This window comes from Novilysobacter longmucuonensis, from assembly GCF_046600735.1.
GTDB lineage: Bacteria > Pseudomonadota > Gammaproteobacteria > Xanthomonadales > Xanthomonadaceae > Novilysobacter_A > Novilysobacter_A longmucuonensis.
Map to the genome: position 1 here is coordinate 1 of NZ_JBJMAW010000018.1, position 47,804 is coordinate 47,804.

At 65.9% G+C, this 47,804-nt stretch carries 48 protein-coding genes and 2 tRNA genes; 25 read left to right on the forward strand and 25 right to left on the reverse strand.

Going from position 1 to position 47,804, the window contains the following annotated elements; translation table 11 throughout:
• The first annotated feature begins 171 nt into the window (after positions 1 to 171).
• The 4 genes from ACJQWM_RS12915 (at position 172) to ACJQWM_RS12930 (ending at position 5,821) form a co-directional block, all read left to right on the forward strand.
• A complete protein-coding gene (locus ACJQWM_RS12915; protein ID WP_332704966.1) occupies positions 172 to 660 on the forward strand; it encodes a restriction endonuclease subunit S in 489 nt (162 codons plus the stop codon).
• 21 nt (positions 661 to 681) lie between these two features.
• Complete coding sequence (locus ACJQWM_RS12920) at positions 682 to 3,792, forward strand: DUF8426 domain-containing protein (protein WP_332704964.1); 3,111 nt, start codon at positions 682 to 684, stop codon at positions 3,790 to 3,792.
• Positions 3,793 to 3,796: 4 nt separating this feature from the next.
• Complete coding sequence (locus ACJQWM_RS12925) at positions 3,797 to 5,074, forward strand: McrC family protein (RefSeq protein ID WP_332704962.1); 1,278 nt, start codon at positions 3,797 to 3,799, stop codon at positions 5,072 to 5,074.
• Positions 5,075 to 5,494: 420 nt separating this feature from the next.
• Positions 5,495 to 5,821, forward strand: a complete 327-nt coding sequence (locus ACJQWM_RS12930; RefSeq protein WP_332704960.1) for a hypothetical protein — start codon at positions 5,495 to 5,497, stop codon at positions 5,819 to 5,821.
• 75 nt (positions 5,822 to 5,896) lie between these two features.
• Here the strand turns inward: ACJQWM_RS12930 and ACJQWM_RS12935 are convergent, their stop codons facing one another.
• The 3 genes from ACJQWM_RS12935 to ACJQWM_RS12945 all read right to left on the reverse strand — a co-directional run bounded on the left by ACJQWM_RS12935 (position 5,897) and on the right by ACJQWM_RS12945 (position 7,804).
• A complete protein-coding gene (locus ACJQWM_RS12935) occupies positions 5,897 to 6,220 on the reverse strand; it encodes a hypothetical protein (RefSeq protein WP_332704958.1) in 324 nt (107 codons plus the stop codon).
• A gap of 363 nt (positions 6,221 to 6,583) precedes the next feature.
• Entirely contained in the window at positions 6,584 to 7,600 is a 1,017-nt protein-coding gene (locus tag ACJQWM_RS12940) for a site-specific integrase (RefSeq protein WP_411306880.1), read from the reverse strand.
• 129 nt (positions 7,601 to 7,729) lie between these two features.
• A tRNA-Val gene (locus tag ACJQWM_RS12945) sits at positions 7,730 to 7,804 on the reverse strand.
• 407 nt (positions 7,805 to 8,211) lie between these two features.
• On the opposite strand from ACJQWM_RS12945, the gene tviB reads away from it, so the two are divergent.
• Positions 8,212 to 9,489 carry a Vi polysaccharide biosynthesis UDP-N-acetylglucosamine C-6 dehydrogenase TviB gene (tviB, locus tag ACJQWM_RS12950; protein WP_332704954.1) on the forward strand — a complete coding sequence of 426 codons (1,278 nt, stop codon included), beginning with the start codon at positions 8,212 to 8,214 and terminating at the stop codon, positions 9,487 to 9,489.
• 37 nt (positions 9,490 to 9,526) lie between these two features.
• Complete coding sequence (locus ACJQWM_RS12955; RefSeq protein ID WP_332704952.1) at positions 9,527 to 10,534, forward strand: NAD-dependent epimerase; 1,008 nt, start codon at positions 9,527 to 9,529, stop codon at positions 10,532 to 10,534.
• 258 nt (positions 10,535 to 10,792) lie between these two features.
• On the opposite strand, the gene ACJQWM_RS12960 is transcribed toward ACJQWM_RS12955, so the two are convergent.
• On the reverse strand, positions 10,793 to 11,773 hold the full coding sequence (locus tag ACJQWM_RS12960) for a restriction endonuclease (protein WP_411306881.1): 981 nt from the start codon (positions 11,771 to 11,773) through the stop codon (positions 10,793 to 10,795).
• A gap of 99 nt (positions 11,774 to 11,872) precedes the next feature.
• Positions 11,873 to 12,148: a polyhydroxyalkanoic acid system family protein gene (locus ACJQWM_RS12965; protein ID WP_332704948.1), complete on the reverse strand. Its 276-nt coding sequence runs from the start codon at positions 12,146 to 12,148 to the stop codon at positions 11,873 to 11,875.
• A 105-nt stretch (positions 12,149 to 12,253) separates the two neighbouring features.
• On the opposite strand from ACJQWM_RS12965, the gene ACJQWM_RS12970 reads away from it, so the two are divergent.
• The 5 genes from ACJQWM_RS12970 to aroA all read left to right on the forward strand — a co-directional run bounded on the left by ACJQWM_RS12970 (position 12,254) and on the right by aroA (position 18,159).
• A complete protein-coding gene (locus ACJQWM_RS12970) occupies positions 12,254 to 13,063 on the forward strand; it encodes an FHA domain-containing protein (protein ID WP_332704946.1) in 810 nt (269 codons plus the stop codon).
• Between the two features lie 139 nt (positions 13,064 to 13,202).
• Positions 13,203 to 14,303: a 3-phosphoserine/phosphohydroxythreonine transaminase gene (serC, locus tag ACJQWM_RS12975; protein WP_332704943.1), complete on the forward strand. Its 1,101-nt coding sequence runs from the start codon at positions 13,203 to 13,205 to the stop codon at positions 14,301 to 14,303.
• A 148-nt stretch (positions 14,304 to 14,451) separates the two neighbouring features.
• A complete protein-coding gene (pheA, locus tag ACJQWM_RS12980; protein ID WP_332704941.1) occupies positions 14,452 to 15,579 on the forward strand; it encodes a prephenate dehydratase in 1,128 nt (375 codons plus the stop codon).
• 70 nt (positions 15,580 to 15,649) lie between these two features.
• Positions 15,650 to 16,819 (forward strand): histidinol-phosphate transaminase, encoded by a 1,170-nt coding sequence (gene hisC, locus ACJQWM_RS12985; protein WP_332704939.1) that lies wholly within the window; start codon positions 15,650 to 15,652, stop codon positions 16,817 to 16,819.
• Complete coding sequence (gene aroA / locus ACJQWM_RS12990; RefSeq protein WP_332704937.1) at positions 16,816 to 18,159, forward strand: 3-phosphoshikimate 1-carboxyvinyltransferase; 1,344 nt, start codon at positions 16,816 to 16,818, stop codon at positions 18,157 to 18,159. The genes hisC and aroA overlap by 4 nt, the downstream gene beginning before the upstream one ends.
• Before the next feature lie 118 nt (positions 18,160 to 18,277).
• Here the strand turns inward: aroA and ACJQWM_RS12995 are convergent, their stop codons facing one another.
• On the reverse strand, positions 18,278 to 18,973 hold the full coding sequence (locus tag ACJQWM_RS12995; RefSeq protein ID WP_332704935.1) for an energy transducer TonB: 696 nt from the start codon (positions 18,971 to 18,973) through the stop codon (positions 18,278 to 18,280).
• A 125-nt stretch (positions 18,974 to 19,098) separates the two neighbouring features.
• Between ACJQWM_RS12995 and serS the strand changes: the two genes are divergently transcribed.
• Positions 19,099 to 20,379 carry a serine--tRNA ligase gene (gene serS / locus ACJQWM_RS13000; RefSeq protein ID WP_332704933.1) on the forward strand — a complete coding sequence of 427 codons (1,281 nt, stop codon included), beginning with the start codon at positions 19,099 to 19,101 and terminating at the stop codon, positions 20,377 to 20,379.
• Between the two features lie 113 nt (positions 20,380 to 20,492).
• On the opposite strand, the gene ACJQWM_RS13005 is transcribed toward serS, so the two are convergent.
• Positions 20,493 to 21,071, reverse strand: a complete 579-nt coding sequence (locus tag ACJQWM_RS13005; protein WP_332704930.1) for an FMN-dependent NADH-azoreductase — start codon at positions 21,069 to 21,071, stop codon at positions 20,493 to 20,495.
• A gap of 117 nt (positions 21,072 to 21,188) precedes the next feature.
• Between ACJQWM_RS13005 and ACJQWM_RS13010 the strand changes: the two genes are divergently transcribed.
• From ACJQWM_RS13010 to ACJQWM_RS13025, 4 genes are all read left to right on the forward strand, one after another.
• A complete protein-coding gene (locus ACJQWM_RS13010; RefSeq protein ID WP_411306882.1) occupies positions 21,189 to 22,193 on the forward strand; it encodes a LysR family transcriptional regulator in 1,005 nt (334 codons plus the stop codon).
• A 49-nt stretch (positions 22,194 to 22,242) separates the two neighbouring features.
• A tRNA-Ser gene (locus ACJQWM_RS13015) sits at positions 22,243 to 22,332 on the forward strand.
• A gap of 284 nt (positions 22,333 to 22,616) precedes the next feature.
• Positions 22,617 to 23,225, forward strand: a complete 609-nt coding sequence (wrbA, locus tag ACJQWM_RS13020) for an NAD(P)H:quinone oxidoreductase (protein ID WP_332704928.1) — start codon at positions 22,617 to 22,619, stop codon at positions 23,223 to 23,225.
• 168 nt (positions 23,226 to 23,393) lie between these two features.
• On the forward strand, positions 23,394 to 24,674 hold the full coding sequence (locus ACJQWM_RS13025; protein WP_332704926.1) for a bifunctional alpha/beta hydrolase/OsmC family protein: 1,281 nt from the start codon (positions 23,394 to 23,396) through the stop codon (positions 24,672 to 24,674).
• Positions 24,675 to 24,681: 7 nt separating this feature from the next.
• Here ACJQWM_RS13025 and ACJQWM_RS13030 read toward each other — a convergent pair whose 3' ends face one another.
• Positions 24,682 to 25,629, reverse strand: coding sequence for a M28 family metallopeptidase (locus ACJQWM_RS13030; RefSeq protein WP_332704924.1), 948 nt, complete (start codon positions 25,627 to 25,629; stop codon positions 24,682 to 24,684).
• 122 nt (positions 25,630 to 25,751) lie between these two features.
• Between ACJQWM_RS13030 and ACJQWM_RS13035 the strand changes: the two genes are divergently transcribed.
• Positions 25,752 to 26,399, forward strand: a complete 648-nt coding sequence (locus ACJQWM_RS13035; RefSeq protein WP_332704923.1) for a response regulator — start codon at positions 25,752 to 25,754, stop codon at positions 26,397 to 26,399.
• A gap of 203 nt (positions 26,400 to 26,602) precedes the next feature.
• Here ACJQWM_RS13035 and ACJQWM_RS13040 read toward each other — a convergent pair whose 3' ends face one another.
• Positions 26,603 to 29,854 carry an Rne/Rng family ribonuclease gene (locus ACJQWM_RS13040; RefSeq protein WP_332704922.1) on the reverse strand — a complete coding sequence of 1,084 codons (3,252 nt, stop codon included), beginning with the start codon at positions 29,852 to 29,854 and terminating at the stop codon, positions 26,603 to 26,605.
• 554 nt (positions 29,855 to 30,408) lie between these two features.
• On the opposite strand from ACJQWM_RS13040, the gene ACJQWM_RS13045 reads away from it, so the two are divergent.
• Positions 30,409 to 31,386, forward strand: a complete 978-nt coding sequence (locus ACJQWM_RS13045; RefSeq protein ID WP_332704921.1) for an RluA family pseudouridine synthase — start codon at positions 30,409 to 30,411, stop codon at positions 31,384 to 31,386.
• Positions 31,387 to 31,809: 423 nt separating this feature from the next.
• Here ACJQWM_RS13045 and ACJQWM_RS13050 read toward each other — a convergent pair whose 3' ends face one another.
• The 3 genes from ACJQWM_RS13050 to ACJQWM_RS13060 form a co-directional block, all read right to left on the reverse strand.
• The gene (locus ACJQWM_RS13050) at positions 31,810 to 32,052 is read right to left on the reverse strand and encodes a hypothetical protein (protein ID WP_332704920.1); all 243 of its coding nucleotides are present in this window, start codon (positions 32,050 to 32,052) and stop codon (positions 31,810 to 31,812) included.
• Positions 32,053 to 32,130: 78 nt separating this feature from the next.
• The gene (locus ACJQWM_RS13055; protein ID WP_332704919.1) at positions 32,131 to 32,319 is read right to left on the reverse strand and encodes a hypothetical protein; all 189 of its coding nucleotides are present in this window, start codon (positions 32,317 to 32,319) and stop codon (positions 32,131 to 32,133) included.
• 417 nt (positions 32,320 to 32,736) lie between these two features.
• Positions 32,737 to 34,518, reverse strand: a complete 1,782-nt coding sequence (locus tag ACJQWM_RS13060; protein ID WP_332704918.1) for a M14 family metallopeptidase — start codon at positions 34,516 to 34,518, stop codon at positions 32,737 to 32,739.
• Positions 34,519 to 34,670: 152 nt separating this feature from the next.
• On the opposite strand from ACJQWM_RS13060, the gene ACJQWM_RS13065 reads away from it, so the two are divergent.
• The gene (locus ACJQWM_RS13065; protein WP_332704917.1) at positions 34,671 to 35,303 is read left to right on the forward strand and encodes a glutathione S-transferase family protein; all 633 of its coding nucleotides are present in this window, start codon (positions 34,671 to 34,673) and stop codon (positions 35,301 to 35,303) included.
• Positions 35,304 to 35,532: 229 nt separating this feature from the next.
• Entirely contained in the window at positions 35,533 to 36,138 is a 606-nt protein-coding gene (locus tag ACJQWM_RS13070) for a rhomboid family intramembrane serine protease (protein WP_332704916.1), read from the forward strand.
• A 38-nt stretch (positions 36,139 to 36,176) separates the two neighbouring features.
• Here ACJQWM_RS13070 and ACJQWM_RS13075 read toward each other — a convergent pair whose 3' ends face one another.
• The gene (locus ACJQWM_RS13075) at positions 36,177 to 36,359 is read right to left on the reverse strand and encodes a hypothetical protein (RefSeq protein WP_332704915.1); all 183 of its coding nucleotides are present in this window, start codon (positions 36,357 to 36,359) and stop codon (positions 36,177 to 36,179) included.
• A gap of 214 nt (positions 36,360 to 36,573) precedes the next feature.
• Here ACJQWM_RS13075 and ACJQWM_RS13080 point away from each other — a divergent pair, with 214 nt between their 5' ends.
• From ACJQWM_RS13080 to cfa, 5 genes are all read left to right on the forward strand, one after another.
• Positions 36,574 to 37,308, forward strand: coding sequence for a hypothetical protein (locus ACJQWM_RS13080; RefSeq protein ID WP_332704914.1), 735 nt, complete (start codon positions 36,574 to 36,576; stop codon positions 37,306 to 37,308).
• Between the two features lie 37 nt (positions 37,309 to 37,345).
• The gene (locus ACJQWM_RS13085; protein WP_332704913.1) at positions 37,346 to 37,630 is read left to right on the forward strand and encodes a GNAT family N-acetyltransferase; all 285 of its coding nucleotides are present in this window, start codon (positions 37,346 to 37,348) and stop codon (positions 37,628 to 37,630) included.
• 108 nt (positions 37,631 to 37,738) lie between these two features.
• Complete coding sequence (locus ACJQWM_RS13090; RefSeq protein WP_332704912.1) at positions 37,739 to 38,452, forward strand: pseudouridine synthase; 714 nt, start codon at positions 37,739 to 37,741, stop codon at positions 38,450 to 38,452.
• 207 nt (positions 38,453 to 38,659) lie between these two features.
• Positions 38,660 to 39,487, forward strand: a complete 828-nt coding sequence (locus ACJQWM_RS13095; protein WP_332704911.1) for a DUF3298 and DUF4163 domain-containing protein — start codon at positions 38,660 to 38,662, stop codon at positions 39,485 to 39,487.
• Positions 39,488 to 39,555: 68 nt separating this feature from the next.
• Positions 39,556 to 40,674, forward strand: coding sequence for a cyclopropane fatty acyl phospholipid synthase (gene cfa / locus ACJQWM_RS13100; protein WP_332704910.1), 1,119 nt, complete (start codon positions 39,556 to 39,558; stop codon positions 40,672 to 40,674).
• A 255-nt stretch (positions 40,675 to 40,929) separates the two neighbouring features.
• Here the strand turns inward: cfa and ACJQWM_RS13105 are convergent, their stop codons facing one another.
• From ACJQWM_RS13105 to ACJQWM_RS13155, 12 genes are all read right to left on the reverse strand, one after another.
• Complete coding sequence (locus ACJQWM_RS13105; protein WP_332704909.1) at positions 40,930 to 41,547, reverse strand: hypothetical protein; 618 nt, start codon at positions 41,545 to 41,547, stop codon at positions 40,930 to 40,932.
• Between the two features lie 105 nt (positions 41,548 to 41,652).
• Entirely contained in the window at positions 41,653 to 41,922 is a 270-nt protein-coding gene (locus ACJQWM_RS13110) for a hypothetical protein (protein ID WP_332704908.1), read from the reverse strand.
• Positions 41,923 to 42,013: 91 nt separating this feature from the next.
• Positions 42,014 to 42,373 carry a hypothetical protein gene (locus ACJQWM_RS13115; RefSeq protein ID WP_332704907.1) on the reverse strand — a complete coding sequence of 120 codons (360 nt, stop codon included), beginning with the start codon at positions 42,371 to 42,373 and terminating at the stop codon, positions 42,014 to 42,016.
• A gap of 26 nt (positions 42,374 to 42,399) precedes the next feature.
• Complete coding sequence (locus ACJQWM_RS13120; RefSeq protein ID WP_411306883.1) at positions 42,400 to 42,864, reverse strand: GFA family protein; 465 nt, start codon at positions 42,862 to 42,864, stop codon at positions 42,400 to 42,402.
• 689 nt (positions 42,865 to 43,553) lie between these two features.
• Positions 43,554 to 44,207: an alpha/beta hydrolase gene (locus ACJQWM_RS13125; protein WP_332704906.1), complete on the reverse strand. Its 654-nt coding sequence runs from the start codon at positions 44,205 to 44,207 to the stop codon at positions 43,554 to 43,556.
• A 145-nt stretch (positions 44,208 to 44,352) separates the two neighbouring features.
• Complete coding sequence (locus ACJQWM_RS13130; RefSeq protein WP_332704904.1) at positions 44,353 to 44,733, reverse strand: VOC family protein; 381 nt, start codon at positions 44,731 to 44,733, stop codon at positions 44,353 to 44,355.
• An 80-nt stretch (positions 44,734 to 44,813) separates the two neighbouring features.
• Positions 44,814 to 45,338 (reverse strand): YbbD-related protein, encoded by a 525-nt coding sequence (locus ACJQWM_RS14260; RefSeq protein ID WP_502361724.1) that lies wholly within the window; start codon positions 45,336 to 45,338, stop codon positions 44,814 to 44,816.
• Entirely contained in the window at positions 45,260 to 45,631 is a 372-nt protein-coding gene (locus ACJQWM_RS13135; protein ID WP_332704903.1) for a GRAM domain-containing protein, read from the reverse strand. Before ACJQWM_RS13135 ends, ACJQWM_RS14260 begins: the two co-directional genes overlap by 79 nt.
• A gap of 93 nt (positions 45,632 to 45,724) precedes the next feature.
• Positions 45,725 to 46,252: a nuclear transport factor 2 family protein gene (locus ACJQWM_RS13140; protein ID WP_411306884.1), complete on the reverse strand. Its 528-nt coding sequence runs from the start codon at positions 46,250 to 46,252 to the stop codon at positions 45,725 to 45,727.
• Positions 46,253 to 46,378: 126 nt separating this feature from the next.
• Positions 46,379 to 46,723, reverse strand: coding sequence for an antibiotic biosynthesis monooxygenase family protein (locus tag ACJQWM_RS13145; protein ID WP_332704901.1), 345 nt, complete (start codon positions 46,721 to 46,723; stop codon positions 46,379 to 46,381).
• Positions 46,724 to 46,850: 127 nt separating this feature from the next.
• On the reverse strand, positions 46,851 to 47,135 hold the full coding sequence (locus ACJQWM_RS13150) for a hypothetical protein (protein WP_332704900.1): 285 nt from the start codon (positions 47,133 to 47,135) through the stop codon (positions 46,851 to 46,853).
• A 126-nt stretch (positions 47,136 to 47,261) separates the two neighbouring features.
• A complete protein-coding gene (locus tag ACJQWM_RS13155) occupies positions 47,262 to 47,534 on the reverse strand; it encodes a hypothetical protein (RefSeq protein WP_332704898.1) in 273 nt (90 codons plus the stop codon).
• Positions 47,535 to 47,804: the final 270 nt, after the last annotated feature.

Consider the following 47,804-nt stretch of genomic DNA (forward strand, 5'->3'; position numbering starts at 1 on the left):
CTGACCCCGAGCGCCTACGCCGAGCAGCTGGCAGCCGATACCACTACGATGAACCCCGGACTCTAGATAGCCCCGCTACTGAAGGCGGGGGGACGTCGCTCAGTACCCTATCTTCGCGTCGCGAATGTTCAGCGAGGCAGGCTAGACCTCGGCCTTATCAAAGAGATCGAGATGCCGAATGAGGAAATCGAGCGGTACCGACTAAGCGAGGGCGATGTACTCCTGACCGAGGGCGGAGATTGGGACAAGCTCGGTCGCGCAGCGATATGGCGATCGGAGATCGCACTGTGTCTCCACCAGAATCATGTGTTCCGCGTTCGATCCTTGAGACCGGAGCTGCTCCTCCCGGAATGGATTGAGATGTTCGCGAACGGACCGATCGGAATTTCGTACTTCCAGAATGCTGCAAAGCAAACCACAAATTTGGCGTCTATCAATATGACGCAGCTTCGTGGTTGCCCGCTCCCCATCCCGGCTCCCGCAGAGCAGCGCCGCATCGTCGCCAAGGTCCACGAGTTAATGGCGATATGCGGCCAGCTCGAAGCCAGTCTCGTGTTAACCCAGGCCGACCAGGCGCGCTTGCTTGATTCCCTGCTGCACGAAGCGTTAGCCCCAGAACGCGCGCTAAAGTCTGATCCTGCCATGCGTACTGCGGCCTGAGTTGCTTTTACGGAGCGTCGAATGTCCCGATTCAATCCCAACCGCGATGCCGCTCCCGTTCTCGACGCAGCACAGCAATGGATCCGGAGGTGCCTGATCGACGAAGGCTCGCTGTTTGGCGAACTGCCGGTATGGCAGCTTGCAACAACGGAAGAGCTTCGGCGAGTGTTCACCGACAACCCCGATGAGAGCACTGCCTCGTTCTACGACAAGCTCGAAGGCCAGATGTCGACCGCATCGCCGGAGGCCAAGCGCCTGATGGCCGAGATGCTCTGGGTGCTGATGCTATTTCAGTCCAACATCGGTCCCGCCAAGAAGCGCGAGGGCATAGGCCGCGTATGGGGATGGTCGGGGGGCGAGCTGGACCTGTCGCAGCCGCTGCTCAGCGATGCCGGTCTGATCGGGATTGGCAACCCTGGCACCGCGTTCAACACCATGCGCTGGCGGGAACTGAACTACCTGATAGGACTGACCGCCGATCTGCAGACGCGCTCGCGCGACGAACGGGTGGCAATCCTGTCGGACCGCGAGCGATTCGAGAGCTGGATAGAAGACGCGCCGCAAGAAGGCTATCGGCAGTTCCGGCACATCTTCCGCTACCTGGCCTTCCCGGATCAAAACGAGCGGATCACACAAACCAAGGATCGCAGGGCAATCCTTGAAGCCTTCACTGATTTGGATCCGGAACAATTTCGTGGCTGGTCGGATAAGCAGCAGGACGATCAGCTATTGCAGTTGCGTCGACGGCTGGAGAATGAGCTTGGAACCTCCGACTTCGATTTCTACGCGCCACCCTTGGCCGAGCGGTGGCGGCACGGTTCCAGCCCGCACCCGCCAAAGCAGCCGCCATCCTTTGAGCTGGGTTACGCGGAGCTTCGCGAGCGGTTCCTGGCCAAGTACCCGGGATTTACGTCCTTTTCCACCCATGCGGGCTACATCGATGACGAGCGTGGCTACAAGGATGAATTGTTGCAATTGTTCGATGAGACGGTAGCACCAGTGCTGGCCGTCGCCGACTGGCCAGCTGCTGGAGCAGCCGCGATTGACCTGCTCACCAAGCCTCTTCAGCAAGCCGGGAACAAGCCACAGAACATCGTCGGTTGGCGCTACATCGACATCCTGCGTCGGCTGGGCGCGGAGCAGCACGCCGCGTTTGCTCGCCACCTCAATGATCTGTTGGATGAAGCCAAGCCAATCGAAGCTCGCGTAGATCAGTTCGTTGACCAGCTGCGGCGTCTGTCGGAAAAGAAGGTACCTGCGGCGGCCACCCGTTCAATTGTCGGCTTCTACCTGGCGCTGTCGGAGCCGGAGCGCCACATGTTCCTCAAGACCAAGGAAATGCAGCGCGCGTTGCAGAAGCTCGATCCGTCCTTTCATTGGCGGACCGGCGGCCTCGTGGGCGAGGAACTGGCCGAAGTCGAGAAAATGGCGACACGTCTCTTCGATCGGTTGGCCAGCGATGGCTGGGGCCCGCGGGATCTCCTGGATGCGCAGGGTTTTCTCTGGGCAGCGATCACCTGGGGCAACCAAGTGGCCGAGGACGACGCGGACGAGATCGAGGAGCAAGACAGCGTGACTACAAAGCCAGCAGTCAATGGGACGTCCGCACTGAACCGGATCCTGTTCGGCCCTCCCGGTACGGGTAAGACTTACCACTCGGTGAATGCCGCGCTTGAAGTCCTCGACCCCGCTGTTCTTGCATCGAATCCAGGCGCGGCTGGTCGCAGAGTGCTCAAGCAGCGCTTCGACGAACTGGTGCACGCGCGCCGAATCCGCTTCGTGACGTTCCACCAGAGTTTCAGCTACGAGGATTTCGTCGAAGGGTTGCGTGCCGACAACGACGAAGACGGCAATTTGCGCTATCGGGTAGAACCGGGCGTGTTCAAGAGCATCTGCGACGACGCGCGTGGCGCAGCGCAGGTTGCGTCAGCCGTCGGCATCCGGGACGACGCGCGGATCTGGAAGATCTCGATTGAGGGCACCGGAGCCAGCACAACGCGGGAATTTTGCTTCAAGCACGGTGAAGCCCGGATCGGATGGGGTGAGGCCGGCGATCTGCATGATGAGCGTCTGGCCGAACAGCCGGCTTATCAGGAGCTGGGCTCGAACGATCGCAACACGCTGCACGCGTTCTCCAGTGAGATTCAACCTGGGGACGTGATGCTATGCATCGGTTCAACGACGCAGGCGCAGGCCATCGGTGTGGTCCAAGGCGACTATCACTTCCAAGAGGCTGTGCCCTCGGGAGTGCGAACGGATTTCAAGAACGTGCTGCCGGTGCACTGGCTGGCCACGGGGCTGGCGCTTAACCTTCGTGAGCTCAATGGCGGAATCCGTTTCACGTTGAAAACCGTGTACGAGCTTTCCCGATTCAGTTGGCCCGAGTTGGCCGAGGCTCTTGAGGCGGCAGGTATTCAGCTGAACGGCGCATCTGGTACGCCGGCACGGCAACCGCTCGACCACGTGCTGATCATCGATGAGATCAACCGAGGCAACGTCTCGCGGATTTTCGGAGAGTTGATCACACTGATCGAACCATCAAAGCGCGTCGGTGCCGACGAACAACTGGAAGTGGTGTTGCCGTATTCGAAGAAGTCGTTTTCCGTGCCGCACAACGTGTATTTGATCGGCACGATGAACACAGCCGACCGCTCGCTGGCCGGATTGGACATCGCTCTGCGCCGTCGTTTCGAGTTCGTGGAAATGCCCTCGCGCCCCGACCTACTCGCAGATATCGAGGTTGACGGTATCGACATCGAGGCGATGCTCACTGTCATGAACCAGCGCATCGAGGTGCTGCTGGATCGCGACCACCACTTGGGGCACGCGTACTTCATGCCGCTGATCGCGGATCCTTCGCTAAAGCGTCTGAGTGCGATCTTCCAGAGCCAGATCCTGCCGCTGCTGCAGGAGTACTTCTTTGAGGATTGGGAGCGGATTCGCTGGGTGCTCAACGACCAGCACAAGAAGGGAGCCGGCCACTGCTTCGTAGTGCCTCCCGCGCACAACGTGCCTGGCCTGTTCGGTGGCACCGCCGAGGTTCCGGTGGACGCGCGCTTGTGGGAGCTGGATTCAGCCGCACTGGGCCGTCGTGAGAGCTATCTCGGCATCATCGACGCGAACGGCGGCTAGTTCGATGCTGCGCGTCACCGTGCGCGAGTTCGCGCGACTGACCACGCAAGCGGTAATACCTTCGCTCGACCAGGCGACGGTCTCGGTGACGGCGTTTGACTGGCTATGCCAAGAGAGTGCGCGCCTGCGCAAATCGGGGGCTTCGCTGGTACAGCTCGACGACAGTCGTTGGCTACGTCTGGACAACTATGTCGGAGTGATCGAGACGCCCTGCGGCACCCAGATCGAGATCCTGCCCAAGCACGTTGACGGCGAAGATGAAGTGGCGGCGGCACGCCGCTTGCTGCACAAAATGCTTGCGCGCTGCCTCGACCTGACCGCACGGGAGACCGGGCCCACGAGCATCCAGGCTTTCAACGCCCCATTGACTGAGTGGGTCATGCGGCAGTTCCTTGAGGGGCTGGATCACCTGGTCAAGCGCGGCGTGCGCTTCGACTACCACGCGGTGCAGGAGCAGCAGCGATTCCTGCGTGGACGCCTGGACATGCCCCGGCAACTGCGCCAGCCGCCTGGGAGGCAGCACCTGTTCCAGATCGAGCACGATGTGTTCGATCCCGACCGCGCGGAGAATCGCCTGCTACGCAGCACCTTGGATCGTGTGTGCCGCCTGACCCGCGACGCGCGCAACTGGCGCCTGTCACACGAACTAGCGACCTATCTCTCGCCCATTCCCGCCAGCAAGGACATCGCGTCGGACTTCCGCCGTTGGCGCGGCGACCGCCTGATGGCCCACTACCGCCCGATCCGCCCGTGGTGCTCGCTGATCCTCAACGAGCAGAGCCCGCTGTCGATCGTCGGTCAGTGGCACGGCGTCAGCCTGCTGTTCCCGATGGAGCGGTTGTTCGAGCGCTATGTGGAGGGATGTCTGCGCCGAGCGCTACCCGCTGGAGCAACCCTGAAACGAACCGCTTCGACCAAGTACCTGTGCAATCACCTCGAGCAACCTTGGTTCCTGATGCAGCCGGACTTCCTGCTCAGTGACGGGAGTCAGAGCTGGGTACTCGACACCAAGTGGAAGCGGCTTGATGCGTCGCTCGGCACCAGCAAGGACAAGTACGGTTTGAGCCAGGCGGACTTCTATCAGTTGTTCGCTTACGGCAGGCACTATCTCGAAGGCGAGGGCGACTTGTTCCTCGTTTACCCCAGGACCGCCGCCTTCAATCAGCCACTGCCAGTGTTCGGCTACTCGGAACACCTGCGCCTATGGGTGGTGCCCTTCGATCTGGAGAAGGGCGTGCTAATGGGAGTACAGACAGTTCCGTGGCGGGAAGCGGCCGCATAAGAAAGTGGCTGCCGGCAGGAGCCGCTGGAGGGTCAAGCCCCCGGTCCCCGAGTGGGATCATCGGAACGTGACTTGCCCTTGGCCCTGACCGTACTGATGTTTTCAGGCGATGCGGTCACCCGCTGTTCGCGGTTGCCCGACCTTCCGCGGCCATAGTGCATTCCAGCCGTTGCGTCGCTTCCGTGACCCAGCAGCGCAGCGACCTCAACACGGCTTGCTCCACCTTTTTTTGGCGTCTGCGGCGACCTGGTGTCGGAGCGAATAGAAGGTGGGCCGACGCTTTCTCTTGGGGAAAACCGCTCGCGTGATTCTCCGGAATGCCTCACTCATGCACGCCATCCACTTTGGGAACGTTGTCACCCGTCCGAAGCCATCGGTGTACAGGCCTCTCTCGACCGCCTCGATTAGCAGGACCATTTCGTGGAGATAGTCGATTTCATCGGGCGCGAGATCGTCCAAAAGCAACGTTCTGGTGACGCCGTTGCCTCGCCCATTGGTGGTCTTCGCATTCTTGACAACCAGAGCCAACGTCTCACTGTCGGGCGTTACCGCGCAAACAGACGCATTTTCCCACTCGGCAGGGCGAAGTCCCACGAGGCGATTGGCGTTCAGAAACGCACGTATTGCGTTGGCGTGCACGCAGCTCCCGATAAGACCGTCCAGCGCATCCCCATGACAGCTTGGAAATCACTGTCGCTGAACGTCTTTTGTTTCAAGCCTGAACCCGAGTGGCCGCGCTTGCGATAGCCACTTTGCGATGCAGCGTTCAAAGCTGCCATGGCCTCTTCGAGGTGTTGCACCTCAATGGCGGTTCTTGCGCTCTCAATTGCATCGGAGAAGGTACTGCCGCAGCGACGCCCTGTACATGCGAAATGTCGCCTTGGAGATGCAGACATTGGAGCGGGGCACCCCGTCCCATGATGGACCCTGCAGTGCGGCGTTCGGGGTTGGTGCGAGTGCAATCTCGATGCTTGCGGTGAGCGTGTTGGATTCGTGCATCTCCTTCTTCGACAACAGATCTTCCACCAGCGCCATGGGACTAATCTCGTCGACAGGGCAGCCGTGCCGCCGGGCCAACTGCTCTTTGAGCTGACGTGCACGCTTGCGGTACTGCGCTCGGGTTGCTTCAGTGGTGGTGATCGCCATGAGGTGATTTCCTGCTAGCGGATAAGGAGGTGATTGCGATAAAGCTGCGATCCAGGGGGCGCGTTCGATGTCCATTTCGATCTCGCTTCCGGCAGCCTGGGTGCCTATTGACGGTGCATTCCGGCAGCCACAGCTTTCGCCTCTCGCAGTTGCTTACCCACCACCACCTCACAACAGCTCGTACCGCCGTCGCGGTGTTTTCGGCATCCAAGCGACCAGGAGCGAGATCGCATCCCAGAGCAGCGACGGCGAGTCTGTTCGTCGTCCAGAACCCCAATGCGGCGCCCACAGCGCCTGTCGTGCCGACCAGACGTTTTGGCTTCGTCGGCGTGCGACCCCTGGCGACACAATTCCAATCGCTGCTCATCCGAGCTTTTTCGCCAGGTCGGCGGCGCGCGGGTGGTAATAGCGCTTGAGCATTCCCAGTGTTTTGTGGCCGGTGACGGCGCTCAGCTCGAGCACATTGTCGAGCCGAATGGCCAGCCGACTCGTCGCTTCGTGACGCAAATCATGGAAGCGGAAATCGTGAATTTCGGCGCGCACCACGGCGCGCTCGAAGACCTGCTTCAAACTTTCGGCGGTGATCGGAAACACCCTGCCCGCCGGGCCGCGGGGCAGGGCGGCCAGCAGGGCGCGAGCACGCGTGGACAACGGCACGTCCCGCGGCTCCCCATTTTTGGTGTCGGGGAGGTGCAGATAGCACTCCTCCAGAAACACGTTCGACCACCGGATGCTCAGGAGCTCGCCGCGCCGCATGCCCGTTTCCAGCGCGAGCAGCACGATGGGGAGGATCCATGGGTTGCGGCAGCCACCGGGCAGGTAGCTGCCGTCGGTCGAGCGTTCGCTGGGCGCCAATTGCGCCAGCAGCCGCTGTTCCTCTTCGTGGCTCAGCCGGCGGGTGCGGCCACGGTTGGACTTGGGCCGGCGGACCATGCCGACCGGATTGTCCAGAGGCAGGGCCCATTCCTTACGCGCGACGTTGAAGACGTGCGAGAACAGGTTGAGGTCCCTATTGACGGTAGACCCGGAGACGTGGCGATGGCGCTCGTCGCGCCACTGCGCGATGCGCGGCCCGGTGAGGTCCGTCAGACGCGCGTCGGCAATCGGATCGCGCAGCAGCGACCGGATCCGGCAAGCCTCGACTGCGGCGCCCTTCTTATGGACGGTGATCTCGCGCTCGTAGCGCACCAGCAGATCGCGGAAGGTCGTGCGCTCGGCCAGCGAGCGGTCGATGAAGGCGCCTCGCGCCATCTCCGACTCGACCACAGCCGCCCAGGCGACTGCGTCGGCCTTGGTGGGCAGGGTCTGGTTCACCACGGGATAGCCGTGGCGGCGAACCTGAACCTCCCAACCTGCGTTGCGTTTCCGAATCGTCGCCACATCCACTCCTCTGCCGTTGTGGCAAATTTGTGGCATTGGCCCCCCGATCTGCGGGGGAAATTCACTACAAATCCAAAATCGGATCCCAGAAACGCAGACAGGCCGGGGGTTAGCCGGCCTGTCTGATCCTGGTGGGCGGTGCAGGGTTCGAACCTGCGACCCTTGCCGTGTGAAGGCAATGCTCTACCGCTGAGCTAACCGCCCGAATCGGCCAGCGAGTATACAGCACTCCAGACCGCCGCTGGTGTACCTCTAAGCCTCCGTGGCAAACCGTTTCCCGGGAGGGGTTGTAGGAGCGGCTTCAGCCGCGAAACTCCGTCCGTTGTAAGACTTGCGGGTCCAACGCCAGCCCGCGCCTGAAGGCGCGATTATCCGGCGGTGTCCCGGTACATGGGTGAGCTCCGTTTGATTCGATGGGTCCGCCGATCGCGTGGGCAGCGCTGGGAACCGCAACGGCGACATGCTCCAACCGGGCATGTACCGGCGCATACCTCCGCATGCCGCGACGTTGTACGCTCGCGGCGCGTGTACTGGCGCACGCTCGACGGTCGCGCCGGTGCTGCGTCGCCGCCGGGACGGAGGGTGCCGATCATCAACCAGGAAGACTATTGATGCAGACGTTGGACAACGCCCGGCTGGGCATCGTGGGGCTGGGTTATGTCGGACTGCCGCTGGCGGTCGAGTTCGGCAAGCAGTACGACACGGTCGGGTTCGATATCAACAACGCCCGCATCGCCGAATTGCGCGAGGGCCGCGACAACACCCTGGAAGTCGAGCCCGCCGAGCTGGCGGCCGCCACGCGCCTGCGCTACAGCAGCGCGCTGGACGAGCTGCGCGCGTGCAACGTCTACATCGTGACCGTGCCCACGCCGATCGACACCGCCCGGCGGCCGGACCTGACGCCCTTGCGGAAGGCCAGCGAGACGCTCGGGCAGGTGCTGAAGCCCGGCGACATCGTGGTGTACGAGTCGACCGTCTACCCCGGCTGCACCGAGGAAGTGTGCGTGCCGATCCTGGAGCGGGTGTCGGGGCTGGTGTTCAACCAGGACTTTTTCGCCGGCTACAGCCCGGAGCGGATCAACCCGGGCGACAAGGAGCACCGGGTGACCAACATCCTCAAGGTGACCTCCGGCTCCACCGTCGAGACGGCGGATTTCGTCGACCGACTGTACGGCAGCATCATCACCGCCGGCACCCACCGGACCAGCAGCATCAAGGTGGCCGAGGCTGCCAAGGTCATCGAAAACACCCAGCGCGACCTCAACATCGCGCTGGTCAATGACCTGGCGATCCTGTTCAACAAGCTCGGCATCGATACGCTGGACGTGCTGGAGGCGGCGGGTACCAAGTGGAACTTCCTGCCGTTCCGGCCGGGCCTGGTCGGCGGCCACTGCATCAGCGTCGACCCGTACTACCTGACCCACAAGGCGCAGGAAGTGGGCCACCATCCCGACGTGATCCTGGCCGGGCGCCGCACCAACGACGGCATGGGCGGGTACATCGCCAGCGAGGTGATCCGGCTGATGGTGCGCAAGGGCATCAACCCGGTGCGCGCGTGCGTGCTGGTGCTGGGCCTGGCGTTCAAGGAAAACTGCCCGGACCTGCGCAACACCCGCGTGGTCGACATCGTGCAGGGGCTGAAGGACTACAGCGCCCAGGTCGAGATCTACGACCCGTGGGTGGACCCGGCCGAAGCGCGGCACGAGTACGGCATCGATCCGGTCGCGCAGCCCGAGCAGGGGAATTACGACGCGGTGATCATGGCGGTCGGGCACCGGCAGTTTGTGGAACTCGGCGCCGAGGGTGTCCGGGCGTTCGGGAAAAAAGATTCGGTTGTCTACGATGTGAAGTGCTTGTTGCCGCGCGATGCCGTCGACGGACGCCTTTGACGCGGCTTCTGATTCGACCAAGGAACGCAAAACCCACATGAAAGTACTGGTTACAGGCACTGCCGGTTTCATCGGCTCCCACGTTGCGCTCAAGCTGCTCGAGCGGGGCGACGAGGTCATCGGTTTCGACAACCTGAGCGACTACTACGACGTCAACCTGAAGAAAGCACGTCTGGCGCGCTTCATGGAGCACCCCGGCTATACGCACGTCCAGGCCGACCTGGCCGATCGTGCGGCGGTGGAGGACGTCTTCGCCACGTACAAGCCGCAACGGGTGATCAACCTGGCCGCGCAGGCCGGCGTGCGCTACGCCGCGCAGAATCCCCACGTCTACGTGAGCAGCAACGTCACCGGCTTCCTGCACATCCTGGAAGGATGCCGCCACCACGACGTCGAGCACCTGGTGTTTGCCTCGACCAGTTCAGTCTACGGCGCCAACACGGCCATGCCGTTCAGCGAGCGCCGCAGCGCCGAGCACCCGCTGACGCTGTACGCCGCTTCCAAGAAGGCCAACGAGCAGATGGCGCACAGTTATGCGCATCTGTACGGCATCCCCAGCACCGGCCTGCGGTTCTTCACGGTATACGGGCCGTGGGGCCGGCCGGACATGGCGTTGTTCCTGTTCACCCGGGCGATCCTGGAAGGCCGGCCGATCCAGGTGTTCAACCACGGCCAGCACAAGCGCAGCTTCACCTACATCGATGACATCGTCGAAGGGGTGGTGCGTACGCTTGACCGGCCGCCGGCGCGGGACGCGGAGTGGGACGCCAAGGCGCCGGATCCGGCCAGCAGCGGAGTGGCGCCGTACCGGCTGTACAACATCGGCAACGAGCAGCCGGTCGAATTGCTCAAGTACATCGAGGTGCTCGAGCAGTGCCTCGGCCGCAAGGCGCAGATGCAGATGCTGCCGCTGCAGGCCGGCGATGTGCCCGACACCGAGGCCGACGTGTCCGAGCTCATCGAGGCGGTCGGATATCGGCCCGAGGTCTCGGTCGAGACCGGGGTCGCCAGGTTTGTCGACTGGTACCAGCAATACCACCGGTAGAGCGCACGTGTGGCGAGGATCGCGGCCCTACAAAAGCGCGGTGCTTTTGTAGGAGCGCCCCATGGGCGCGATGCACGCAGCCGCGTCATTCCACATCGCGGGCATGGCCCGCTCCTACAACAGCACGATGCCTTGGTAGGAGCGCCCCATGGGCGCGATGCACGCGGCCGCGTCACTCACATCGCGGGCATGGCCCGCTCCTACGGGAGTTTCAATTCGTGCCGCGGGGTGGACGGGTTATGCATCCGCCGGACGCGCTCAGAACGGGCGGCACTGCATGAAGCGCACCGCGGCGGTGCTGCCGCTGGGTGGTTGCAGTTGCAGGCGGGAGGCGCTCAGCTCGGGATAGCGGCCGATCGTCATGCAGATATCTTCGATCAGTTCGGCACCAGGATCCTGTTGCAGTTCGATCAGCAGCGTCGAGCGCGTCGACCACAGGGCCTGCTCGATCCCCGGCAGGGATGAGACGTCGCGGGTGATGGCGCTGCGTTGTTCGGGTTCGCTCAACAGTGCCGCCGGTGAGGCGGGGTCCGCGCCAGCGCCGAGCGGTGCCGAGGCCACCGGCGCTGCGGTCGGTGGCGCCGCGGCTGGTGCGGGTTGCGTCACCGGAGGGGTGGGCCGGTCCGGCGCCGCCGTGGGCTCATCGGTGCCCGTGGCCATCAGCGTCGCGGCCGTGGCGCCCACCGCGAGCGCGATGATCCAGGCCGCGACCGTGTGGCGGATCGTGTCGGCATGTGCGCGCTGTTCGAGATCCTCGTGCAGGCTGGGCGGGAGCAGCGGCTCGATCAGCGGCCAAAGGGTGGGGCCATCAATCAGTTCCACCCCGTGGTCATGCTTGCGCGCCTCGGGCTGAAACCGGCCCAGGGTTGCCAGAATGCCGCCGGCCGCGCCTTCGAATCGCACTGCAGTGGCCAGTTCGGCCACCTGCTCGGGGCTGATGCGGTAGTTCGCGCCCTGCTTGCAGCTGAGCAGCCAGGTCTGATCGTCACGGGTGAGGGTGAGGTCGGGGTGCTGCCCGCGTTCGGGCAGGACCGCCTCCTGTGCGGCCTCGAAGCCCTGCGCCTGCAGCGCCTCGATCACGAAGTGGGCGAACTCTCGCCAGCGCATGGCCGCCAGCGCGGCGAGCCCTCCGGCGACCTTCAACTGGCTGCGTCGCACCTGCCACAGGTAGGCGGTGAGGCTGCCGCCGATCAGGGCGGCGATCGCAATTGCGGTGAGCACGTTCCAGGTCGTCGGCATGCGGGTCCCTGCAGCAGCTGGAGAAAACAGGCGTGATGATACGGCGCGCGCGGGCGCCAGGCACTGTCCCGGCGCCGGCGGGGTGTTCTGCTTCCGGCCTCAGCCGAAACGTTCGTCGAGCACGCGGCGGATTTCGGACTCGATCGTGCCCTTCATCGCGCCGAACAGGAAGCCCAGTTGCGCCGACACATGCAACTGATGCGGCAGCAGGGCGATGCGGCCGTCGACGCCGCTGCGCGAGAAGTTGAGGATGTCGCCGTCCCAGCGGCAATCCACGCCGAACCGGTCGGCCAGTTTGTCGGCCACGTCCTGTACCGCCTGGCGCGCTGCGACCGGCGTCAGCGAGTGGGGGTGCTGGATGTCGATGCTCGGCATGGGCGTCTCCTGAGTCTGCCGGTATTGTGCGGGCACCGGACCCTGGCTCCAAGCCGCACGGCCGCGGCGGCGTCGCGACGCTCGGACATGCTAGATTGCGCGCGCGTGAATACCCTGAGACTGCGCTTTTCCAATCACGAGCAAGCCGACCTGGTGCTGGCGCCGGGCGTGCATGCCATCGGGCGCGATGGCGGCGGCACGCCCTGCCTGGTCGGGGACGAGGCAACAGCCATCGCGCAGTTCTGTGTCGATCGCCGCGGGGTCTGGCTGCAGGTGCGCGAAGGCACGCGCGGCTTGCACGTCAACGGCCGGTCGGTGCGTCGCATGGCGATGCTGCGCCCCGGTGATGCAGTCTATGTCGATGGCGTGGAACTGATGCTGCTCGGCCCGCCGCCGCTGCCGGCACCGGACGATGACGGCGGCGAATCGGTACAGGACGCGCACATCGTGTTGCGCGGAATCGGTGGCCAGCACCATGGCCGCAGCGTGGCGCTGGACCGGCCGCGCATGGTCGGCCGCCTGCGCGAATGCGACATCTGGATCAACGAGCCGGCGTTCGCCGAGCGTCATGCCCGGCTCGAGCCGCATGCCGACGGCGTGGTGCTGCGCGACCTGGGCTCCGAACCGGGCAGCGTGGTCAACGGCCATCCGGTGCGCCACGCCTTGTTGCGGCCGGGCGATCAGGTGGTGTTCGAAGCCCAGCACCGGTTCGTGGTGGAAGCGCCGGTGGGCGTCGCAATGGTGCCGGACCAGCCTGCCGGGAGCGGGAGCACGCCCCCGATCGCGCCCGTTGCCGAGCCACCGGCGGATCCCGGCGCGGTGCGGGCGACCGCGCGTCGCATCCCCTGGCTGTTGCTGGCGGCCCTGCTGCTGGCCGGTGCGCTCAGCCTGCTGCTGATCTACGGCGTGCGCTGAGCGCCTTCGGCACGCGCCAGCCCAGCAGAAGTCACGCCGCGAAGGCGGCAGTCGACATGAAAGGATGCAGTTGCAACCATTGGTCCACGCGTGTTGCGCTGCGGCATACTGCGGTTCCACCTCTGCAACGGAGTCCGCCATGTCCCGCGCCTACAACTTCAGTGCCGGCCCCGCGACGCTGCCCGAAGCGGTATTGCGGCAGGCACAGGCGGAGCTGCTCGACTGGCGCGGGGTCGGCGCCTCGATTGTCGAGTTGAGCCACCGCGGCCCGGAGTTCATGCAGGTCGCCGCCGAGGCCGAGGCCGACCTGCGGACCCTGATGTCGATTCCGGACGACTACGCGGTGCTGTTCCTGCAGGGCGGCGCCACCGTGCAGCAGGCGCTGATCGCGCTGAACTTCGCCGCGCCGGGCCAGCGCGCCGACTACATCGTGACGGGCCACTGGGGCAAGACCGCGCTCAAGCAGGTGCTGCCGTACGTCGCGGCGAACGTCGCGGCCAATGGTGAGGCCGGCGGCTTCCGCGACATCCCGGCGCGGGCGAGTTGGCAGTTGTCCGATGATGCGGCCTACGTGCACTACACCGCCAACGAGACCATCCACGGCGTGGAGTTCAGGTCTGCCAGCGGCGGCGACATCCCCGAGGTCGGCGACGTGCCACTGATCGCCGATTTCAGTTCGAGCATCGTGTCCGAACCGCTGGACGTGTCGCGGTTCGGGGTGATCTACGGCGGCGCGCAGAAGAACCTGGGCCCGGTCGGGGTGAGCGTGGTGATCGCGCGGCGCGAGCTGCTCGAGCGCGCCGGACAGCCGCGCGCGGAGATCTTCAACTATGCCGCGCACGTCAGGGGCGAGTCGATGCTCAACACGCCGCCAACGTGGAACTGGTACCTGGCCGGGCTGGTGTTCAAGTGGATGCTGGCCGAGGGCGGCGTGACCGAGTTCGCGCGGCGCAACGCGCGCAAATCGAAGCTGCTGTACGACGTGATCGACGGCTCCGGCGGGTTCTATCGCAACGAGGTGGCGGTGGCCGTGCGTTCGCGCATGAACGTGCCGTTCTTCCTGCGCGATGAGGCGCTCGACAAGCCATTCCTCGCAGAGGCCAAGGAGGCCGGGCTGATATCCCTCAAGGGCCACCGCGCACTCGGCGGCATGCGCGCCTCGATCTACAACGCGATGCCGGAGGAGGGCGTGCAGGCACTGGCGGCGTTCATGCGGGACTTCCAGCAGCGGCACGGGTAGGTTTTTCTGGTTCTTCTCCCGGCTGGGAGAAAACGGCGGGAACTTCCCTCTTTTCCGAAGGAAGAAGCATGTGCATGGACGTCAGCAGCCGCACACGCAGGTCGACGTGGCTGTGGCGAACACAAGAAAGAGCACATCAGGACAGGCAATGGCGAAGTCGAACAAACCCAGCGGTCCAGGCACCGACGCCCCCGCACTCAGCCCCGACCTGCTCGCGCTGCGCGAGCGCATCGATGGCATCGACCGGGCGATCCAGGGGCTGATCGGCGAGCGCGCGCAGTTCGCCGGGCAGGTCGGGCAGGCCAAGGGCAAACTCGCCGCGGCGGTCGATTACTACCGGCCCGAGCGCGAGGCGCAGGTGCTGCGGCGGGTGGTGGACCGCAACGACGGGCCGCTCGATGATGAAGTGCTGGTGCGGCTTTTCCGCGAGATCATGTCGGCCTGCCTGGCGCAGCAGGAGCCGCTCAAGATCGGCTTCCTCGGACCGGAGGGCACCCATTCGCAGCAGGCGGTCTACAAGCATTTCGGCCACTCGATCCACGGCCTGCCGCTGTCCAGCATCGAGGAGGTGTTCCAGGAGGTAGAGGCCGGCGCGGCCGACTTCGGCGTGGTGCCGGTGGAGAACTCCACCCAGGGCACGATCCAGTCGACCCTGGACATGTTCCTGACCTCGAAGGTCAAGATCTGCGGCGAAGTCGAACTGCGGGTGCACCAGCACCTGCTGTCGCGCGGCGGCCGCATCGAGGACGTCGAGCGCGTGTACTCGCATCCGCAGTCGTTCGCGCAGTGCAAGGCATGGCTGCGCGAGCACCTGCCCGGTGTCGAAACCCTCCCGGTGTCGAGCAACGCCGAGGCGGCCCGCCGCGCGCGCAACGCCGACGATGCCGCGGCCATCGCCGGGGCCAGCGCCGGCAGCGTCTACGGCCTGAAGAGCGTCGCCGGCCCGATCGAGGACCGTCCCGACAACACCACGCGTTTCCTGGTGCTCGGCCGGGAGCTGTTCACCACCTCGGGTAACGACCGCACGTCGCTGCTGATCTTCATCAAGGACCAGCCCGGCGCGCTGTACCACGTGCTGCAGCCGTTCGCCAAACACGGCCTGAGCATGAACCGGATCGAATCGCGGCCCGGCCACACCGGACGCTGGCAGTACGCGTTCTTCGTCGATATCGGCGGCCATGTGCACGACGAGGCGATGTGCCGCGCGCTGGCCGAAGTCGCCGATTTCGTCGAGGAAGTGAAGGTGCTGGGCTCCTACCCGGTCGCGATCGTGTGATCGGGCCGACCGGGGCCATGCCATGCCGTTCCCGCATGACTCGCAATCTCACCAATGCGGAGTTACGGGTGTGAGCGATGCCGGCCCTGTCCATGACGAAGCCTGGTTCGCCTCGCGTGCCCAACCCGGCGTGCGCGGCCTGAAGGCCTACGACCCCGGCCACGATCTGGTCGCATTGCGGCGGCGGTTCGGTGCCGGGCTGGTCGAACTGGGTTCCAACGAGAATCCCTATGGACCCTCGCCGGATGCGCGCGCCGCGATCCTGGACCAGCTGCACAGCCTGCACCGCTACCCCGACCCGCTCGGCGCCGGCCTAAAGCGTGCGCTCGCGGACAAGCATTGCGTGCAGACCGAGCAGCTTCTGCTCGGCAACGGCTCGCACGAACTGCTGATGCAGCTGGCGCAGGTGTTTGCCGGCCCGGGCGATGAGGTGGTGTTCTCGCGCTACGGCTTCGCGGTGTTCGCCTTGGCGACCCAGGCCGCGGGCGCGACGATGCGGATCGCCGAAGCGCTACCGCGCGGGCAGGCCGGCTCCTCGCAGCACACGCCAGCGCAGTCGATGCCGCTGGGACACGACTTGGCCGCATTGCGCGCCACGCTCACGCCGGCCACGCGCCTGGTGTATCTCGCCAACCCCAACAATCCGACCGGCACCTGGTTCGGTGGCCGGGCGCTGGCCGATTTCCTCGCCCAGGTGCCGGGCGATGTGATCGTGGTGGTCGACGAGGCCTACGCCGAGATGGCCGATGCTCCCGACTACGCCAGCGCGGTGCCGCTGCTGGCGCGCCATGCCAACCTGGTGGTCACCCGCACCTTCAGCAAAGCCTACGGCCTGGCCGGGCTGCGCGTCGGCTACCTGCTGGCCGCACCCGACTTGGTGGCGGTGATGGAGCGCCTGCGCGAGAGCTTCAACGTCAACGCTCCCGCGCTGGCTGCCTGCGAGGCCGCGCTGGGCGACGAGGCGCACCTGCAGTGGGTCTGCGCCCGCAACGCCGAGCAACGGATCGCACTGACCGATGCGCTGCGCGCACGCGGCCTGCATGTGTTTCCGTCGCAGACCAACTTCCTGCTGGTCGAATCCGGCGACGCCACCGCGGCCATCGAAGCCGGCCTGCTCGCGCGCGGCGTGGTGCTGCGGCCCATGTCCGGCTACGGTCTGTCCGATTGCCTGCGCATCACCGTGGGCACGCGCGAGGAGAACCGGCGCCTGCTGGACGCACTGGACGAGGTGTTGCCATGAACGATCGCTCCGTGCGCGAGGACTGGCTCGCGACCCCGGGCGCTGCTCTGGCCGGCGAGGTCCGCGTGCCTGGCGACAAGTCGGTGTCGCATCGCGCGGTGATGCTCGGTGCACTGGCCGAAGGCAGCACCCACGTGCGCGGCTTTCTGGAGGGCGAGGACACCCGCGCCACCGCCCGGGTATTCGAGCAACTCGGCGTGCGCATCGACACGCCCAGCCCCAGTGAGCGCGTGGTGCATGGCGCCGGGCTGCATGGCCTGCGCGGGGCAGGGCGCGCGCTGGACTGCGGCAACGCCGGCACCGGCATGCGCCTGCTGGCCGGCGTGCTGGCGGGGCAGGGCTTCGACAGCGTACTGATCGGCGATGCGTCCTTGTCCAGTCGGCCGATGCGGCGGGTGATCGACCCGTTGATCGCGATGGGCGCGGACATCCAGGCCGCTCCCGGCGGGCTGCCGCCGCTGCGTATCGGTGGCGGGCGCACGCTGCACGGCATCGACTATGCACTGCCGGTTGCCAGCGCGCAGGTGAAGTCTGCGCTGCTGCTGGCGGGTTTGTACGCGCGCGGCGAGACGGTGGTGCGCGAGCCGCATCCGACCCGTGACTACACCGAGCGCATGCTGGCTGCATTCGGCTGGCCGGTCGATTTCGCCCCGGGCATCGCGCGGCTGCACGGCGGCCACTGCCTGCGCGCGACCGAAATCGAAGTGCCGGCGGACTTCTCCTCGGCGGCATTCTTCCTGGTCGCCGCCTGCATCGTGCCGGACTCGGAGTTACTGCTCGAAGCGGTCGGCATGAATCCGCGCCGCACCGGCCTGCTGCACGCGCTGCGCGCGATGGGCGCCGACATCGGCGAGGAGAACCTGCGCGAGCACGGCGGCGAGCCGGTCGCCGACCTGCGGGTGCGGTACGCGCCGCTGCATGGCATCGACCTGCCGGCCGCGCTGGTGCCGGACATGATCGACGAACTCCCCGCGCTGTTTGTCGCCGCGGCATGCGCGCGGGGGCGCACCGTGATCCGTGGCGCGGCCGAGTTGCGGGTCAAGGAATCCGATCGCATCGCCGGCATGGCCACAGGCCTGCGCGCCCTCGGCGTGGCGATCGAGGAAACGCCGGACGGGGCGATCATCGATGGCGGCCGCATCGGCGGCCGCATCGGGGGCGGCGAGGTCGACAGCCGCGGCGACCACCGCATCGCCATGAGCTTTGCGGTGGCGGCGCAGGTCGCCAGTGGCGCGGTGCGCGTGCGCGATGTGGCCAACGTGGCGACTTCGTTCCCGGGCTTCGTGTCGACCGCAACCGCGGCGGGGCTGGCGGTCGCGGCAGCCGACACAAACGCCTGATGCCGGCCGGGACTTCGGTCTCATCGCGCTCGACCGCGCGCGGCAGCGTTCACCGCAATCCGCTGCGGACCAGTGTCGCAGGCGATGGCCCGAGTGGCGGGTCGACACCCGCCCGGCCTCAGCGCGGATTGAACTCGATCGGCACGTGCACGGTGCCCGCGACCGGCTGGCCCTCGATTTCGGCCGGGCGGAAGCGCCAACGGCGAACCGCGTCGATGGCCGCGCGATCGAGCGCGCGCGAGCCGCTGCTGCGGGCGACACTGACCGAGCTCGGCACGCCATCGGGGCCGATGTCGGCCTGCACCACGACCGTGCCGCTTTCGCCGCGTCGATAGGCCCGGGGTGGATAGCGCGGCGCCGGCATGCGGCCGGGGATCGGCACCGGTTGTGAAATGGCTGCGGTCGTCACCTCGGCAGCGGCCGGCGCGGCCGGTTGTGGTGGAGGCGGAGCGGGCGTCTCGACCAGTTGCGGCCGCTCGTCTTCGCCGGCCGGCGCCGGTGCGCGGTCGGGCGCTTCGCCCAGACCACTGGCGTTGCGATCCGCCCCCGCCGGCAGCGGCGCCGGCAGCGGCGCATAACGCGCATCCGCGGCGGCCGGCGCGGTGTCGTCGGCGCGGTAGGAGTCTTCGTCGCCGCCACGCGGCAGCACCAGCGCGAACAGCAACAGGCCGGCGACAAAAGCCAGCAGCACCCACAACCAGGTCCGCCGGGTCGGCAGCCAGGCGGCGAGGTCGAACCGGCGGCGCGGCGGGTCGGAGTTGGGCTCGGACGAGGGGCCGGACATCGGTTCGTGCTGGGGTTCGTGCTTGGGCATGTGGACGCGCACCGGCAGCGGGATCCCCGCATTTTTGCACGAGCCGGAGCGGACCTCGCGCACGGGTCGTCATCGACGCCTGCAACGCGCGATAATCGCGGGCCTGGTCCACCCTCGGTCTCCACATGCTCGACCCCCACCTGCTGCGCCAAGACCCTGCCGAACTCGCCACCCGCCTGCGCCGGACGCGCGGCTTCGAACTGGATGCCGCCGCGCTGCAGGCGCTGGAAGGCGAGCGCAAGCAGATCCAGGTGCGCACCCAGGAGCTGCAGAACCTGCGCAACACGCGCTCCAAGGCGATCGGAAAGGCCAAGGCGAGCGGCCAGGACGTGGCACCGCTGCTGGCCGAGGTTGCCGGCTTCGGCGATGAGCTCAAGGCCAGCGAGGCGCGGCTGGAGGCGATCAAGAGCGAGCTGGAGACCATTGCGCTGGGTATCCCCAACCTGCCGCACGAGTCCGTGCCGCCTGGCAGCGACGAGGCCGGCAATGTCGAGCAGCACCGCTGGGGTACGCCGCGCATGTTCGATTTCGAGGTCAAAGACCACGTCGAACTGGGCGCGCGCAAAGGCGGCCTCGATGGCGACACCGCGGCCAAGCTCAGCGGCGCGCGTTTCACCGTGCTGCGTGGCCCATTGGCGCGGCTGCACCGCGCCCTGGCGCAGTTCATGCTCGACCTGCACACCGGCGAGCATGGTTATCTAGAAACCAGCGTCCCGCTGATCGTCAACGGCGAGAGCCTGCAGGGCACCGGCCAGTTGCCGAAGTTCGAGGACGATCTGTTCGCCACCGCCATCGGCGAATCCAAGCGCTATCTGATCCCCACCGCCGAGGTGCCGCTGACCAACATCGTCCGCGACGAGATCCTCGATGACGGTGCACTGCCGCTGCGCATGACCGCGCACTCGCTATGCTTCCGCGCCGAAGCCGGCAGTCATGGGCGCGACACCCGCGGCATGATCCGCCAGCACCAGTTCGAGAAGGTCGAGCTGGTGACGATCGCTCACCCGGAACACTCCTACGACGAACACGAGCGCATGACCCGCTGCGCCGAGGTGGTGCTCGAAAAACTCGGCCTGCCGTACCGCCGCATGCTGCTGTGCACCGGCGACATGGGCTTCGCGGCCAGCAAGACCTTCGACCTGGAGGTCTGGCTACCGTCGCAGGACACCTGGCGCGAAATTTCCTCGGTCTCCAATTGCGAGGCATTCCAGGCGCGCCGCATGCAGGCGCGCTGGCGTAATCCGGCTACCGGCAAGCCCGAACTGGTGCATACCTTGAACGGCTCGGGGGTCGCGGTCGGTCGCGCCCTGATCGCGGTGATGGAGAACTACCAGAACGCCGACGCCAGCATCACCGTGCCCGAGGTGCTGCGGCCGTACATGGGCGGCATCGAGATCATCGCCTGATCCTGGCAACCGGCTGTTGTAGGAGCGCCCCATGGGCGCGAACCAGAATCGGCACAGGCGCCGTAGACCGGATGCCATCGCGCCCATGGGGCGCTCCTACAGGTGCGTGGGGCTTACGCGGCGATGCGCATCGGCACCCGGATCGAGGCGTGCGCTGCGGCCAGCGCATCGGCACGGTGCTGCGGCGAGTACGCCACGCCCTCGGCGCGCACGAACTCGACCTCGCCGATGCCGAGAAAGCCGAAGACCTGGCGCAGGTAGGGTTCCTGCAGATCGCTCGGCGCATCGGTGTGCACGCCGCCGCGGCCGCTGGCGACGATCACCCGCTTGCCGCCGGCCAGCCCTTCCGGTCCCGCCTCGGTGTAACGGAACGTCTTGCCGGCCACCGCGATCCGGTCGATCCAGGCCTTGAGGGTCGATGGGATCGCAAAGTTGTACATCGGCGCACCGAGCACGACGACATCGGCCTGGAGGAACTGCCGCAATACCTGCTCGGCATCGGCGGCCTCGGTCGGGTCGGACCGGGCCAGCGACGAGCCGGTCAGGTGCGGCAGCGGCTCGGCATCGAGGTCGCGATAGACGACCTGCAGGTCCGGCAGCGCCTCCTGCCAGCGGGCGACCACCGCGGCGCTCAGCTCACGGGTGACGGAATTCGCGCCAAGCGCGCTGGAATCGATGTGCAGCAGTTTCATGGGAACCCTCAATCAGGACAGGCGGCAGTGCCGCGGACAGGTCCAATCTGGGCTGTTGCCATGGTGGAATAAAGATGGCTAAATACCACTCACTGTTCTGGATATGGAACCAGCGCCATGCACGACCTCAACGACCTCTACTACTTCGCGATGGTGGTGGACCATTCCGGCTTCGCCGCGGCCGAGCGCGCGCTGGGCATTCCCAAATCGCGCCTGAGCCGCCGCATCACCCAGCTCGAGACCGATCTGGGCGTGCGCCTGCTGCAGCGCTCCACCCGCCGTTTCGCGGTGACCGATGTCGGCCAGAGCGTCTACCGGCACGCGCAGTCGATGCTGGCCGAGGCGCAGGCCGCGCACGAGGTGGTCGACCGCCTCAGCGCCGAGCCGCGCGGGGTGATCCGGGTCAGCGTGCCGGTCGGCATGGCCCAGCAGCAGATGCCCAAGCTGCTGCCGGAGTTCCTGGCCCGCTACCCGCAGGTGCGGGTGCAGCTGCACGTCGGCAATCGCCGGGTCGACGTCATCAACGAAGGCATCGACGTCGCGCTGCGCGTGCGCTCCAAGCTCGATGACGACGGCAGCCTGGTGATGCGCAGCTTCGGCCAGATCCAGGAGCTGCTGGTCGCCAGCCCCGATTACCTGCGCAAGCAGGGACGTCCGCGCGATCCGGACGAATTGGTCGAGCACGTCACCCTCAGCATGGGTGAGGACGACGCCCGCCAGCGCTGGGAGCTGCACGGCCCCGACGGCGAAGTGAAGCGGATCGACCACAAGCCGCGGGTCATGGGCTTTGATTTCCCGATGTTGATGGCGCTGGCGCAGCAGGGCGTGGGTATCACCCTGCTGCCGGAGACGATCTGTTCCGAAGCGGTGCGTCGCGGCGAGCTCGAGGTCGTGCTGCCGGAGTGGCGGCTGCCGCAGGGCATCTTCCACGCCGTGTTCGCCTCGCGCCGCGGCATGCTGCCGGCGGTGCGGGTGTTCATCGACTTCCTCGCCGAAAAGGCCCCCGCGCTGGTCGAAGCGGCGCGGCTGCAATGCGCCGATATCAAGGGCAAGCCCTGCTCGGAGCACGAGCTGAGGTCGTTCCGCCACGCCGCCAATCCCGCCGCGACCATGCGAGAATGACGCCCGCGCGCCGGTCGGACGCACACCGCCGCGACGCGCCAAGCACATCGGAGAGGTGGCCGAGTGGTTTAAGGCAGCGGTCTTGAAAACCGCCGATGGGTCAAACCATCCGTGGGTTCGAATCCCACCCTCTCCGCCAACGCAATACACAAAGCCCGCATCCGTGCGGGTTTTTTGCGTTGCAGCCCCGCGGCTAGCCATGGCGTGTAGGCGGCATGCGGCGCTCCAGTGTCTTCTTCGCGACCGCAAACACCTCCGCAACACAGCCATCGCCCGCTGCTAACAGCGGAGCTGTTCGAATCATGCCTTCGGCCCCCCGGTCGGACCCGCGGCTTGCTGATCGCCCAACATCTTGCGCCCGCCCGAGCAACTCGCGCCGCGCGATGTTCGAGCGTCGCTCGCCCCTCTTATCGAAGGAAGATCATGAGCAAAGTCCTGGTTCTCTACTATTCGTCCTACGGCCACATCGAAAAGATGGCCGGAGCGGTGGCCAAAGGTGCGCGAGAGGCGGGCGCCGAGGTCGACATACGGCGTGTGCCGGAACTGGTGCCGGAGGCGGTGGCGCGGTCCTCGGGGTACAAGCTCGACCAGCCGGCGGCGATCGCGAAGGTCGACGAGCTGCCCGGCTACGACGCCATCCTCATCGGCGTCGGCACCCGCTACGGCCGCATGGCTTCGCAGATGGCCAATTTCCTCGACCAGACCGGCGGGCTGTGGGCGTCGGGCGCTTTGAACGGCAAGGTCGGCTCGGCCTTCAGCTCCACCGCCACCCAGCACGGCGGCCAGGAGACCACGCTGATGGCGATCCACACCAACCTGATGCACCTGGGCATGGTGTGCGTGGGCCTGCCTTACAGCTTCAAGGGCCAGATGACCCTGGAGGAGATCACAGGTGGCAGCCCTTACGGCGCGACCACCATCGCCGGCGGCGACGGCTCACGCCAGCCGAGCGCAAATGAACTCGACGGCGCCCGTTTCCAGGGGCGGCATGTGGCGCAGATCGCCAACCGGCTCGTTTCCGGACAGCCGTAGCCGCGGTCGCGGGTACGGGGCGGGACCGTTCCTCAGCTGGAAGTGCGGAACCGGCGCGGTGATCCTTGGGCAGGATGTCGCCGCCCGGAGGCACGGCGATGCTTTCCTTAGCGGAGGTGAGCGTCGGTCTTGACGTGGCCGTTGCCGGCTCGTGGGCACCATTGGCAAATGCGCAGCGAGAACTTCGAATTCACCGGCGAGAACGGGCAGCGGCTTTCCGGCCAGCTCGATCTTCCGGAAGGTCCGGTCACCGCCTACGCGCTGTTCGCGCATTGCTTCACTTGCACCAAGGCCTCCCTCGCCGCGGTCCGCGTGTGCAGGGCCCTTGCCGCCGAAGGCTATGGGGTGCTGCGCTTTGATTTCACCGGGCTTGGGCAAAGCGGCGGCGATTTTGCCGACAGCAGCTTCAGCGGCAGCGTGGGCGACATCGTGGCTGCGGCCAACGCGATGGACCAGGCCGGACGCGAGGTGCGGTTGCTGATCGGACACAGCCTGGGCGGGGCTGCGGTACTCGCGGCCGCCGAGCAGCTCCCGCAGGCTGCGGCGTTCGCGACGATCGCGGCGCCGTTCGACGTGGAGCACGTGACCCGTCTGTTCGGCGACAGCCTGCAGGAGATATCAAGCGCCGGCGAGGCCGAAGTGCAGCTGGGCGGGCGGCCTTTCATGATCCGCCGCGCGTTTCTCGACGACCTGGCCGCGCATGATCAGGGCGAACGCATCGCGGCATTGCGGCGGCCGATCCTCATTCTTCATGCGCCACTCGATGGCGTCGTCAGCATCGACAATGCCACCTCGATCTTCAGCGCCGCCCGGCACCCGAAAAGCTTCGTATCGCTGGACCGCGCCGACCACCTGCTGACAGACCAGCGCGATGCCGCGTACGTGGCCGAAGTCATCGCCGCGTGGGCATCGCGCTACCTCGGGCCCGAAGCGCCGCTGCGCAGTGAAGCGCAGCCGGGCGAGGTGGTGGTGGAGGAGACCGGCGAAGGCGCGTTCCAGGTCGAGGTGCATGCCGGAGGCGCGCATTTCCTGGCCGACGAGCCGGTCGAGGTGGGCGGGCTCGGCTCGGGTCCCACGCCCTACGATCTGCTGGGCGCCGGACTGGGCGCGTGCACCGCGATGACGCTCCGGCTCTACGCACGCGGCAAGGGCCTGAAGCTCGGCCCGGTCAAGGTCAGCGTCGGACACAGCCGCCGCAATGACCGGCAGCCGGCCGACAGCTTTATCCGCAGGATCGATCTGAAAGGCGAACTGAGCGATCAGCAGAGGCAGCGGCTGATCGAAATAGCCCAGCGCTGTCCGGTGCATCGCACGCTGGAGCGCGGGGCGGACATCCAGACCGGCAGCGGCGAAGAGGCGGCTGCGGGTGCCGCCGAAAAGCCGACGCAACATGCGCGCGACATGGAGCGGTCTGCCGCTGAAGACCGCGCATCAGGCGCCGAACGATGAGCAGGCTTCAGGGCACCGCCGCGTCCGCAGCACCGGCGAGCCCGGCATCCCACTGCCGGAGGGCTGCCTCGATGGCATCGACCGCAAGCGCGGTGGCTGCCGGATCGATCTCGGCCACGGTGTCGCGCTCGTTGTGGATCACCTGCATCAGCTTGGGCATCGGCGAAGGCGGGTTGCCGGAATAGGCGTCCAGGATCGGTGCGATCTCCTGCGCATCGACCAGCGCAAACGACACCGCTGGCAAGCCGGCCTGGAGAAACGGCCGGTAGTCGCTCGGCGGGTAGGGGTCGCCGGTCCTCAACCCCAGGCCCCGGGCTTCCGTGGCCTCCCACACGGCGGCGAGCAGTGGATGATCGGAGTCGGGGGCCATCATCCACAAGGTGTCGCCCCAGCCGAGCACATCGAAATTGACGTACAGCGCGGGGGCTTCACCGCCATTGTCGAGATAGGCGTGCGCGCCGAGCAGGCCCTTTTCCTCCAGATCCCAGAAGGCGATGGCGACGCGGTGGTGGGCCAGTGGCTGCTGCTTCAAGCGCCGCGCCAGCGCGAGCACGGTGGCGCTGCCGGAGGCGTTGTCGGTCGCGCCGCGGCCGGCGTCGACCCGATCGGAATGCGCGCCGAGCAACAACAACGGTGCCTCGGCGCTGCCGGAAACGTCGGCCAGGATGTTCTCGCCGGCCTCGCCGGAGGCGGTGAAGTGCTGGTTGCGCCATTGCAGGTCTAGCGCGTCCAGCCGCGCGCGGATGACCTCGCGGCGACCGGTGTTGCCGTCGGCTGCGGCCATCGCAACGACATCGGCCATCCAGCTGTCGACGTCAGCGGCCCGGCCGGACGGGTTGTCGGCCTGCGCGCCGTCGGACCGGCCCGGCTGCGGCGCCTGCGAGCAGGCCGCGAGCAGGCAGACGAGCAGTGCGCCCAGGCCGCTGCGAAACGGGTGCGGAAACGGTGCGCGCATGAAACCTCCGGTAAAGATGCCGAAGTGTGCCTCACTGCTGCCGGCGCCACAGCGGTCGAGTTGCGCGGGGGCAGGGTGCCCGGTAGCCTCCGCCGCTGGAGCTTGACCATCAGGGATACGAGATGACAATCCGCGTTTTCATCGTCGACGACCACGCGCTGGTGCGCACCGGCATGCGCATGATCCTCTCGGCGCAGTCCGATATTGAAGTGATCGGCGATGCCGAGAGTGGCGAGCTGGCCTTGCCGCGGATTCGTGCACTCAAACCCGATGTCGTGCTGTGCGATCTGCACCTGCCCGGCGTGAGCGGGCTGGAAATCACCGAGCGCATCGTCAAGGGCGACCACGGCACCCGCGTGATCATCGTGTCGGTGCTGGAGGACGGGCCGCTGCCCAAACGCCTGCTGGAAGCTGGCGCCTCCGGTTATGTCGGCAAGGGAGGGGACGCCAACGAGCTGCTGCGCGCGGTGCACGAGGTGGCGCGTGGCAAGCGCTATCTCGCCAGCGGCGTTGCGCAGAACCTGGCGCTGTACCGCGTCGACGGTGACGGCTCGCCGTTCGACGCGCTGTCGCCGCGCGAGCTGGAGATCGCGTTGCTGCTGGTGCAGGGCCTGCGACAGGAAGAAATGGCCCGGCGCCTGAGCCTGAGCGCGAAGACGATCAACACGCACAAGACGCGCTTGTTCGAAAAGCTCGAGATCCGCGACACCATTGCCCTGGCGCGGCTGGCCGGGCAGTACGGGCTGATCGAGCCGGCGCACGCCCTGTAGCCGCCGGGTCGCTGCCGGTCTGTAGGAGCGCCGGGGCCCTGCGTAGAAAGGCGATCGCGCCCATGGGGCGCCCTACCAGGAACGAACAACAAAAAAGGCAGCCTGCGCGTGACGCAAGCTGCCTTTCTTTCTTACTTCCTTTTCTTGCTACCTTCCTTTCTCCCTGCCTGCTTCCGGTGCCCCGGTCCCCGTGTTCTGCACGCTCAGGCGTGGCGGTCTGCCTGATCGTCGGACTCGCTGGCGGACTTGCCCTTGGTGGCGACCTCGTCGGCCGCTTCCGCGGCCTTGGCCGCTGGGGACGGCGCGTCGAACAGCCCTGCGGTGCGCGGCTGCGAGGCCTCGGCCGTTTCGGGCTCCGACGCGGTCGTCGCGGTGGCGGCTTCCGCCGGTGCCGGTGCCGGAGATTGCGCGGTCCTGACCGGCTCGATGGCGGCCGTCGGCGGGCCCTCGGCCGGTACCGCGTCGGGTTCGACCGCGACTTCCTCGACCGCGGCCGGTTCGATCACGGCCGGCTCGACTGCACTGGGCTGCACCGGCTCGGGTGTCGCATCCGTCACGCCGCCAGCTTCAGCGGGCGTGCCGACGGCTCCGACCTGGCGGTCCTCGACGCTTTCGCCAACCGGTTGCGGCTCCGGCGTCTGGGTAGCCGGGGCCTCCGGGCGGTGGGAGGTCGCGCCAGTGGCCGGGTTCGCAGAGGACGCCTCGGCCAGCGGTTCGGCGCCGGAAGATGACGCGTCGGTCGCAGGCGAAGATGCCGAAGCCGCCTCCGGGGTCTTGACCGCTGCCGGGGCGCCGTCTGGAGCCTTGCTGGGGTCGAAGGCGTCCGGCGCCGGCGCAGACTGTGCCGTGCCCTGCGCGGCTGCGACCGCCGGGGTCACTGCAGGCTTTGGCGCGGCTGGCGTCGGCGCGCGCTGACCCGATGCGCCCTGTTCACCAGCGTCATCATCGAAATCGAACTCCGGCTGCGAGCGGTTGGGCGCCGGAGCGCTGTCGCCGGATGCGGCCGCATCGAGTTCGTCGGCATCGCTGCCATGCGATTCATGCGAGTGCTCGGCATTCTTCTGCGCGTCGGCGGCTGCGCCGTCCTCGCCACCACGACGGCGACGACGACCGCCCCGGCGGCCACGACGGCGGCGGCTGCCTTCGGCCTGGGCGTTGTTCTCGTCCTGCGAAGGCGTGCCGTGATCCTCGAGCGACTTGGCGCCGTTGCCTGCGCCGTTGCTGTCGACCTGCGGCGCCTGCGCGCCTTCCGCGCCGGTGTCGGCGGTGGCGGCTGCCGACGCTCCCGCATTCATTGCCTCATCGGCCGGCGCCGCCTCGGCCGCCTTGGGCCTAGGCTCATTGCGCGGCGGACGCTGGCGCGTGCTGGACGAGCCGTCCTGCTGTGCATTCTCGTCCTGACTGCCGAGCTTGTCGGCCGGGGCCTGCTTCGGCTTGGCTGCGTTCTGCTTTGGCTGCCGCGGCGGGCGCGCCTTGGCTGGGGCCTCGGCGTTCGGACTCGCCTCGCCGGCGGCTGCCTGCTGGTTGCGACGCGGCTCTTCGCGACGGCTCGCATCGCGACCGCCCTTGCCGCCGCCGCGACCGTCACGACGCTGCCCATTGCGGTCAGTCCGGTCGGTGCGGTCGCTGCGGTCGTTGCGGGCATTGCTGCGGCCGCGCGACTCCTGGCCGCGCCCGTCCTGCGCCGGGCTGCTGCCGGCGTGACGTCCACCGGTAGCGGATTGTGAGCCACGGAAGAACCGCATGATCCGCTCGACCATGCCGATCGAATGGGTCGGGGCGACCACCGCCGGCACCGGTGCAGCCGGGGCGACGGGCGCCTGACGCGATTCGCGCGGTTCGCGCAGCGGCGCCGGCTGGGTCGGCTTGACGTTGGTGACCGCCGGCGCGTCGGGGATGTTCAGGTGCGACTTGGTCAGCGCGTGGGTCGGCAGCTTGCGCGGGGTGCCGCGGTGGTAGCTCGGCCGGCTGCTTTCCTCACCAAGCTCGTTCTCGCGGATGCGGGTGACCTCGTAATGCGGCGTGTGCAGCTGCTCGTCGGCCACGATCACGATCGGCGCGTCGTGGCGCTGCTCGATCTCGCTGAGCGCGCGACGCTTCTCGTTGAGCAGGAAGTTGGCGATCTCGGTCGGGGCCTGCACCAGCACCTGGCCGGTCTTTTCCTTCATCGCGTGCTCTTCGGCCACGCGCAGGATCGACAGCGACAGCGACTCGACCGAGCGCATGCGGCCATGGCCTTCGCAGCGCGGGCACACCAGCTGGCTGGATTCGCCCAGGCTGGGGCGCAGGCGCTGGCGGCTCATCTCGAGCAGGCCGAAGCGCGAGATGCGACCGACCTGCACCCGGGCGCGGTCGGACTTGAGCGCGCTCTGCAGGCGGTTTTCGACATCGCGCTGGTGGCGGTTGGACGACATGTCGATGAAGTCGATCACCACCAGTCCGCCCAGGTCGCGCAGGCGCATCTGGCGGGCGACTTCCTCGGCCGCTTCCAGGTTGGTGTTGAACGCGGTTTCCTCGATATCGCCGCCCTTGGTGGCGCGGGCCGAGTTGACGTCGACCGCGGTCAGCGCCTCGGTCTGGTCGATCACCAGCGCGCCGCCCGAGGGCAGCCGCACTTCACGCTCGTAGGCGTTCTCGATCTGCGATTCGATCTGGAAGCGGTTGAACAGCGGCGTGTCGTCGGTGTATTCCTTCAGCTTGCGCAGGTTGTGCGGCATGACCTGCTCGACGAACTCGCGCGCCTCGGCGTACATCTCCGGCGTGTCGACCAGCACCTCGCCGATGTCCGGGCGCATGTAGTCGCGCAGGGCGCGGATGATCAGGCGCGATTCCTGGTAGATCAGGAACGGGGCCGGTTTGGTCAGCGCCGCTTCGGCGACCGACTTCCAGACCTGCAGCAGGTAGTCCAGGTCCCACTGCAGTTCCTCGGCATCGCGGCCGACGCCGGCGGTGCGGATGATGACGCCCATGTCGTCGGGGATCGCCAGCGCGTCCATCGCCTGCTTCAGCGCGGCGCGATCGTCACCCTCGATCCGGCGCGAAACGCCACCGGCAGTGGGCGAGTTGGGCATCAGCACCATGTAGCGGCCGGCCAGCGAGATGAACGTGGTCAGCGCGGCGCCCTTGTTGCCGCGCTCTTCCTTGTCGACCTGCACGACCACTTCCTGGCCTTCGCGCAGGAGTTCCTTCAGGCCGGCCTTGTTGTGGTCCACGCCCGCCTGGAAATAGTCGCGGGAGATTTCCTTGAGCGGCAGGAAGCCGTGGCGATCACCGCCGTATTCGACAAAGGCGGCCTCGAGCGAGGGCTCCAGCCGGGTGATCTTGCCCTTGTAGATGTTGGACTTTTTCTGTTCCTTCGACGGTTGCTCGATGTCGATGTCGTACAGATTCTGGCCGTCCACGATCGCGACGCGCAGTTCTTCTGCCTGCGTCGCATTGATCAGCATGCGCTTCATTGGTGCGTTCCTCGCGCGCTCTACCGCGCGGAACGCCATGGCGTTTCGCAATCTGGGAACTGAGGTCGCGTCGTCGCGGGCTGATTTCACAGCAAGGCGGCAAAGCCGCCTCCGTGACTCCCGGCAATGCGGCAAGCCGCTTCACCACTTTCGGCAAAGCGGCAAGCCGCCTTGCGCGCCGACGTGACCCCCACTACCAGCGCTTCTACACCACGGCATGCCGCGGGAGCGCTTGTTACTTTTGAAACTGCTTGGGCCGGCGGCGCATTTCAGCCAGGGCCTTGGCCAGGGCTGCCGCGCCGCTCGGGTCGTGTTCATCGCCGGTGTCTGACACACCGGGCGAGCCGAGGTTCCGCCAGTCCGTCGCTGCTAACATGACCGTCCATGCTGGTGAACAAGCACGGGACAGTGGTCAGACGCGGACCGGAATCGCAGGTGGGGCTTTCGGCTCCGTATGACGTCGAGGTTCCATGGCGTCACAACTCCCTGCGAAATCAAAACCTTATCTCGCGTCGCGAGTGTATCAGATAACGCTTTCGGGATAACCCAGCCAGATGACGCCAGCCAACCCCGAACCGAGCGCCGGCGCCCGCACGGTGCGCGTCGCCGACGACCGCGAGGGCCAGCGGCTCGACAACTTCCTGCTCGGGCAGCTCAAGGGGGCGCCGCGCTCATTGGTCTACAAGCTGGTGCGTTCGGGCCAGGTCCGGGTGAACGGCGGCCGCGCCAAGGCCGAACGCAAGCTGGAGGCCGGCGACCAGGTGCGGATTCCGCCGGTGCGTATCGCCGAGCCAGGAGACAGGGCGACGCCGCCACAGGGCTTCATGGACGCGCTGGAGACGGCGATCGTGTACGAGGACGAGCGTCTGCTGGCGCTGAACAAGCCCTCCGGCGTCGCCAGCCACGGCGGCAGCGGAATCTCCTTCGGCGCGATCGAGACCTTGCGTGCGCTGCGCCCGAAACAAACTTTGGAGCTGGTCCACCGGCTCGACCGCGACACCTCCGGCTTGCTGATCATTGCCAAGAAACGCTCGACCCTGACGGAAATGCAGGCATTGATGCGCGAGGAGGCCGGCGGTGCCGGGGGAATCCGCAAGCGCTACCTCGCCCTGCTGGCCGGCCGCATGCCCGACGGCACGATGAGCGTCGACGCGCCGCTGCATGTCGGCCTGCGCCAGGGTGGCGAGCGTCACGTGCAGGTCGTCGCCAGCGGCGCGGCCGGTAAGGCGTCGCTGAGCCACTTCCGGGTACTGGAGCGGCGCGGCGGCCAGTCCTATTGCGAGGTACGGATCGAGACCGGGCGGACCCACCAGATCCGGGTGCACGCGCTGCACATCGGCCATGCGGTGGCGGGCGACGACAAGTACGGAGATCCGGCGGTCAACCGCAGGTTGCGCGAGCAGGCTGGCTTGAAGCGGCTGTTCCTGCATGCCTCGACGCTGGAGTTCGCGCTCGACGGCGGCAAGGTGCCGTATCTGCTGAATGCGCCGCTGGCGCCGGAGTTGATCGAGGTGCTGGACCGGCTGGCGTGAGGCTTCTGGCGTTTTGCGTACCGGGTGAAATCGGTGGCAGCAGAAGAGCCTTGGACGCAGATCAACGCCGATGAGACGCGGATCAAGCGGATGGCAGCACAGAGAGAGCGGTAGCGCGGGGCGGGTGCGCATCTCGCAGGTGCCGGCTCAGCTGCCTGCGACCTGGCTCAGATCGCGGCTGAAGCCGCTCCTACAACAGCGTTTTTATTCGCATTTCATGCGCGTTAGTCCGCGTCGGGGCTTTCTAACGGCCTCCGGTTTTTGCCGACCAGACCGGGACACGGCTGGCTCGGATGAGGCTCAGATCGCGGCTGAAGCCGCTCCTACAGCAGCGCTTTATCCGCGTTTCATCCGCGTTGATCCGCGTCAGGGCTCGTTCGACCCACGCAGGCCGAACACATCCCGCTCAGCCACGGGGCCGGTTCAATGCCGGACCTTGAACCTCGGGCGCTCGTCGAGCGAGCCGTCGGCGCGTAGCGCGACGTAGTTGCGCTCATCGGCAAACACCACAGGAACCGGATCACGGAGCTTCGGATGGCGCACGAACTTCAATTCCCAGCCGAAATATTCCAGTTCGCGCAGCACCCGCAACTGCGTGTCATTGAGCTGGTTCTGGAGTCTGGCGCGGGTCGGGTAGAGGTCTTGGCGGCGTTCGGAACTGGGCATCGGCAAGCTCGCGACGAGCGGTCATATCAGAGTGGTGCATCCGGTGAAAAACGCGGCGGCATTGGGTTGCGCGATGGCTCAGCGACGCAGCGGGATGTTCGGCTGCTGGTCGATGCTGCCATCGGCCAGGATCACCGCGTGCTGCCCGGACTCGGCTAGGGCCACGGGCACCGGGGGGCGCTCGTCGCGCACGAACTCCAACTCCCAGCCGTCACGCTCCAGTGCATGCAGCGAGCGGCGTTGCTCGGGCGTGAGCCTGTTCTTCATGACCATGTCGTCCCAGGGGGCGACACGGCGGCGATCCTGGACCAAGCCGCTGGACAACATAGGCTTCACCTTCGAATTCAAGAGACTCCACCAGGTCAAACGCGCTGGACGGCAAAAACCGGGCCACCGCCCCTCAAGGGTGGGCGGTGATCGTTCAGAATTCCTTCCGGAGCGCAGCCTGCGTCGCTGCACTCACGCGCTATCGACGGAGTGCCGCATAGCCGAACGCAGGCAGCGCGATGCCCGCGCGGGCATCGTGATTCGGCGCGCGGGCATCATCCGGCGGCAGGGGCGGGTCGCCAGCTTGGGGAAGCTGGGCTTATCAGCCCAGCCTACGGGTGATCCCCGTAGGGTGGGCACGCGTCATGTGCCCACCGCTCGCGAATGGTGGGCACATGACGCGTGCCCACCTACGAATCAGCGCGGCGGCTGATCCGTCCGCAGCACCGGATACAGGTTGTAGCGCTCGTCCCACGACGAGTGCCGCTGGTAGAAGAAGTTCAGCCGGGCACGCGGATCCGCGGCGAACCCGGCATCGTCCCGAAGGCGCTGTTCGAACGCGGCCCTAAGCGCCGGATCGCCCGCGAGCATCTCGCGCGCGACCGCCTCGGCCACGTAGTCCTCCATGTACTCCTTGCGCTCGAACGCGTTGTTGAACTCGCCCCAGGCCGCCAGCGAGTCCGGCGCCTGCGGCTCCAGCAGGGCCATCACCAGCCGCGTCTTGGGTTGCGCGATCGGCACGAACAGCGCGCCGGCGGCGACATCGCTCGTTTCCGGCGCCCACTCGCCTTCCAGCGTCAGGCGCTGGTGGCCTTCGAACGATTGCTCGCCGAACTCGGCCTGCCCGGCGCGGAAGGCCTCCACAGGCGCGTCGGGCCAGGCCGCATCGAGCCGACGGAAATCGATGGCGTGCTGCGCGAGCTTCTCGCCGACCCATCCGGCGTGCGCCGCCGGCACCAGGTAGCCGGCTTGCGGCGCCGCGACCTCGCGGCCCGGCACGACCTGATCGCGCAGCGGCACCTGCCAGATCTGCGGCCGGTTCTCGTCGTAACGTGTCATCTGCGCGCCCGATACTTTCGAAGGCGTGCGCGTATACGCATAGCCGCGAAAATCAATCGTGCGCGCCTCGTCGGTGGCCCGGTAGTCCAGCGCCACCGGCTCGCCGCCGAGCGCATGCGTGCGCGCATCGGCGGCTTCCACCGCAGCCTGCCACTGCGTGCCGTGTTCGGCGATCAGCTCCATCACCGCGATGATCGTGTCGCGGGTCAACGCCACGCGGGTGGGGTAGTCCTTCCATGAGTGGGTCTCGACCAGCATCCCGAAGCGATTGCGGGTCTGCATGTAGCCCTGCGAGAAACGCGGCGGCGCGGCGCCGTCTTCGAAGCCCGACGCGGGGTTGTCGTACTCGACGAAGGAGGGATAGAACGGCAACGGCAGCGCGCCACCCTCGGCCAGTCGCGCGATGGTCTGGTCGCGGAATCGGGTGCCGATCTCGCGTAGCTCAGGGTCGCCGCCGTGGAGCGGCTCGACCTGGATCGCGATGTCGTGCTCGAACTGCGCGCCGTTGGTCGCGTGCAGGTCGATGTAGGCCAGCGGGTCCCAACGATTGATCAGCGCCAGCATCGCCCGCATCTCGGGCGCATCGGCCTTGGCGTAGTCGCGGTTGAGGTTGTAGTTCTGCGCGGTGGTGCGCCAGCCCATTTGCTCCGGTCCGCGCTGGTTGGGCCGGTTCCACGCGCCGAAGCGCTCGTGTCCGTCGACGTTGAACACCGGCACGAACAGCAGCACCTGCCGCTCGAGCGCGCCGGCGGCGGCCTCGCCCTCCAGCATCTGCCGCAGCGCGAGGAAGCCCGCATCCTTGCCGTCGATCTCGCCGGCATGGATGCCGCCCTGGACCAGCGTGACCGGCAGGTTCCGGGCGCCCGCGGCTTCGGGCGTGAATGCACCGGTGCCCGACACCACCAGTAGCTGCATCGGCCGGCCCTCCGGCGAGGTGCCGAAGCTCTGGCAGCGCACCTGCTCCGGGTAGCGCTGTGCGAATGCCTCGCACAATGCGATGACCTCGTCATAGCGGCCGGTCTGGATAAAGCCGCTGCGCTCGGCGATCGTGGTCAGCGCGGTGGTGGTGTCGGTAGCAACGGCGGCCGGCGCGGCAGTCAGCAGCGCGGCGAGGAGGGCAGGGCGGAGGCTTCGGATCATCTGGATGTCTCATTGGAGGCTGCGCGGATGGTAAAGGGGGGCAGGGGGGATTTGCTCCTGCCCTTTCCCTGACACCTTGCGGAGCGTCCAACTGCAACAGCAGAACCACGCTCCCCTTAAACTGCACACTCCTTCCAGGAACCACCGATCGCATGTACACCCTCTACTACGCCCCCGGCGCCGCCAGCCTGGTCGTGCACTGGCTGCTGATCGAACTCGATCTGCCGTACGAACTGCGCGTGCTCGACCTCAAGGCCGGCGAGCAGAATCACGCCGACTATCTCGCCCTGAATCCCAGCGGGGTGGTGCCGACGCTCGTGGTCGATGGCCGGCCGATGACCGAAGCCGCAGCGCTGTTGCTGACCCTCGCCGAACAGCACCCCGGCACCGGCCTGGCGCCGCCACCCGGGGATCCGCGCCGGGCCGCGTACCACCAGTGGATGCTGCACCTGGCCAACGCGGTGCAGCCGCTGTTCCGGTTGTGGTGGTACCCGCACGAACCGGCCGGCGCGGCCCTGTCCGACACGGTGCAGGCGCACGTCCGCCCACGTCTTGAAGCCGCCTGGGAGCGGCTCGACGCGCAGCTTGCCGCCCATGGGCCGTACCTGCTTGGCGACCGCGTCAGTGCGGTCGACTTCTACCTGACCATGCTGATGCGCTGGTCGCGCGCGATGCCGCAGCCGGCCACGACCTGGCCGCATCTGGCCGCGCATGCGCAGCGCATGAAGGCGCGGCCGTCCTTCCGCACCCTGTACGAGCGCGAAGGTTTGAGTGATTGGACGTAGCGGGCAGGGACATCGCTACCGCCAACGAAATCGTCATCCCCGCGAAGGCGGGGATCCAGAGACTTCAGCGCGGCCTCAGCCGCCGGCGTTTGCTTCCGACGGTGGCGCAACGTCCCCGCGCTGTGGGTTAGGCTTCGCCTTTCGTGCTCACGCAGGACGGCAGTAGATGACCAACACCACGCACGCAGCGCCCGCCCGGTGCACTGACCAGCCGCGGGTCGCCTGACCGATGCTCACTCTCGCCCTGATCGCCATCACCGTGCTGGTGTCATGGCTCGCCTTCGACCGGCCGCGCCTGCTGGAGCGGCTGATCCTGTGGCCACCCGCCATCGACCGGAAGAAGCAGTACGACCGCCTGGTCACCCACGGCTTCATCCATGCCGACTGGCAGCACCTGCTGTTCAACATGATCACGTTGTTCTTCTTCGGACGCATCACCGAAGGCTTGTTCACCCAGCTGATCGGGCCGCTGGGCTTCGTGCTGTTCTATCTGTCGGCGATAGTGATCGCGATCCTGCCGACCTACCTGCGGCACCGTCATGATCCCAATTACCGCAGCCTCGGCGCGTCCGGCGCGGTGTCGGCGGTGCTGTTCGCCTACATCCTGCTGCAGCCCTGGAACCTGATCTTCGTGTTCTTCCTGCCGGTGCCGGCGATCGTCTATGCAGTGTTCTACGTCGGCTATTCGTTCTGGATGGACCGGCAGGGCGGCGACAACATCAACCACAGCGCGCACCTGTCGGGTGCGATCTACGGGGTGCTGTTCATGCTGTTGATGGAGCCCCGCGTCGGCAGCCATTTCCTGCGCGAGCTGCTCAACCCTTCATTCGGCTGAGCGCGCACCCATCCGGCGGTGGAGCCGGCCGATCGCAATCAGGCGGCCTTGGCTTCCGCCGCCGCATCGCTGTAGGTCCGGCGCAGGCGCCGGTACACCGCCGCTTCGATCCGTGCCGCCTCGGTGCTGTCGCGGGCGTCGCCGAGCGTCAATTCGAACAGCCGCTCCATCAGCGCACCGTCGCTCATCGCATCCATCCCCTCGTCGTGCATCGAGGACATCTGGCTTCCCCATGGTGGTTCGTACCCGGTAGAAGGCAATTCCTGTGCCACGCCGCCCGGCCGGTCCGCGTCGGCGGCGGGTGAGCCACCGCGGCCGCAGCCGGCCGACGCGCTGACGCGGCAGGCCCACGCTCACTCGGTATGCATGCGGGCCGTGCTACCACGGCGCTGCGATGCGCTGCGTGCGCTCCGTCAACGACTTCAGGAGATAGGCATGGCGACCAAGAAAGCCGGCAAGTCCGTCAAGAAGACCGCGGCCCGGAAATCCGCTGGGAAGGCCGCGAAGAAGACCACCGCGAGCAAGGCCGCCGCGAGCGAGGCCACGAATAAGAAAGCCGCGCCGCGCAAGACTGCCGGCAAGTCGATCGCGAAGAAGGCGGCGGCACGCAAGGCGCCCGCCCGCAAGACCGCCGGCGAATCGACCAGAAAGACAGCGAAAAAGACCACGGCCCGCAAGACGAGCGCCGGCAGCGCGCCGACGGCCCGGAAGACGAGCAAGAAGACCACAGCCAAGAAGACCGCGCCCAGCAAGACCGCGGCCAAGAAGACCACGCCCCGCAAGACCGCGAGCAAAAAAACGGCTACGCAAGCGTCGGTCCGCACGACGGCCGCGTCGAAGTCCACGAGCGCCGGAACGTCCAGCAAGCGAACCGCATCCACCCGTCCCGCTGGCAAGACAGCATCGGGCAAGCGGAGCCCGATCACCCCGTCGCAGGCCCTGGAAAACACGCGCGAGCTGCTCCAGGCCAAACAGCAGCACGATCGCCAGCCACAAGCCTGGCAAGCGCTCGATGCCGGCTCCAGCCACACCCCGGACCCGGGCTTCCAGTCCGACGCCGCCGCCAAGAAGGCCGAGGAGCTGCATGCCGCCGAAATCCGCATGGACGGCATCCACGGCAGCATCAGCACCCACGACCGCCACAACCAGGGCAGGCGCGACAACCGCTGAGTGCCTCGCCCGTGCCGCCCGCTGGAGCTACCCCGCAATGACCGATGCCGCATCCGATATTCACCACGACACCGAAGTCTGCCGCTTCGCTACCACCGTCGACGGCGCCAAGGCCTACCTCGACTACGAGGTGGACGACGGCGCGATGGTGATCACCCACACCTGGGTGCCCGATGAAATCGGCGGGCGCGGGATTGCCGGCATGCTGGTGGAGGCGGCGTTCGAACACGCCCGCGCGGCCGGCATGCAGGTGCGGCCGGTATGTTCGTATGCCGCGGGTTGGGCGAACCGGAATCCGCAGTACAGCCAGTTGCTCGGTTAGCCCCACCGGGCCGACCGCGCGATCCTGCCGGGCGACGCGCTGGCGCCGCTCGCCAAGGCTCGGCCGGTGTGCCAGCCTACGCGGCCCGACTCGTCCGCCCGACCGTCCATGCGCCTGAACAAACACATCAGCGACACCGGCTTCTGTTCGCGGCGCGAGGCCGACCGGCTCATCGCCGAAGGCCGGGTCACCGTCAACGGCCTGCGCGGGCGGGTCGGCAGCGAGGTCGGGGAGGGCGATGAGGTCAAGGTCGACGGCCAGCCGCTGCGCATCCGCACCGCCGCCAAGGGCCAGCGCCAGCACGTCTATATCGCGCTCAACAAACCGGTCGGCGTCACCTGCACCACCGAGTCGGCGGTCAAGGGCAACATCATCGACTTCGTCGGCCACCAGCACCGCATCTTCCCGATCGGCCGGCTCGACAAGGACTCCGAGGGACTGATCCTGCTGACCAGCAACGGCGACATCGTCAACGAAATCCTGCGCGCGGAAAACAAGCTCGAAAAGGAATATCTGGTGGCGGTGAACAACCCGGTGACCGACGAGTTCCTGCGCGGCATGGCCCGCGGCGTGCCGATCGGCGGCCAGACCACGCTGCCATGCAGGACCAGCCGGCTCGGCAAGTTCGGCTTCCGCATCGTGCTGGTGCAGGGGCTCAACCGGCAGATCCGCCTGATGGCCGCGCACTTCAAGTATCGGGTGAAGCAACTGGTGCGGGTGCGCATCGGCAACGTGAAGCTCGCCCACCTCAAGATCGGCCAGTGGCGCAACCTCACCGATGCCGAGCTGCGTGGCCTGCTGCCGCAGCGCACCGAGTGGTAAGAGCAATCCCGTAGGAGCGCCCCATGGGCGCGATGGCCTTTGCTTCGCCGGCACCAAGAGCATCGCGCCCATGGGGCGCTCCTACAGAGTTACGTGCGCGGAGCAGTGCCTGGTCTTTGGCGCCGTGTGGGCCATGCAGGACGCCCGTGCATCGCGGCATCACGCCCGCATCGCTACGGTCCACGCAACTCCAAGGGGATCGAATGCATGAAGCGCGCCATCATCCTGTCGCTGCTGACCCTGGCCGTGTCGGCCTGTGACCGGGCGGCACCGCCGGGCACGCCGGCACCGTCGGCGACGTCCGCCACCGTCACCCCCACCACGGCAGACGCGATGCCGAACGGCGAGGCCGGACTCGAGGACCTGGTGGAGTCCACGTCCGACTACGTGATCGGCATCAGCTACCCGCCGGTCGCCGCCCAGCACCCCGGACTTGCCGCGGAGCTCCAGCGCTATGCCGATGCCGCCCGCGCCGAGCTGCTCGCGGCGGTGCAGGCGCGTGAGCCGGACGGGGACGGCGCGATGTACGACCTCTCGCTCGCGTTCACCGAAGTGCTCGATACGCCCGAGGTCGTCGCGATCGCCGCCGATGGCAGCAGCTACACCGGCGGCGCCCACGGCATGCCACTGCTCGCCCGGTTCGTCTGGTTGCCGCGGCAGGAGCGCATGCTCAAGGCGACCGATCTGATCCGCGACCCGGCCGGCTGGCAGGCGGTCGCCACCCACGTCCGCGAACAGCTGCATACCGCGCTCTCGCAGCGTGTCGATGCGGACCAGGTGGAGCCCGGCGAGCGCGCCGAACTGGTCGGCAACGCCGGGCGCATGATCGACGAGGGCACCCGGCCCGATCCGGCCAACTTCAGCCAGTTCGAACCGGTTGCCGCGCCCGACGGCAAGCTCAGCGCGTTGCGCTTCGTGTTCGCCCCCTACCAGGTGGGCCCGTACTCCGACGGGGTGCAGACCGTGCAGGTGCCCGCGTCGGTGTTGCTGCCGCACATCGCACCGGACTATCGTGGATTGTTCCAGGGGGCATGAGGCTGATCGGGGGATGACCGGGGCGACCATGCCGATTGCGCAACGACGATGCAGGGCAGGGGGCTGTCATGACCATCCATCCATTCCGCCGCCACATCCAGCGGCTGCTTGCGGCCGGCGACGTGCAGGTCGGCGGCGATCGCGACTGGGACATGCAGGTGCACGATCCGCGCCTGTACGGGCGCCTGACCGCACAGGGCACGCTCGCGCTCGGCGAGTCGTACATGGACGGCTGGTGGGACGCCGACTCGCTCGACGGCATGCTGTTCCGCCTGCTCGACGCGCGCATCGACCAGAAAGCCCGCGGTATCGCCGCCCATCTCGACGGTTGCCGCGCACGCCTGCTCAACCTGCAGACGCGGCGCCGCAGCCGCACCGTCGGAGAGCGCCACTACGACCTGGGCAACGACCTCTACCGCGCCATGCTCGGCCGCCACATGGTCTACAGCTGCGGCTATTGGCGCGAGGCCCGCGACCTGGACGCGGCGCAGGAGGCCAAGCTCGACCTGGTCTGCCGCAAGCTCGGCCTGCAACCGGGCATGCGCGTGCTCGACATCGGCTGCGGCTGGGGCGAGGCGCTGAAGTTCGCCGCCGAGCGCTACGGCGTCTCCGGGGTCGGCGTCACCATCTCGCGCGAACAGGCCGTGCATGCCCGTGAACTGTGCGCCGGCCTGCCGGTGGAGATCCGCGTGCAGGACTACCGCGACCTGCACGAACCGTTTGACCGGGCCTTCTCGCTGGGCATGTTCGAACACGTCGGCGCACGCAACTACCGGCAGTACTTCGAGGTCGCGCGGCGCTGCCTGGGCGAGCGCGACCTGTTCCTGCTGCACACCATCGGCTCGAACGTTTCGGTGCGCTACACCGATCCGTGGATCGGCCGCTACATCTTTCCCAATTCGATGCTGCCATCGGCCGCACAGATCGCCACCGCCTGCGAGGGCCGGTTCGTGATCGAGGACTGGCACGGTTTCGGCGTCGACTACGACCGCACCCTGCAGGCCTGGCGCGAGAACATCGAGCGCAACTGGGAGCGGCTGCCCCCGCGCTACGACCGGCGCTTCCGGCGGATGTGGCGCTATTACCTCGCCGGCGCCATGGCGGTCTTCCGCAGCCGCCGCGCCCAACTGTGGCAACTGGTGCTCTCGCCCAGAGGCATCCCCGGCGGCTACACCGAGCAGCGGTAGGCGGCACGAGACCGGAGGCAGTCATGCCGCCATCCGCCGTTGTAGGAGCGGGCCATGCCCGCGATGTGGAGTGACGCGCCCGCGTGCATCACACCCATGGGGCGCCCCTACCGAAAGCGGCAGCGCGAGGCAGGTGCCAGTAATGCCGCCATCCGCCTTTGTAGGAGTGGGCCATGCCCGCGATGGGAGTGACGCGCCCGCGCGCATCACACCCATGGGGCGCTCCTACGAAAAGCGGTCTCGCTACGGCCGTCGCTATTCCGGGATGCGGTACACCACTTCGCCGGCCTCATCGAGTATCTCAATAACCGCGACGTCATCTTGGCCGACACCGATGCGGATGCGCTCCCGTTCCTCCGAATCCAGGATCACGAGGCCGGCATCCTCGTTCTGCGTTCCCAGGTAAATCCGCCGGGTGCCCTGGCTGGATTCGATCGGCCCCGACGAGAACGGCCGCCGGTCGTACACCGTCAAGCCTCCCTCCCATGCCGTCCCATCATCGGACTCGTAAGTGCCCAGCCTGACGGCATCGGTGATCTGGTGCGTGAAGTCGAAAGTGAGCATCCGCACCTTTCCATTCGGCGCCCCGTGCCATGCCGGAACAGGAGCAACTGCGAGCCCGCCGCTTTCGTCGCCGTCCTCGTCGTGCCAAAGGATGCCGGCCGGCGTGATCGCGCGTTCAATGCGTTCGCCGCGCACGACCGGGTCCGGCAGATCGCCGGAAATCACGAGGCGAGTCTCACCGGACGAGTCGACCAAGTTTATGCGCTTGACCGTAATTTCCTCCGGCTGCGAAAAGTGCGCGCAACCGGCAGCGATCACCGCAGCGGCGAAAGCCACACTGATGTTCCGTACGAGCCGAGCCTCACTCATGGCGATGCCCTCCTCGATGGAAATGCCGTCCTGGGATGCACAGTTCTTTTGCCGGTTGAAAGGTTCAACGCGGCCGCAGCGTGCACATCGGCCACAGCGCCTCTTTCATTCGGCAAACGGCCGGTCTGTCCTCGGTGCGTCGGGTGCCTGCTCGTCGAGTGACTGGCGATACCTGATACACCCACGCATGAACTGCGGCCAGTCCGGCACCAGCGGGAGCGGATCCGACTTTTCCGGCAGCAGCGACCACAGCGCCGGATGGTGCCAGCAGAGATCATGGCCGGTGCTGTCGCGGTGCTCACGAATGCCCAGCCGTAGCGTCTTGACCTCGGCTATAAGGCGCTCGCGCGACATTTGCTCGAGATCGTCATCCATAGTGCCTCCCCAGCTGTCGCGGAGTCTCCACGCCTGATGTACCACAGGCGCGGAGCGGCTTCGGGTGAATCCATCGCCTCCCGGAGCCTTGTCATGCGCCCGCCGCGAACCTGAACGCAGCCACGCCGTTGCATTGCACCACATCAAGCGGATGCACTGCGACTACCCAGGAAAGCAGGATGTTTGGACGAGCGAGCGTAGCCTGGCGGAACGGCTTGGCCTCCGTGGGAGGCGCGAAAGCCAGACCTTCCTCTATGTCGGGCCGCCTGATCTCGAGGGCCACAGGCGCCTCTTCCGGCGAAAAATACAAACTGGCCACGGCCTCTACATCACTCCGGAAGTTCAAGTGCACACAATTGCTCCGCTCGTCCGATGGGCAACGCGGAAGCATCCCCAACCCGACTGCCGCTGCCAGCTCGGCACCGGAGACCACCCTAAACAGGTTTTCCATGCCTATCTCCGCGCCTGACGCCTGAATTAAGCCGAGCCCCGAAGCGGCTTCGGCGTGACGAGTTGTTGGGCCGCACCCGCTGGCGCAGAGCCCGAGTTGGCCGGCGATTCTGGGAACTGCGGCGCACTGCCTCCAATGTGATCCCACGGTGCGCGCGAGCCAACGAAGATGTGCATTTCAATTTCGACGTTTGGATTTCCGTCGACACACCCCAGCGTAACTCCGTGAACCACCCCATCGAGAGTTCCGCAAAGAGTCGACCCGCAGGCGCCACAAAAGCACAAGGCCCATCCGGGCATCGGCCGGTAACAAACAAGGCTGCGTTCGCCTGCAACCCACTGGAACGACCCTGCCTCGACCTCCGCGTACGCGGAGCCCGCTCCGCTGAAGGCCTTGCGGCATCGTGAGCAATGGCAGCTTCGTGCACTTCGTAGCGGAGCGGTGATCTCGTACGAAATCTGACCGCATAAACAACCACCGGTGAGTTCCATGTTGTGTCCTGTGCGGCCTAACGCCTGAATTAGCCGACCCGCAGCCCGAAGAACAGGAGAACGGCGCGCTTGCTGATGCGACGGTGTTGCCGAAGCGACGAAGCGGGTTCGGCTTGAATGAATTGTTAGGCGAGCCCTGGCTAAAGCGCTGCAAGGTCATTGCGAATTCCTAAACTGACGCATCACTGTACCCGCGTCGGGACGCATGCTAGCGCGTCCAGCGACTTCCACCACGGGCAGTGCATAGCCTCGACTTCCCGCTAGTGTTGTGCCGTCAAATTTCTCGTGAAAGGACTCGTTCGCGTCAACGTAATCGATATTTATGTACGTCACAGGAACATTGTTGGACCGTAGTGCCGCAAGGGTCTTTTGAGTGTAAGAACAGTTGTCACGTCCGTATACGAGCACAGTACGCTTGGAAGACTCAGCTGGTGATATTGCTTCTACTGAGTCGGGAGCTGATTGGCTATCGCTGTGAAAGTGCCGCCAAGCCCCAAATAGACCCAAACAAACCAACAGTACCAGAACGGAGTTGCGTGACATAAACATTCCTTGTGATGGGGCAGTAGGCTATGAGGCCGCCCAACGCCTGAATCATGCTGCGCCGCAACGCGCTGGCTGTGAATTGATAGAACAACACCAGCAGCACATTTAACGAAGCGACGAAGTGGGTTCGGCTGAATGGATTGCTAGCCGCCGACGCCGTGCACCCAATCCAGTACTGGGTCGACCCACGCGGGGAGTGGCATATAAAACGCACCATGCGATTTGCCGGTGGAAATTTTGATCTCCTTGAAGGACCGCGGCTGTTCAGGCTGGTCCGCGAGGGGCTCGCAACTCCCCGCTAACGTATCGCTTGCCTCATAGACTGAAAGAACGCGGCCCGTCAGTCGGATATTTGGTGCGGTGGGGCCGTCAGGGCAAGTAGCGAGCAGCACGAAGCGGACTTGCGGCCGCCGCAGAAAACTAGAAACGCGGGTTGCGATTCCGCCGCCTTTTGAGAAACCAGCGACAACGATGTTCTCGGGTGGAACGCCGCGATCAATCAAATTTTCGACTTGAGAGACAACAACGCCGGCATACTTGTTCATATCTGTTTCTGGCGGGCGCTGCGCCGAAATGACCACTGCTCCCCGGGATGAAAGTGCCTCTAGTACGGCGGGATAGTCATAGAGCCCGTAACGCGGGTGGATGGGGCGAGGCCCAGAGTTTTCGATGATTCGCCCATGGAGGTAGATCAAGTAGGTCTTTGCGGGCTCAACGGATTCGGGCACGTCGGTATAGATGGTGCCTGCGCGTGCCGGAGCCACGGCGGCGAGCATGAGGAAAAGCCAAGCTTTCATCGGGGTCTCCACGGCGGCTAGCGTCAGAATTTAGCCCACCCGCAACATGCCAGCCGGTGAGTTGATGGAATGGAACAACAAGACATTTGGACAGATCGGGGAAGCGGGTTCAGCTTGAATGTCACCCGCTGCCGCCGCAAAGGCGTCACCGCTTTTCCTCCATGAGTCCAACCAGATTGCCGTCAGGGTCCCTCACAAAGCCAGTCCACAGCTCATGGTCTGGCATCTTTGCCGCGAGCTGCGGCGAGCGCTCGTCTGTGGCGCCGCGTGACACCAGGGCAGCATGCGTTGCAACTATGTCCGACACTGCAAAGTACAGGATCGAGTTGCAGCCCACGCGTCCATCGCCCTGCGGGGTGCTGAGCATGAGACGAATGCCGCCGCTATCCAGGAAGGCCAGGTTAGGGCCAGCGCTGAAAAGGAAATTGAGTCCGAGCACGTCACGGTAGAACCGTAGGGCTAGCGCCACGTCACTGACGGTAATAGCGATCTGCCGGATTGCATCGAGCTTGTGGCTGTCGCTCATCAATCATCCCTCCAGCTAGTTGTGGAACCTGACGCCCGAATCAGGCCGAGCCGCCAAGCGGCCTCGGCTTGAATGGATTGTCAGCGGGCACCGACACGCCAGTGCACCGCGTGCCGCCCTGACTTGTGCATCCCAACGAAGACGGAATTGGAGGATACCTCCCCAAAACAGCTATAGAGCGACCAGGAGCTCTCAAGCTCCGCTGGCGAGGGCCACCACGACCGGTCAAAGCGAGACGGAGTCACGCCTGCGAACTCTTCGGGATGGCATTGATCAGCCGGAGGCCAGTTGTCCGATCCCGAGATACTGAAAGCCAATGCGCTCTCATTCGTGTCGATGTCATGGATCTCACGCAGCTCCGTTGCATCGGAGGGGAGCCATTGTGGAACCCAGCCCCTAGAAACGCCTCCCCGAGACAGGGCCGCCGCCATGCTGGGGTAGTAGGTCTCAACGACCTCTATGAAACTGCAACCAGCCAAGGCGGCTAGGCACACAAGAACAAGCAGCGATGATCTCCCCATGCCCGCTAACGACGCGAAGCGGCTCGGCATGGACGAATCGTTGCCCCAGCGAGTTGCGCTTGCGCGCCAATCGCCGCTGCCCATTGCTCGCGGCTGGAGAGCACGAAGCGGTACTCCGAGCCGCTAGCCGTTTGCACGGCTAAAGAATTTGGGAATAGCGGGATGAGCCCCAAGAACTTGGTCCAGCAGAGTTGCGCGCCACGCACATCCGACAGCGCGATCTGGGTGGGTCCAGCCTGGACGTTGTATGCGTGCGATTGAAAGAATAAGCGCTGGTCTGTCAGGAATAGCTTTCCGCCCACGGCCTCCATACCTCGCTGGAGATTGGCTCGCCCTTCTCGCACCAGCTTTTCATCGGGTTGCAGATGAATTTTCATATGGAGCCTAATGCCTGAATTACGCCGACCCGCGAAGCGGGTTGGGCTTGAATGAATTGTTAGGCGTCACTGCCATGAGCGCCTGCAAGATTTCTACTTCTGTTGAGGTGAAGGGCGGTGATCAAAGCTAAGTACTCTGGCCAGTTTCCAGGTGTCACCCTCTCGCTTCCACAGATGCACGAACTGCGCTACTTCAGATCCAGGCTCACCTGCCCTTGCAAAGGTGTGTTGCCCAATCTGTATGGCGCCGTAGCCCTGCAATGTGTAGACCTCGAGACTTCCGGGCACTAGAGTTCGGGTGACACCATTATCACGAGGACACGACTTCAACGTTCGAACGTCATTGCCATAACTTGCGCCAGTACGATCGTGATAGAACTCCGTGTCTTCGGTGAAGATTGCTCTGAACGTTTCTGCGTCGCAGGTAATGAACGCTGCCTCAAAGAGCACACTGTCCCTGCGTGCAAGCTCGTCGTAAAGCGGCCCGCTGCGCACTGAATCTTGTGCAAAGGATACTTGTGTCAGTGCTGCTAACAGCGCAGCGACAACGAGCTCGCACCAGCGGAAGCTCGAAGCGCAGGAGTGACTCCGGTACTTGGTGAGACTAGTGAGAGCGTACATAGTTCTCCTTGTGACGCCTAACGCCTGAATTAGGCCGACCCGCAGCGCGCGAACCGGGAGGGGATGGAAGAACACCAACCACACATTTCAACGAAGCGACGAAGCGGGTTCGGCTTGAATGAATTGTTAGGTGTCATTCTCAGATCCCAAAAGGTCGACTACAAGGTCGAGAATGATCTCCGGAAGGCACTCGACCGTTGCTTCTTTCACCAGGGCGCTTGCCGCTGGATCGGGCGAGCCAGCCGAGAAAGCCTCTTCACGTTTTTGAGCACTTGGCCAGACAGCATAGCTGTACCAGAGTCCGTCGGTGCCCTGATGCAGCCGAGCACCTAACGCGCCTCGGTCCCGCTTGTATGCGCGCGACACACCGCGCCAGCCTTGGACAAACTGATCCTCAAAGCCTGGGCGGACGCGCCAGCGATATAGCACGACGAACGGCTTGTGGTTGCTGTCAGGAAGGGATGAGTCCATGACACCTAACGCCTGAATTAAGCCGACCCGCAGCGCGAAAAAAAGGAGAAGAGCGCGCTTGCCGATGCAGCAGTGTTGCCGAAGTTGCGAAGCGGGTTCGGCTTGAATGAATTGTTAGGCGCCGTAGTTAGACGCCACGAGCACCAGCGACCAACTCTCCGTCTACGAACACTTGATAGTTATGAGGCCTGATTCCGGCGACCAGAAGCGGACGAGAATTTTTTACAAACACCTCATGCCCTGCAACGGTGTGCTGCCAAGAACGATCAAGGTGAGATGAGAAATGTGTGCTGAGCTGCAGGGGATGCTGGAGCCAAACGCTCTCTCCCGGAGTGACCAACTTCATGCCACCAAGTAGCCAGCCGCGGCGCAGCTTCGCGGGCATGCTTCCAATTGAGAAGTCAATTTCCATGTGATCTCCCTAGGCGCCTAACGCCTGAATTAAGCCGACCCGCAGCGCGAAGAGCAGGAGAGCGACCCGCTTGCTGGTGCGACGGTGTTGCCGAAGCCGCGAAGCGGGTGCGGCTTGAATGAATTGTTAGGGCTCATCCGGCTCACTCGGTACACCCCGCGGTTTTGCGCTGCCATGCCCGACATGCTCTGAGAGCGGCTCGTCCACGTGTTTGAGGATCTCACCGGTGGTCAGGCGTTTGATGGTTTCAACGTAACGATCGTTCTCGCGGTCGATGAGCCGATAGAGATGATGCCACTCACCGTTTTTGCGGTAGTAGCTTGCGCCCGTTCGAGCGTCAAAGTACGGACGTGACACGCCAGCGTGGCGGCCTTTCATGCGCATGTGGTCGAGGGCCATGATTGTGTCCTGCAGAGACTCGACAGCAGAGCGCGCCTTGCAGCCGCACTCCGGACATGGCTGACGAGGCTCAGAGCTATCCTCGAAGAGCGTCGCTTTGCATTCTTGGCAGGCCGATTCTTGCAACATGTGAGCCCTAACGCCTGAATTAAGCCGACTTGCGAAGCAAGTGGGACTTCATCCGTTTTTATTGACACCGATGTTTTATCACGCCGACAACTCGAATTGCACCGGTGATTGGAACCCAAGGCTGGAGTGCAATCGCTGTCG

Coding starts and splice junctions, on each gene's coding strand:
- ACJQWM_RS13025 (WP_332704926.1), top strand. CDS start 23,394: ATGCGCAGCGAGAACTTCGAATTCACCGGCGAGAACGGGCAGCGGCTT.
- ACJQWM_RS13105 (WP_332704909.1), bottom strand. CDS start 41,547: ATGAGTGAGGCTCGGCTCGTACGGAACATCAGTGTGGCTTTCGCCGCT.
- ACJQWM_RS12960 (WP_411306881.1), bottom strand. CDS start 11,773: ATGCCGACGACCTGGAACGTGCTCACCGCAATTGCGATCGCCGCCCTG.
- ACJQWM_RS13075 (WP_332704915.1), bottom strand. CDS start 36,359: ATGTCCTCGATGCACGACGAGGGGATGGATGCGATGAGCGACGGTGCG.
- tviB (WP_332704954.1), top strand. CDS start 8,212: ATGCAGACGTTGGACAACGCCCGGCTGGGCATCGTGGGGCTGGGTTAT.
- wrbA (WP_332704928.1), top strand. CDS start 22,617: ATGAGCAAAGTCCTGGTTCTCTACTATTCGTCCTACGGCCACATCGAA.
- ACJQWM_RS13125 (WP_332704906.1), bottom strand. CDS start 44,207: ATGAAAGCTTGGCTTTTCCTCATGCTCGCCGCCGTGGCTCCGGCACGC.
- ACJQWM_RS13115 (WP_332704907.1), bottom strand. CDS start 42,373: ATGGAAAACCTGTTTAGGGTGGTCTCCGGTGCCGAGCTGGCAGCGGCA.
- ACJQWM_RS13045 (WP_332704921.1), top strand. CDS start 30,409: ATGACGCCAGCCAACCCCGAACCGAGCGCCGGCGCCCGCACGGTGCGC.
- ACJQWM_RS12920 (WP_332704964.1), top strand. CDS start 682: ATGTCCCGATTCAATCCCAACCGCGATGCCGCTCCCGTTCTCGACGCA.
- ACJQWM_RS12925 (WP_332704962.1), top strand. CDS start 3,797: ATGCTGCGCGTCACCGTGCGCGAGTTCGCGCGACTGACCACGCAAGCG.
- ACJQWM_RS13145 (WP_332704901.1), bottom strand. CDS start 46,723: ATGGACTCATCCCTTCCTGACAGCAACCACAAGCCGTTCGTCGTGCTA.
- ACJQWM_RS13065 (WP_332704917.1), top strand. CDS start 34,671: ATGTACACCCTCTACTACGCCCCCGGCGCCGCCAGCCTGGTCGTGCAC.
- ACJQWM_RS13130 (WP_332704904.1), bottom strand. CDS start 44,733: ATGAGCGACAGCCACAAGCTCGATGCAATCCGGCAGATCGCTATTACC.
- ACJQWM_RS13120 (WP_411306883.1), bottom strand. CDS start 42,864: ATGGAACTCACCGGTGGTTGTTTATGCGGTCAGATTTCGTACGAGATC.
- ACJQWM_RS12935 (WP_332704958.1), bottom strand. CDS start 6,220: ATGGCGATCACCACCACTGAAGCAACCCGAGCGCAGTACCGCAAGCGT.
- ACJQWM_RS13085 (WP_332704913.1), top strand. CDS start 37,346: ATGACCGATGCCGCATCCGATATTCACCACGACACCGAAGTCTGCCGC.
- ACJQWM_RS12995 (WP_332704935.1), bottom strand. CDS start 18,973: ATGCCCAAGCACGAACCCCAGCACGAACCGATGTCCGGCCCCTCGTCC.
- cfa (WP_332704910.1), top strand. CDS start 39,556: ATGACCATCCATCCATTCCGCCGCCACATCCAGCGGCTGCTTGCGGCC.
- ACJQWM_RS13150 (WP_332704900.1), bottom strand. CDS start 47,135: ATGGAAATTGACTTCTCAATTGGAAGCATGCCCGCGAAGCTGCGCCGC.
- ACJQWM_RS13070 (WP_332704916.1), top strand. CDS start 35,533: ATGCTCACTCTCGCCCTGATCGCCATCACCGTGCTGGTGTCATGGCTC.
- ACJQWM_RS13050 (WP_332704920.1), bottom strand. CDS start 32,052: ATGCCCAGTTCCGAACGCCGCCAAGACCTCTACCCGACCCGCGCCAGA.
- ACJQWM_RS12955 (WP_332704952.1), top strand. CDS start 9,527: ATGAAAGTACTGGTTACAGGCACTGCCGGTTTCATCGGCTCCCACGTT.
- ACJQWM_RS13135 (WP_332704903.1), bottom strand. CDS start 45,631: ATGAAAATTCATCTGCAACCCGATGAAAAGCTGGTGCGAGAAGGGCGA.
- serC (WP_332704943.1), top strand. CDS start 13,203: ATGTCCCGCGCCTACAACTTCAGTGCCGGCCCCGCGACGCTGCCCGAA.
- ACJQWM_RS13110 (WP_332704908.1), bottom strand. CDS start 41,922: ATGGATGACGATCTCGAGCAAATGTCGCGCGAGCGCCTTATAGCCGAG.
- ACJQWM_RS13055 (WP_332704919.1), bottom strand. CDS start 32,319: ATGAAGAACAGGCTCACGCCCGAGCAACGCCGCTCGCTGCATGCACTG.
- ACJQWM_RS13035 (WP_332704923.1), top strand. CDS start 25,752: ATGACAATCCGCGTTTTCATCGTCGACGACCACGCGCTGGTGCGCACC.
- ACJQWM_RS13090 (WP_332704912.1), top strand. CDS start 37,739: ATGCGCCTGAACAAACACATCAGCGACACCGGCTTCTGTTCGCGGCGC.
- ACJQWM_RS13155 (WP_332704898.1), bottom strand. CDS start 47,534: ATGGCCCTCGACCACATGCGCATGAAAGGCCGCCACGCTGGCGTGTCA.
- ACJQWM_RS13060 (WP_332704918.1), bottom strand. CDS start 34,518: ATGATCCGAAGCCTCCGCCCTGCCCTCCTCGCCGCGCTGCTGACTGCC.
- ACJQWM_RS13005 (WP_332704930.1), bottom strand. CDS start 21,071: ATGAAACTGCTGCACATCGATTCCAGCGCGCTTGGCGCGAATTCCGTC.
- ACJQWM_RS13010 (WP_411306882.1), top strand. CDS start 21,189: ATGCACGACCTCAACGACCTCTACTACTTCGCGATGGTGGTGGACCAT.
- ACJQWM_RS13095 (WP_332704911.1), top strand. CDS start 38,660: ATGAAGCGCGCCATCATCCTGTCGCTGCTGACCCTGGCCGTGTCGGCC.
- aroA (WP_332704937.1), top strand. CDS start 16,816: ATGAACGATCGCTCCGTGCGCGAGGACTGGCTCGCGACCCCGGGCGCT.
- ACJQWM_RS13030 (WP_332704924.1), bottom strand. CDS start 25,629: ATGCGCGCACCGTTTCCGCACCCGTTTCGCAGCGGCCTGGGCGCACTG.
- ACJQWM_RS13040 (WP_332704922.1), bottom strand. CDS start 29,854: ATGAAGCGCATGCTGATCAATGCGACGCAGGCAGAAGAACTGCGCGTC.
- ACJQWM_RS14260 (WP_502361724.1), bottom strand. CDS start 45,338: ATGGGCAGCGGCGATTGGCGCGCAAGCGCAACTCGCTGGGGCAACGAT.
- ACJQWM_RS13080 (WP_332704914.1), top strand. CDS start 36,574: ATGGCGACCAAGAAAGCCGGCAAGTCCGTCAAGAAGACCGCGGCCCGG.
- serS (WP_332704933.1), top strand. CDS start 19,099: ATGCTCGACCCCCACCTGCTGCGCCAAGACCCTGCCGAACTCGCCACC.
- ACJQWM_RS12965 (WP_332704948.1), bottom strand. CDS start 12,148: ATGCCGAGCATCGACATCCAGCACCCCCACTCGCTGACGCCGGTCGCA.
- ACJQWM_RS12915 (WP_332704966.1), top strand. CDS start 172: ATGCCGAATGAGGAAATCGAGCGGTACCGACTAAGCGAGGGCGATGTA.
- ACJQWM_RS13140 (WP_411306884.1), bottom strand. CDS start 46,252: ATGTACGCTCTCACTAGTCTCACCAAGTACCGGAGTCACTCCTGCGCT.
- pheA (WP_332704941.1), top strand. CDS start 14,452: ATGGCGAAGTCGAACAAACCCAGCGGTCCAGGCACCGACGCCCCCGCA.